This is a genomic window from Neisseria sp. HMSC070H10, from assembly GCF_001837635.1.
Classification (GTDB): Bacteria; Pseudomonadota; Gammaproteobacteria; order Burkholderiales; family Neisseriaceae; genus Neisseria; species Neisseria subflava_A.
Genome location: NZ_KV833360.1, coordinates 1 through 55,087 on the forward strand (window position 1 = coordinate 1; position 55,087 = coordinate 55,087).

The following is a 55,087-nucleotide window of genomic DNA, read 5'->3' on the forward strand; positions in this document are numbered from 1 at the left end:
CATTGGATACCGACAATGGAACTTTAGGCACGACAGTCTTACAAGCATTGGCGAACAGCAGGACGTTAGACAACGAAGCTGAACGTATTGATTTTTTAAAACAGGAAAGTTTTAAACCACGTTATGAGGATTGGGTTGCCAATCTATGCGGGAACTTGGGCTATAAAACCAGACGCGCCCTATTTAAAAACATGATGAGCGGGGATATTTGGCTGCACAACGGCTGCCTGAAAATCAGCCCGAGCCACCATGTCAAGCTGGAAGCGTGGGATGCCATTGATGCAGACGATGTAATTTTATCATTGGATAACAGCCCTGAAGAAATCGGAGCAGGTTTAAGGTTGGCATTGAGCCGCTGCCGATAATATTTGACAAAAGGTCGTCTGAAAGCCGGAAAAATGTTTCAGACGACTTTTTTATTAGACTCAAGCTCGCGTGCGTGCGTACCGCGCACACCTTAGCTGCAGATTTAATGTGGGCTACGACTTGCTAAAGATAAAGTTATTAAGGAACTTGTCAAATATGGAAAAAATTGAGAAATTTAAATCTGAATTATTAAATGCCATCTTTCAATATACTCAATGCATATCTATTTTTGTCTATAAGAAAAAGATATATTATTTGATTGATTATAAGGAAAATTTTATATTAAACATGAAATTAGACTTAGATTTGGATTTTAAAAACGGTAATATTACGTTAGAACAATATCAGGATGAAATGAATAGTTATTATTACCGAAACGGCATCTGGCAATTAACTAAGGACAATTTTGAAAGCTATCTTCAATCAGATTCAGTCATTGTATTAAAAAAGGATGAATTGAAGGAACTGATGTTTCAGGGGTTTACTTCTGATGAAGCGGTAAGGTTATATTCCGTTGTCGAGAATAAGCTGTCGTACAATGATCCTATCTCAGACTCTGGCCAGCAAAGTGATTTCTTAAAAATCAATCAGATTTCTTCGAGACTGCCGTTGTTCTATATTAATTTTGATACGGAAGTTTACCTTCATATGGATTGGGACAGATGTCATGAAGATTATGTTTATGACGGCTGGTTTTCAAAGGCAATGGATTTTGGGTATTTAATACCAGACGAATTTTGTTATTGGAAAATTGAAGGGCGGGATTATTGGAAATTTGGACAATTATAAAGATAAGCAAGCCATAGCTTGTATGAATTCAAAAGGCCGTCTGAAAACAGCAAAACCGTTTCAGACGACCTTTATTTACCTGTATAACAACACACATCCTGAGACCTTTGCAAAATTCCTTTTCCCCCAACAGCTGAACCCCAACACAGGCTTTTGGCTGTCAGTAAATAGGTGAAGAGAGGTATTTTGCAGGGTCTCAGCTATTATCAAATTTTATTATCTCTTCCTTATAGCTCATTTGACGATACTGTTTTAAAACGTATAGCTTATCTGAAAACCGCTTGCCCATTTCTTTGATTGGAAAAAATCGGGTTTTTTCAATGCGCGGCCGGTAAATATATCGTAATGTAGGTTTCCGCCAAGCTTCATTTGTCCGCGTATCCCCATTGCTGTACCAGCTAAAGTTTGCCCCAACAACCATTGAGCGGATTGTCCTGAAACATGTCCCACATCAGCCCCAAAATAAAGTTGATGGCCTGGTTTAAATTGCCAACTCAAATCGTTGCGCCAATACCAGCCTCGCTCAGCCGACAAACTCATTTCACCATCAAAGCCACGCACGGTGTAGCGCCCACCGATCGCCAGTTTGTCTTGGGATGTGAGCAGAGTTTTGTTCCACTGTGCGTAAACAGATGTATCGTAGGCAAATAGCTGTTTACCGATTTGAAAAGGAATGTTTACATCAGCCGAAGCCGTCCAAATTTTCATACGTGACGAGCCTTCGTTAAAGGCTTCTTCGGGTGCGCGCAGAGCATCTTTCATGCCGGTACCGCGTTTATATTTCAACTTAAAATCTGCCGTACTGCGGCCGATATATTCTTTGTGGGAAAGTTCTGCCAACCAACCTGCAGTTTTACGCCTTTGTACAGTCAGTTCGGCATCATCAATATAGCTTTTTGTTTCCCTTGTCCACAGTTTTACACCGAGATAAGTTTTGCGTTTGGCATCACGATACAAAAGACGGTTGAAGCCGAAATCAGTATTATAACTTTTCCCATTATAATCATACACTTCTGATAATCCGGCAACTGCCTGATGGTAACGGTAGCCGTTATGATTGAATGCCCATGTCCATTTGCTGAAAGGAACTGAATAATGTACTGCGTAATTGTTCGATCCGCCTTCTTTGCGATGGCCGTCAAAATTTTCCTCATTGGGTGTATCGCCAATTGAATGTCCATAATTTACATAAAACATATCACTCAGTCCAAAAGGATTGTCAGCAGAGAAAGTGATATTTCCTTGATATTTCCCCGTTGCTTTACTGCCTGAATTATCCACGCCTACACTTACACGGTAGGGCAACAAACGTTGCTGCCATTGCAGCACAACATCACTTTGATTTGGTTCGTCCTCTACGGGAATGATTTGGATATCGACTTCTGCTGTTGGGAGCCGTTTGAGATTTTCAAGCCCTTGTTCTAAATCACGCAGATTCAACAGATTGTCTGAGCGGGAGGGAAATTTGTTTTGGAATGCTGCAATGCGTTCAGCATGGGTTTGGGCATCATTAGATCTATCGATTCGTATGAAGCGCAGATAGCCCGGCATCAGTGTTAATTGAAGCTTGCCACTATTCAAATTTTGTGGCGCAGCCAAAATACGTGTCGTGGTATACCCCCTGCCGATCAAAGCATTTTGCGCCAAAGACATGATTTGATTGATATCGCCCGCATGCAAACACTTGCCGGGAACAAAATGTGTTTGGCGCAAAGCCTGATTGAGCGCAAATCGAAATTTAGCGGCTCCTTTACCTACCAATTCCACTTCAGAAATAGGAAAGCATGGGCTTGCTTCATCCGAATTTGCATTATCTGCCTGTGTTGCCATCTTCTCCCTACCTGTATCAGCATCATCTAAACGCACATCTTGTTCAGGCAACATCTGTTCACGCAGCTGCTTCTCCCGTTGACGCTGGAGAATATCCTGTTGTTGTGAAATGGCTTCGGGAGTGGGAGCGGCTGATGTTGGGACAGGAAAGGCAGCTATCAATGATAGGAATAATAGTGATAATGGAGGAAATATGGCTTGGGAGGAAAAGAAGGGGTTCATAGAATTAATTAAGTTAAATAATGTAAGTGGACAATTATAGTAATGACCAAAAAAAGACCTTATATTAGCTCTAGCAGATGAAAACTCGGTTGTATGTTTATTCATCTTACATTAGGCGGTTGCATATGGCAATTTCAAATGAAGTGTTACGACACATTTCATTTATCCGGTAAATTTCCTGCCATGCCTTATGCAATAAAATGTTTCGCACAATTGGGATGGCTTTCAATAGTCGGTATCGGTAAAAATAAATTTTTCGTCGGTTACATCAAATCCTCAAAAGCTCGTCTTCATCATTAATCACGATATGCTTCAGAATCAGTCCTTTTGAATCCACTGGAAGCAGGTAACGTGGATCAGAGTTATCAAAGTGCCGTCCTGATCCGTTAAAGTCATAAAGAATGTTTGGCTTCATCCCCGAAATATCATGGGTATCTCGTGGTTCAGAGATCTCTCCTTTCCATTCAAAGCACAATGTCGCCGATCGATTTCCAAGCTCGTGTACTGGGACTTCGCCAAACGCGCCCAAAAAATTCATCCCACCATCGTACTCCGTAATTTTAAATGGGGGTATCAAACCTGCGGTTTGCTATTAACATATCAAACAACCTATCAATGTGTTCACGCTGTAGTAAAAGTATTAGTTTTCCTTATGTGTTATTTTTCATCCCAGCCCATGTTAAACACCGATCAAAATCGACAAAGGCAGATATTTTGTCTAAATAGCTCCAGTTTTAAGAGCTGTCAGCTACTAGATTGAATAGTACTAATTTTTCATAAATAAAAAAGCCCGCCGTAGGGGGCAAGAGAAAAATAGGCATGGCAATTTTGCAGGCTGCCGAAGGTGCCGGAAAAGTTGCCTAAGTCTGTTTTTCTCTTGGGGGCGTGGGGACGTTTCTGCCGAACCTTGAGAGGCGGTAACGGGGCTGCGGCGGGCGTTTTTTTCCGTTAATTTCCCTTCAGCATATAAAGGTCGTCTGAAATCGCCGTTTCAGACAACCTTTATATCTTAGTCATTGTAAATAACCTGCTCTACCGTCCACCATGTATGCGGATAAATAGCCTTGAAATCTTCAATTTCCCATTGAATTTCTTCATCATCAATACCTGTGTCATAGATATATTTTTTGTCAGAACCTATAAAATGTGTTGCTCTTATACAACCTTTTCTAATGCTCACTTCAATTTCAGAAACATTATCCAACATCAAAAACTTAATTAGGGCTTCGGTATCCAGTCGCGTTTCAGCGGGAATTTTACCTTTGAGGCATTCAGAAAACATTTTGTCATACGTTTCACGCGGCAATAATGCAAATGTTTCCGTCATTGTGCCTACGCTATAATCATGACAGGTATCCTTTAACAAATCATAGGTTAAATCTGAACTGCCTTTTAATGCAGTTGCAAAAAGTTCGACACAATCATCAGCCGTTAATCCGTCATTCAGTGAATCCATATGCCTCCACATCCGCATAAAAATTTCTCGGATTTCCTTCGGGCTTAATGTCGAAACCTCATTTAAAATACTGTCAACTTTATCCACTTTTTTCACATCTTGAATCATCACGCTTCTTCCTTTCCTTAAAACAAGACCAACTGTTCTTCCAAAGTCAACAAAGGGGCGGTAATCTTCGTTTCTCTATGGTGTTGCTGTTCTGCATCGAAAGCGGCTTTTTTGTCAGCGGCAATTTCAGCTTTCATATCGTCTTCAAATCCTCCACGCAACCAATGCACTGTCCGCCAAGCCGTATGAAATTCAAGTTTCAAACTGTCGCCATGTATGATTTTTGCGGGAATACCGTAAAAATGGCATTGCACAAAACACATCCACACACATAAAACATCAATATCTACCGCAACCGCTGCCATATGTAAGCTTGGAATTTTTCCGCTATCGGCGATATGTTCGGCGAAAGCAAGCAGATTCGCACCACTGCCACAACATGGCTCAAGTAAAGAAACAAATCTTTTATTCGCCAGCTTCTCCACCGTGTCGATTCCTGCCAGTCTTGCCATCACTCTTGATATAGACATCGGCGTAAAAAACTGTCCGTTACGCTCGTTCGACGCTCCCAAGTCCATATAAAGTTCGCCCAAAAAATCTTCGTAGTTTCCGACTTTCACCGCTCGAATACAGCCCGAAGCCAAAACGCCTAATAGCTCAGGAAAAATTTTAAAAGCCTCTTCTTTATATTGTCGTCGGATAACGTGGTATCGCTCTTCACGATTTTCCCAATCTTCATTCCGAATATAGCTGTTTAAAACGGCAATCGCTGCCAGCTCGACAAAATCACGAAAAACATCAGAGGGTTTGTATGCAGCACCAAACGAATAAATACGTTTTTTCAGCTCTTTAACAGTGTTTTCCATCTTCTTGCTCCCTATGGTTTCAGACGGCCTTTACCGCCTAAAACCGTGTACCATTACCACCAACTGTCATAAAACACTGCTTGTCCCGTAGCTATTGCTAGACGGGCATTAGCAATAAAGTTTTTAGTTTCTGTAATGTCTTCGGGATATATCTCATCGTCTCCAAAGAAAAAAACCGGCGTGTATTCCAATTTTTCTTCATTTAAATCAGATTCCAGACGGTCTAAATCTTCAAGTTCTAGCCGAACAGTGCAGCAATTAAAGACTTCAGCTTTTCCGCCTTTTTGACGATATAAGTTTTCCATCCAACCATGAAGATGGTTAAATTTTCGCCAGTAGGCAAAATGATTCAGTGCTGCTTCTTCGCGTTCATCTTCACTCACATTCACATCGGTTTGACGGTCGCCGACAAACTCGGCTTTCATGGTATAGCCATACATATCTAATCCCATCTGATAGTCCTTTCATAAATGTTCATTCATAAATAAACAACCATCGGGGGCATCTGCCGCCGTGTTGTGATGTCGTTAAAAATTTCAAAGCGCAAAAAGTCCAGACTGGCTTTGTGCGGCTTTCATCTTTGTCCGGTGCGCCTTCTGTGGCGTGGTGGAAAAGGTGGAAGACGTGCAGAGACACTTGTCTTGGTCTGGACTTTTTGCGCTTTGAAATTTAGACATCAACCAACAACACGGCGGCAGATGCCCCCGATGGTTGTTCAAACCTTCAGCCGCTTTGCGGCGTTTCCGCCTTGTTGGGCGGAATTGAAAAACGCATTTAGTGCGTTTTTTGGCACTCGTTGCCTATCCTGCGTTGTAGTTAAATTTAGTGTTGTACTTATGAAATCTCCCTTTTTGAAGGGTGGATACGCGCCGATTGGAAAGTATTAGCTCAACTATTAGAATATTTATTGGATTCAAATAGATTGAAATTAGATTATATTTAGATTGATATAGGCTTAATAGATTTAGATAGATTTAAAATAGATCAATTTTTAGATTGATTAAATGGATTTATTAGTTTAATATTAGATTATATTAGTTTATCAATAGAAATTATTAGATTTAGATGGCTTGATTTTAGATTGGAATTGGATATGAGTATTTCGGTAGAAGAATTCATAACTGAGCAGGAAGAAAAAGGACGACGTTCTAAATTAGAGCCGTTCAAAACAGACATCCTGTTGCTTAAACAAAAAGGCTTTTCTCAAAAACAGATTCAACAGTTTTTGACGGAAAACGGTCTCAAAGTTGGATTGACGACAATTAACTGGTTTATCAAAACACGTTCAAAATCAGAAACAGTCCATAAACCGGAAAACAGCAAAGTGGAAGTTCAAAAAGCTCCGCATCTACAAAATCATTCGCAAAAAAATGAATCGCAAAATTCAAAAATACCGGCAAATGGCTCATCTGAAACAGCAGGCAAAGGCAAGTTTGACTGGCAGAGCAAGATTGATCCAGAGGCATACAAATGAAAAAGCCGTTTGATTCACTCAGACGGCTGTACCAACAATAACGAATTATTTAATCTGCTCGACTACCAAGCCCTTACTTTCAAGCAAAACTGCTGCCTTACGGTCAAAAGTAACGAAACACGACGCTCCCATCATGCGTCCCAAAAACTCGTTGACTCCATCGGCAAAATCGCCATTGTCTTCCATAATTGCAAACCCCGCTCCCAGCTCGTCATCCTGAATAACTAAATTGGGAATAGATTCGGAAAAACTTCGAAGTTGTTGCAAAACAAGGTTTTTTTCCATTTTATAACTACGGGTTAAAACCCATACGCATTCTAAAAATACCGTGGTTGGCACAATCACACTATCGGCACTTTCCAGTAATTCCAATGCCTTATCTCTTTGTACCAAATCGTCATCAACGAACAACCGTACCAAAACATTGGTATCAATAGCAATCTGCCTCATTTGAGTTTCAATCCTTCAGAACCTGCCGTTGCCCCAGCATCGGCAATAGCTTCGTTCAGCTCGTCAATGGATAGATGGACATCATGCGGGTTGCCCAAACAACCGGCGAAATCCCTAAATGATTTGTGAGAAACAGTTTTCTTCTTTTTTGCCCGTATCCGCAGCTCGCCGTTAGGCAGTTTGCTGACATGGATTCTGTCTCCGGCAGTAATGCCCAAATGCAGCAAAAACTCTTTTTTCAGAGTAACCTGATTTTTAGCGGTTAATCTCAAAGCCGTTCCCATGATTAATCTCCATCAAACAAGTAAGGTAACTTTACCTTACTTTGTATCTCGTCTCAACCCATTTATCCACAAAACCTGTACATATCTCTCCCTCAAAAAGAGTCTATATCCTCTCAAACGTCAATATCCATCTACATCCATCATAAATTGCACAAAAAACAGTCAGGCGCGAGCCTGTAATATTTTTTGATAGTGGTCTGTGAAGGTGATCTTTGTATAAAGGCCGTCCTATACGGACAAAGTGCTATGTCCTCTAAAGCCAAAGTTCTTTGCTCATTATGTACAAACATAATATTTTCAGATACTTATATTCAACATTAAAACTTATTCTTTAAATTTGATTCGGATAAAAATAGGTAAACGAAGCAGAAAAACAGCCCATCACATCTCAAATTGTTGAGAGAAACAGACAAAACAGCCTTTTAGGCGGCATATCTACCGGCAAAAAGCGCAAAAAAAGCTGCCGGAGCAGCTTTGGGGCATGGCTGTGCCAACAGCCTGATGATGGTTACTGTTTTTTCTTATAGTAATTTTGGAGATTTTGACGATGAGGGTTGTCAGGATTCCGCTGTCCGTCTGTATCTGGAGGATGAACGGATTGTTTGATTTGTGCCTCATATTCCGCGAGTACCTTAAGGGCTTTTGCTTCAGGTATCGGCTGTGAGGGGATAGGCGATCGGTCGGATGCGTAGAAGCCTGTCCAGCCGTTTAGAATGGCTTTTCGCATAGCAGCTTCCAAGTCGTAATTTTTATTTTTGAGGTCTTTGAGTTGGTTGAGTAGGATCTTTTTCTGCTTAATTGTGACTGACTTGCCTTTTTCGGCACGCATTTTGAGAAAGTCATCCCAAAGGGCAAGATTGATCCACTTTTCAAGACGGAAATTGTCGATGTCGAGATGGTAACGGCTGTTGAATTGCGGCACTGGTTTACCTTTGACAAGATAGCATAACTCTAACAGACGCTCTTTATTGAGCTGCCAGTGCATCCTGCCGTGTACACCTGCACGTCGGCATTGGATAATGCCTTTGCTGGATAGGAATTTTCTTGCCTTTTCATAGCCACGTCGTGTCAGTCCGAACTCATCGAACAGCTGGGAAGCGGTTTTATAAAACCAACCCTGACGTTTTGGTTCTTTATCAGCCACGTCGCTCCACCAAAACAGCCCTGACAATAATGTCGTTGCCTGAATATTGGAGCCGCACAAAAGCCCGAACTCGCGGTAAACCACGAAGTCCGTTGTTATGTGGTGGCGGATTTCGGCTGTGAGCATTGTTATTTGGTTTCAAACCGTTCTGGATAAAAAAGATGAACCTCCGTGAGTCCATCTTCTCTAAATAACTCAACCAGCTTTGCTGCCAAATCTCTATTCGGGATTTGTTTCGCTCTTTCAATTCTGGAAATATTCCCACTATCGCTGCCAACCAATTCGGCAACTTGTTCCAACGTCAGTTTTCGCCCTAGGCGAGCTAATTTTAAAGGTGAAGTCATAATCTGATTCCTACTAAAAACTTTTTTATTATGCGTTAAACGCAGAAAAATAACAAGGCTATTCTGCTTTCACAGCTTTGATGTATTTCACGCAGAATTAGAGAATGCAAGAATGGATATTGGACAAAACATTCGCGCTAGGCGAAAAGAATTAAAAATGACTCTTGAGCAATTAGCTCTTGAAATTGGTTCGGATACTGGTAACCTCTCAAGAATAGAAAGAGGTCAACAATCCTTGACTACTGAAAAGATAAGCGTAATTGCTAAAGCCTTAAACTGCTCCCCTGTTGACTTGATCTCATCTCATATAGCAAAGGATATTTCTCTTCCATCTGGCTACCATAGGATTCCTTTGTTAAATAAGCAGCAAATATTAGATTGGGATAAAATCCAAAGTCATGTTGAATTTTTAAAAATCGACGAATGGTTGATAACTGAAGAAACAATTTCAGCACAATCTTTTTCATTCGAGATAAATGATTTAAGCATGAGTCCGGATTTTCAGGTAGGCGATAAGATTATCTTAGACCCAACTTTGCAAGCCGAAGCTGGAGACTTTGTTTTGGCAACAAGTAATGGTCAGGATATTTTTTTCAGGAAATATCGTGCCCGTGGCATTATTGATGGAAAAAAAGTTTTTGAGTTATATCCATTAAATGAAGATTTTGAAATTTTCCATTCTTCCCACTCTGAGTTGAAAACGTTGGGGGTCATGGTTGAGCATCGAAAATATAGAAGAAAATAATTACACCTATCTTCAACCTGAATAATGATTTGCAAGGAGTTTCTGTAAATCCAAAGTTATTCTTGAATGAATCACTCTGTTATTCAGGAATAGTGGCCAATGCTCACGGATAATCTTCAACTGCCTAATAAAAAGGCCGTCTGAATTTTCAGACGGCCTTTTTATTTTCATTAAAATGCAAATTTGCACTTGACGCAGAAGATAATCTGCTTATAATGCAAATATATTCTGCAAATAACGCAGAAAGATCTTTAAATATTTGGAATGAAGCAACCGGCCTTCGGAGATGTTTTGGCCTGAAAAGACTGAAACATCATGCGTAAAAAAGGTGATCGAGCCTTTGGGTAAATCGGACAAACGGTTGCAGGCAGCATCTGACCTGCCAAAAAAAATGCCGCGCATCCGGGTTGCCCAGTGGGGTCCGGTAACAGGCGGCAAGTTGGACGTATTTTTTAATCGGGACGTAATCCCGATGCAGCAGCGATAATCTGCGGACAAGCTGCAAAGTACATTTTGATTTTTATATTCCCCGCCGTGAGCGGGTATTTATCGGAAAAGTCCGATAGGGCAAATGCCCAAATGTTCAGACGGCGCTACCCGTCTTTAAACATGTATCCAAATCCAAGCCCGCTTGTGCAAGAAGCGGGTTTCCGTTTGGGTTCATCTGAAATAATCAGACAAATTATTATAGTTCAAAGGTGTCATTATGACAAATATGATAAAGGCTAAGATTAAAGAACTGCAAAACAAGGCAGCAGAAATCAGTGAACATTTTGAAAACCAATCGTCAGTTTATGTGCGTTCGGGACAGGATATTTTTGAGGCGAACCGTGAGAATCACGATGACGCATTCCTCGCAGTGCGCGTCGCAAATGAATACTGGTGGAAATTCGAGTGGTTTCTAAGTGACAGTGATCTTTGGAAAGATAGCAATTTTGACGATATTGAAGAGATTGCAGAGGAATTTGAGGGTAGGTTTGCGGGATTTTTTCGGGAGAGTTGAAAACAAGGTTGTCTGAAAACGTGCTTTAGACAACCTTTTCTACCACCTTAGTTCACATTTGGAGATGATGGATAAGTGGACTGCTGCAATAAAATCAGACTGTCTATAATTTTAACATGGGCGTTGTTGCATTCTTTCTATATATTCCGGGGTTGGAAAGAGTACGATAGGCAATCGGTTTTGACAACGATAGCCATCGGTTTTCAGGTATGGATTATATCGGAAATGATTATTTGGTTATCCGTGGATGTCGGCTCATGCTACGGCTGCTCCTCATGGTTTAGGTGATGGATATTCCTGCATCTCTACTTTGATTGGATAGCTAAGTATGAATCGGTAACAGGTTGTATCATCTTTTCGTATGGCAATACTACCTTGACTTGTTTTGCAGTCGGAATAGCTGTACGCATCCAACATGAGTGGCCAGCGATCATATTCGGCAGCTTTATCATATGCTTTGATAAGAAGCCCCTACATCATACAAAGTGTTATTGCATAGATACCTTTTTTAAAAGATTTAAATAACGGGGCATTTCTACCCTCTATCATGAGTTTGAGTATATGCCACAAGATTGGAAGTGTTAAAAACGTAATAGCAGTGATGATAGTCCATACAGAAATTGAATAGTTAAGATATTCGGGATAGATCCCATATTTGTGATTGAAATGATGGATCGAAAATATTTTGGCAATAAATAATGCAAGTGCTGAAGAAACAAATAGTTTCCACGTCCATTTGAATTTTATTGAGATTTCACTATGGTTTTCCCATAGCTGCCAAGCGGAAAATATCACGCATAAAAAAATAAACAGAGGCATACTTTTTATCAAAAGCGAGCCATAAACAACACTGATAGTAATATTTTCCAATAACTCTTTTTGATTGTTTTCATGGGTATTTCTTGTTTCGTGTAAAGAGAAGATGTGGTAATCCAATCTTAACACGGGTAGAGAAATGCCCGCCTATTCTCAAGGTCGTCTGAAAATGGTTTCAGACGACCTTCACTTCATCTAAAAGCGAAAGGAAGTAACATGAAAAAAATCCGCAAGCCCGTTAAGCAAATCATTATTGGTACTTATCATAGTATGAGAGCCGCATCTAAACAGGTTGATCTGTTGATGAGGGGTAATGGTGATTTGTGTGTGAATATCGTTCAGGATGGATGTAAGTTCCAAGTTCGCACAGTTGTTTGGCAATGAAAAAGCCGCTTTCATTCAAAAGCGGCATTTAAGTTGAGATGAAGGATCTCGTAGGGGTACGCAGATTATCCTTTTTTTCGTCTTTTATTTCAATATGGAAAAGGTGTGTGTATGAAAAAATCTTTGGGTTTGTTAATTGCGGCGTTACTGGGAGCAGCTCCGGCGACTTATGCTGACGATGTGCTGACAGGCGATACGCGCTTGGCGTGTGAGGCAATTTTATGTCTGTCATCAGGTGATCGTCCAAGCGAATGTGCGTCATCTATTAGACGATATTTTTCGATTCGCCACAAAAAATTGGGCAATACGATCAAGGCGCGTCGTAACTTTTTAAAAATGTGTCCAAGTAGTTCGGAAAGTGCCGAAATGTCGGGTTTGGTTGATGCAATTGCAAATGGAGCTGGCCGGTGTGATGCTCAAGAGTTGAACCGTATGATGCGTTATTCAAGGTTTGAGAAGGTATGCGAACAAAAAAACAAATATCGCTTTGGCCGACAATATACGTTTGATGAAAATTGCCAGATGGTTAAAAAGTTTTACGTCAGACCTGATAAACCGGAATACTGCAAGGCTTATTACGACCACGGATGGACGACTGCGGGCGATAAAGTTCGATATGTCGGCGAAGAGAAGAATGGTGGTCGCTGGGTAGATATTCGTTAAATCTTCACTCCTGCTTTACATAGGCATAAATGTTTAGCAGCTTCGGCAGCCCTGCTATATAGGGCTGCTTTTTTTACAAACACAAACTTGTTCAGGGACGAGCAGGTTTCTTTTTGTAAAAAATCAATTGAACAAACGAAAGGTTATGCCATGAAAGAAGTCCATTTTATTGCACAAGGTAAAGGCGGCGTTGGTAAATCAACGATTGCAAGTTTTTTAGGTGACTACCTCAAAGCAAAAGCCAGTGGAGAGCAACTGCATTGCTTTGATACTGATCCCGTAAATCCTTCTTTTAGCCGTTTCTCGGCGTTAAACCCTGAAGTAATCGATATTTTAAATGACAGTAATAATATTGATTCCCGCTATTTTGATGGATTGATTGAGAAGCTGGTAAACGAGGAAGGTATTGCTGTCATTGACAACGGGGCTGCTACTTTTGTGCCATTGATGTCTTATATGGCAGAAAACGAAGTACCGTCCTTCTTGGCCGAAAACGGTATCCGCATGATTATTCATGTACCACTTGTAGGTGGACAGGCTCTTGATGACTGTATTACAGGTTTGGTGCAAACGTTAAATGCTTTACAGGCTGAAGTGGTTATTTGGCTTAACGACTTTCAAGGTGTGGTAACTAAAGATAAACCGTTTGAAGAATTTGGTGTTTATAAGCAATACAAGGATCGTATTATCGGTGTGGTACATATTTCACATCGCAACCCTGATACGTTTGGTGCAGATATAAAGGAAATGACAACCAAAAACCTGACTTTAACTGAAGCACAAAATTCAGGTGAATTTGGCTTGATGCCTCGCCAACGTCTGCGTACGGTACAGCGTGAGTTGTATGAACAACTGGATCAAATAGAGTTTTTGGCTACTCAACGCCAACCGGAAAAATCAGAGGCATGATATGGGAAAAGCAGAAGTAGATGCCATTATTGCCGACGTGTTCCGGGTTTCAGGTATCAAACTTACAGCAGACGACCCGGTTATTGCTATTCTGTTGGTACAGGAAAGCCGGCTGAAAGCCTTGTTTGAAGAACAACGTAACCGTACTCGTGAGGATTTTGACGGAATTACTGCTGAAATCGAAGAACCGTTGAAAACGGCGGTTCAAATTTCTGAAGATTTAAAGACTTATCGTGAACAGATTATGGCAGATCTTCTAGCAGGATATGGTAAAGAGCTAGCTGAAAGTGAAGGCAAGTTGTACGCCTCAATCCAAGCCAAAATTGACAAACAAATGAAGGGATACCTTGACGAAGTAACAACGAAGATAAACCGGTCATGGTTAGTTGCGGCACTGATTTTTTTCTGTTCCATACTTGTTCTGAAATTTGTTTAGGGAACTTTATGCTGATAGAGAAGAGTGTAGAAGTTGTTACCGTAAAAGTAAGCGCCTTGTTTAATCCAAAGGATGATCAGTTTCCTCACTTCCGTCTCGTTCCACTCGAAGTAGCCAGGCAGGGTTATCTCTGCCTGCTGTTTTATATCGACCGAAACAACTTTTTAGTGTTGGAATCCCGTATCAAGCGATATGCGGTAGTTAGACGGCTGTCGCTACTACAGGAAAACGCGCCCTACACGGTTTATGAAATATCGAGGTAATCCATGAAGACATATGACGTGAAAGAAGCGGCTCAATACTGCAAATGCCATCCCGAAACCATACGGGAACATATCCGCTCCGGCCGTTTGGCAGCCTCCATGCCCGGACGGAAATACTGTATCACGCAGCCCGCACTTGACGCATTTATAAACGAACTGGAAAATGCGCGGATGCTGGCTTCACTCGAAAGTAGGAGTGAACAAAAATGCCGATCTATAAACGCGAAAATGGCGTCTATTACATTGACATCACAACGCAAAGCGGTCAAAGAATTAGACAATCTTCTCGCACCAAAGACAAAAATGAAGCCCAAAGGCTGCATGACAAACTGAAACATGAATTGTGGCAGCAGGAACATTTCAACGAAAAACCGAAACGACTGTGGGATGAAGCGGCAGTTCGGTGGATTGAAGAGATGGGGGACAAGAAAAGCATCAGGGATGACATAAGCCGTTTGCGCTGTCTAGTTCATTTCAGAGGTATCTTCTTGCACCATATGAGCCGTGATTTCATCATGCAGACTATTAACCGCATGACTTGTTCGGACAGTACCAAAAATCGCTATCTTGCCTTAATCCGATCGATTTTGAATAAGGCGGAAAAAGAATGGGGCTGGCTGGACAATGTGCCGAAGTTGAAACTGTATCGTGAAGCCAAACGCCGTATCCGTTGGCTGAAGCATGAAGAAGCCCAAAGGCTGATTGATGCCCTGCCGGAGTATTTAGCTGATATGGCAGTGTTCAGCTTGGCGACAGGCTTGCGGCAACGCAATGTACTGGGGCTGAAGTGGTCGCAGATCAATCTAAGCCGCAAGACGGCATGGATTGAGGCCGACGAAGCCAAAGCAGGACGCGCTATCGGCGTTGCCCTGAATCAGACGGCACTCGGTATATTGGAAAAACGGATGGGCAAACATCCATCTTTTGTTTTTACTCTACCAAACGGTAAACCCGTGAAAAGCATCAGTTCGCGTATTTGGAAAAATGCATTGTCTCAGGCAGGCATTGTTGATTTCAGATGGCACGATCTGAGGCATACATGGGCAAGTTGGTTGGTACAAGCCGGAGTTCCGCTCGCCGCTTTGCAGGAAATGGGTGGTTGGGAAAATGTCGGGATGGTTCAGAAGTATGCCCATCTAGCCCCCGAACATTTGCACGGACACGCGGCTATATTGGACAGTGTCGGTCTTGGTTTCGACACAAAACAGGCACACCCCAATATAGGTGGTGGCTAAGAAAAAAGCCTAAACAACTGTTTAGGCTTAGGAAAAGTGGTGGGTCGTGAGCGATTCGAACGCTCGACCAACGGATTAAAAGTCCGCTGCTCTACCGACTGAGCTAACGACCCGATAAGCTGTGAATTATAGGGAACTTGTTTCTTTTCGTCAACTATTTTTTTGAAATTTTTTTCAAAAAACGTAAATTGGCTGTTATTTGGCGTTAATTCTTCCTTTTTTGAGCATTTATTATGTTATGATTTTTGGGTCTGTCAGTTTTGACGGATATTTTTTAGACCAAAGGATATACAACATGAAAAAATTATTGATTGCTGCAATGATGGTAGCCGGCTTGGCGGCGTGTACACAAGAAGCGAAAAAAGAAACCCAAGAGGCGGCTTCTGCTGTTGCTTCCGATGTAAACGCTGCTGCTGAAAATGCAGCTTCTGCTGTGGATGCTGCTGCTTCTGAAGCCAAAGGTGCGGCTGAGCAAGCTGTTTCTGATGTTAAAGACGCTGCTGCAGATGCTAAAGCAACTGCAGATAAAGCAGTTTCTGATGCTAAAGATGCTGCCGGTAAAGCGGTTGAAGAAGCTAAAGAAGCGGTTTCTGATGCTAAGGATGCTGCCAAAGACGCAGCTAAAGACGCTATGGGTAAAGCAGCCGATGCGACTCAAGAAGCTGCCGACAAATTGAAAGACGCTGCTAAATAAGCTGATGTTTGATATTTGAAAAGGCCGTCTGAAATGTTCAGACGGCCTTTTTATATCGGCAGATTATTTTTTCTCTTGCTGACGCGTATATACCAAAGAAGTCAGGATGGACGCACCCAGTGCGCCGAAGACGACAGACAGGGAAATGGAAATCGGGATATGTACCCAGTGCATAATCAGCATCTTGATACCGATAAAGCTCAATACGAAAGCCAAGCCGTATTTGAGGAAAATAAAGCGTTCGGCAAAGTCTGCCAGCAAAAAGTACATGGCACGAAGACCCAAAATAGCAAAAATGTTGGAAGTGAGGACGATGAAAGGGTCGGTGGTTACGGCAAAAATAGCGGGAATGCTGTCCACGGCGAAGATAACGTCGCTCAATTCGATCATAATCAATACCAGCAAAAGCGGCGTAGCGATACGTTTGCCGTTTTCGATGGTAAAGAATTTTTCATCGTCAAACTGTTGGCTGGTCGGGATGACTTTTTTGAGCAGAGTCAGGATCTTGTTTTGGGAAAGGTCTTCTTCAGCTTCGGCTTCGGGCTTCATCATGTGAATGCCGGTGTATAAGAGGAATGCGCCGAAGAGGTACAAAATCCATTCAAATTGTTGTACCAAGGCTGCGCCGATGAAGATCATGATGGCGCGCAGGACGATGGCGCCGAATACGCCATAGAGTAAGACGCGGTGTTGGAATTTGGGTTCTACTTTGAAGTAGCCGAAAATCATCAGGAAAACGAAGATGTTATCGACGGCAAGGGATTTTTCGAGTACATAGCCGGTGAAGAATTCGAGGACTTTTTCTTTGGCGACAACGGCCCCGTAAGTCGGGTTGCCCGCCAGTTCAAAATAGAGCCAGCCTGCAAACGTGCAGGATACGGCCACCCAAATGCCGCTCCAGGCGAGGGCTTCTTTTATGCTGACTTTGTGGGCGCCGTTTTTTTTCAGCGATACCATATCGATGGCGATCATGATTAAGACGGCAATAAAGAAGATGCCGTAAAACATCGGCGAGCCGACGGACGGGTATTGGGTCATAAACAATCCTTGTGTGTGGGGTATGGGTAAGGTTTACCAAGACAGGTAGAACATCGCCTTGGCAAAAAAGACGATAAACAGCATATGGCTGAATACGACGGCATGTATGTATTTCGACCAGCCGACGGTGAGGGTGTGCCGTGCCATTTTGACGACGGCGATGGCAAAATGTACCAAAACGCTTATTGCCAACAGGATTTTGATGCTCAGCATGATGCCGAAAGAGCTGTCGAATGGGTGGTGAAGTATCGGCAGGTAGCGGTTGTACACCATCACGATGCCGCTGATGAACAAGGTAATGACGACAGGCGGCATTACGCGGACGGCACGATAGGACATGGCACGTTCGACTTCGCGGCGCGATTCGCGCGAAACGCGGCCGGTGTGCAAAACGGAGAGAACCAGCATTTCGAAAAATACGCCGCCGACAAAGGCAATCGCGCAATAAACGTGGATGATGTGTGCCAGTGCGTAGATACTCATGACGGGTGTTTCCGGTAATTCAGACAAGTCGTCATTGTATCACTACCGAATGCGGTTGATGTATGCGCAATTTTATGCCAAATATATTAAATTTTATAAATATAATATTGGAATTGCCGTTTATTTTTGAAGTTAACCGTTCATCAAGAGCGTTATCTTAGTTTAATCTGTCTTTACTTATCAGAAAATATATTAATGAAAGGTTGTGCCATACTGCTCTATATACAGCTTAACCCCTGATGGAGAATCAAACCATGAAGAAAACTTTTGCAAAAACTGTGACCTTGATCATGCTGGCCGCTTCTTTGGGTGCATGTGCCAATATGACTCAAACCCAGCGCAACACTGCTGCTGGTGCGGTATTGGGTGGCGTGGCAGGTAACTTGATTGGTGGCGATACCGGTTCTACCTTGGGTGGTGCGGCTTTGGGTGGAGTTATCGGCAGTCAAGTTCATACCCGCTACTAATCCTTTATTCGGTTAAAAATAAAAAGGCCGTCTGAATGTTCAGACGGCCTTTTGTTTTGCGGTTTATTCGTTGACGAAGGTTACACCGGTCAGTTGCGATTGCAAAATGGCAGTGCGCAAAGCAGTCAGTGCTTTGGGACGGACAAAGTTGCGGCGATAAGCCAAAACGACACGGCGGTGCGGTGCAGTGCCTTCAAACGGGATAATGCTGAAAAGCATGTGGTCGTTTTCGGTCAATGCGGTAGCCGGCATGACGCTGATGGCCAGACCGCTGGCAACCATGTGGCGGATGGTGTTGATGGAGCTGCCTTGCAGGGTATTGGTCAAGCCCTGGATTTTTTGCTTGGAAGCCAATTCGGAACAGCTTGCCAACACTTGGTCGCGCATACAGTTGCCTTCGGACAGCAGCAACACTTGTTCTTCGCTCAAAAGCTGAGGCGTAACGGCATCGAGTTCTTCAAAGTGATGGCCTTTGGGAACGATGACGAAGAAAGGTTCGTCATACAGAGGCTCGGTTACGATGCCCGGCTCTTGGAACGGTTCGGCAACGACGATTGCATCGACATCGCCGCGTTTGAGCGACTCGGTCAGGATGTGGGTATAGTTCTCTTCCAGCATCAGCGGCATTTTCGGCGCGGTTTCACGCAGCGCGGTAATGAGCTTGGGCAGAAGGTAGGGGGCAACGGTAAAAATCAGGCCGAGTTTGAACGCGCCTTCCAATTCGTTTTGCTCTTCATTGGCAAGGTGCTTGATGAGTTCGGCTTCTTCCAGAACCCGGCGGGCTTGGGCGACAATGCGCTCGCCCGCTTCGGTCGTGATGATGTCGTTGCTGCTACGGTCGAACAGGGATACCGACAGCTCTTCCTCCAGCTTTTTGATGGCGATGGAAAGGGTGGGCTGGCTGACAAAGCAGCGTCGTGCGGCACGTCCGAAGTGACGTTCTTGTGCGACGGCTACGATGTAACGCAATTCGGTCAAGGTCATGTGTTAAGCCTTTTTTTGTTCCGGCAGGGTGATGTTCAGCTCAAGAACGTCCAAGCCGTCTTGTTTCTCTTGGGAGATGCGGATGTCGTCCAATGATACGTTGACGTATTTAGACAGGACTTCCAGCAGCTCTTTGCGCAAGGTCGGCAGATAATCCGGAGCTTGGCCTTCTTGTGCGCGTTCTTGCGCGATGATGATTTGCAGGCGGTCGCGCGCGACGGTGGCGGTTTTCGGCTTTCTGCCGAACAGCATATCGAGCAGTGACATGTATTAACCTCCGAACAGTCGTTTTAAGAAACCTTTTTTCTCGGCTTCAAGGAAACGCATTTCGCGGTTTTCACCCAAGAGGCGGGCAATAACGTCTTTGTAGGCTTCGGCTGCGGCGGCATTGTCTTGGTGGATGACAGGTTCGCCGGCGTTGGAGGCCTGCAGGACGTTTTGTGATTCGGGAATCACGCCGATCAACGGGATGCGCAAGATGTCGCAGATGTCTTGTACCGACAGCATTTCGCCTTTGGCCACGCGCTCTGGGGAGTAGCGGGTAATCAGCAGGTGCTCTTTAACTGTGCCGCCTTGTTCGGCTTTGCGGGATTTGCTTTGCAAAATGCCCAAGATTCGGTCGGAGTCGCGGACGCTGGATACTTCAGGGTTGGTGGTAATGATGGCTTCGTCGGCAAAGTAGAGCGCCATCAGTGCGCCTTGTTCGATACCGGCAGGGGAGTCGCAGATAATGAACTCGAAGCCCATTTTTTTGCTGGACAGCTCTTTCATCACGTTGTCCACGCCTTCGCGGGTCAGCGCGTCTTTGTCGCGGGTTTGCGAGGCGGGCAGGATGTAGAGGTTTTCGCAGTTTTTGTCTTTAATCAGGGCTTGGTTGAGTGTGGCTTCGCCTTGGATGACGTTGATGAGGTCATACACGACGCGGCGTTCGCAACCCATAATCAGGTCGAGGTTGCGCAAACCGACGTCGAAGTCGATTACGGCGGTTTTGTGGCCGCGCAGGGCCAGGCCGGTTGCGATGCTGGCGCTGGTAGTGGTCTTGCCTACGCCGCCTTTACCTGAAGTTACTACGATGATTTTGGACACGATATTTCCTTTTTAAGTACTGATGTTTATTCGGCGTCGATTGCGCTGATAACCAGTCGGTTGTCTTGCAATGATACTTGTACGGGTTTTTTGTGCAGATGCTCGGGCAAGTCTTGCTCGAAGTTGCGGTAGATACCGGCAACAGAGACTAATTCGGCCTGCATGGAATGAATAAAGATGCGCGCGTTGGTATTGCCTTTTGCACCGGCCAACGCTCTGCCGCGCATGGGGGCGTAAATATGGATGTTGCCATCGGCGATAAGTTCCGCACCTTGGCTGACGATGCCGGTAACGATGAGGTCGCCGTTTTCAGCGTAAACCTGCTGGCCGGTACGCACGGGCGTACTGACCAATACGGTCGGATTGTTGATAACGGTGGTCTGTACGTCTTGCGGCTGCGGTGCTTGGCGCGGAGCAGGTGCTGCCTGTGTATCGGCTGCCTGGGTGGAGTTACCTTGTTTGAAGACCAAGTGGTAACGCGCTGCCGCTGCCGCCCATGTGTCGCTGGTGTGGTGCAGCCCTAAAATTTGCATACCGTAACGGGCAAACAGGGAAATCATGCCGCCCAAATCGATGGATTCGGGATGGTCGAAATCTTGTACGTCTAAAATGAAGGGAACGAATTCGTCTTGGGATTGGCCTGCCAGTTGGCGCAGGAATTCTTCCAATTCTGTTAGATCTGCGGTGTGCAGATGGATGGATAAGACGTCCAACCGTGACGTTTTTATGTCGAATGCGGGTTTCATTGTAATGAAATAATAAAATTTTTTAATGACGTAAGTTTACCGTGTAAATCTTGGCTATTCAATCTGTTTGGCCGTCTGAAATCAAAATATTTTGTTTGAACGTTTTTCAGCTGTATTTAGTGTGGTTTTTTGGTGTGAACGTAGGTTTCAGACGGCCTTGGGAAAGGGATAGCCGTGTGTGTCGATGTCGTCGGCGGCGGCCCACGGCGTGTGGATAAGGGTGGACGGCAGGTGTGCCAATTCGGGGAGGTAACTGCGGATGTGGCTGCCGTCGGGATCGATTTGATGTGAACGATGGGCATAGCGGACGGTGGCTGTGTCTTGGGCGGCAAGGTGCCAGTTGGCTTGGTTGAGCGCAGGGTCGGTGCCGGTTTGGACGGAGGCTGTCCACGCGATGCCTTGGTTGGGGTCGAGGTTGAGGGCGTGGCAGAAATAGTGGGCGCACAGCTGCTGGAGAACGGGGTGTAAGTGGCCGGTGGCTTCGAGGCCGCGGATGGAGGCATCGATGATGGGTACGCCGGTTTGGCCGTGGCGCCAGTATTCGCGTACCGGAGCGGCATCGGTTGTTTCGGGCAGGCGGCGGTGGTAGGCGAGCTGGTAGCAGTAGTCGCGGAAAATGAGTTTGTCCAGCCACTCGAAATGTCGGTTTGCCAAGCCTTCGGCAGCCAGCAGGCGTGGGGAAATGCAGCCTGCGGACAGGTAGGCATTGAGGAGGCTGGTGTTTTTTCGTGCCGGAAAATTTTGGGTAATCGGGTAGTGAACCAAATTCTGTTTGAACGCGTGCCATTGCGTTAAGGCTGCGGTTTCGCCGCCCTGCTGATAGGCAGGCAATACTGCGCCGGTATGGGCTGGAAACAGTGGAACGTCTTGTCCGGTTTGAACAGGCAATTCGGTTTCAGACGGCCTTTGTCCTGAATAAGCCTGCAACCATGCTTGTTTATAGGCGGCAAAATCGGTGTAGGGCAGGCCGTTGGCATCCATGAGGGGGGATTTGGCCAAAATGCCGCGGTCGTTGGCGTGTTGCAGGGCAATGCCTGCGCGGTCGAAATTGTGCCAGAGTAGGTTGTCTTGGCGGATTTCGGCTTCGGTGTAGGCTTCGTCAGTGATGACGGTATGGGCATGGAGCGTAGCGGCCAAGGGGAGGAGGTCTTCGTCGGAAGCGACGACATATAAAGGAATATGGTGCGCCGCCAGACGGGTATGCAGCTCTTGTGCGGCTTGATAGTGGAACAGGCTTTGACGCGGATTGTGGTTTTCAGACGGCCTTTGGCTGACCCAGACGCAGGCGATGGGCAAACCGCTTGCAACGGCGGCATTAAGCGCGGCATTGTCGTGCAGGCGGAGGTTGCGGCGGAACCAGACAAGGACGTGGGCAGATTTCATGAGCATGTTCCGACGGAAAAGGGGAAACCATTTTATCAGAATCGGCCTTATGTATCAGGCCGTCTGAAAAATCTTTTGGTTTGATTTCACTATATAATTTTGGTTTTAGCAACGAGATGCAACCATGACCGAGCAAACCGTTTTGGCACTCATTACCTGCCAAACCTATCCCGAACCGTCAGACAACCTGAAAACATTGGCGGCGCATTTGGAAACCATGGGTGTGAAAACCGTATTTGACGCGTGGCAAAACCATCCGTCTGCGCCGTTTTTACTGCCTTTGTGCGCATGGGATTATGCCGCCGAACCTGAAGCCTTCCGCCAATGGCTGGAGCAAGCCGAGCAGGCGGGGCAGCGTTTTATCAATCCGCCCGAGTTGATGGCTTGGAATATGGAAAAGACTTATTTGTGCGATTTGGCGGCGCGCGGCGCGCAAGTGATTCCCAGCGTGTTCGTACCGCCGCAAAAAACCGAATTGGCGGACATCCTGAACCAACAAGGATGGACGGAAGCGGTCATCAAACCGGCATTTGGGCAGAGCGGCAAAGGCGTGGTTAAAGTTTATGCAGAAAGATTGGACGTGAACATGGCGGATTATCCGCAAGGCATGATTGTTCAACCGTATATCCGCGAAATCGAAACGGTGGGTGAAACCTCGCTGGTGTTTTTCAACGGCATATTCAGCCATGCCGTGCGCCGTCAGCCGCCACAAGGCGAATGGCGCGCCAACTCGGCCTATGGCGTGTCGGTGTTCGGTATTGAGCCGCCCGAATTTGCCATCCGTGCCGCGCAAGACGTACTGGCCGCTTTGCCGAAAATGCCGGTTTACGCTCGAGTGGACGGCACATTGGTCGGCGACACCTTCCTGCTCAATGAATTGGAACTCATCGAGCCAGCCCTGTATTTGCACACCAGCGAAGGTGCGATGGAACGCTTTGCCCGAGTGTTAGCGCAGTTGCTTGGGCAACATTCATCAACCTGACTTTATCAATATAATTAACAAGCCTCAGGCCGTCTGAAAACCATCTTTCAGACAGCCTGAGGCTTTTTTTAAATAAGATTTGCGTGTTTGTATTTTTCAATAATGTACCATTTGTCGATTGTGTCATTTTAATTGTTGCAGTCTTAATTGATGGTTGATTAACTTTCATTTGGCATTTTATCTCGGACGCAGCCTTTATTTTTAGCGGATTGTAAACAATCTGACCGGTCTAAATAGATATCTTTTTAGGGTAAAACCTCAAAAATCTTTTTAAAAAGAAAGATATTGTCTTATTGAATATTCTGTGCTGAAATTACATGACACTACAAAAAGTGGTGCATAAAAAATAAAACAGACAAAGGAGAAAGCCATGCAATTGTTTTTAGACAATCTCAAAGCCTTTTTCGAAACCATCAGCGGCTGGGTCTGGGGACCTATTATGTTGATGCTGCTGGTCGGTACGGGCATTTTGCTGACCGTTTTGCTGAAAGGCTTGCAGTTCACCATGTTGGGTTATGCGCTGAAGCAGGCGTTTGTGCCGTCAAAGAAGCATGAAGACGGCGAAGACCACGAAGGCGATATTTCCCATTTTGCGGCGTTGATGACCGCGTTGTCCGCCACCATCGGTACGGGTAACATCGCCGGTGTGGCGACTGCGGTGGTAACCGGCGGCCCGGGCGCGGTATTTTGGATGTGGATGACCGCCATTTTCGGTATGGCCACCAAATACGGTGAAGGTGTGTTGGCGGTGAAATACCGCGTGACCAATTCCAAAGGCGAAATGTCCGGCGGCCCGATGTATTACATCGAAAAAGGCTTGGGCAAAAACTGGAAATGGATGGCCGTCGCGTTTGCGCTGTTCGGTACCTTCGCTTCATTCGGTATCGGCAGCTCGGTGCAGTCCAACTCGGTTGCGCAAGCAGTGCAAACCAGCTTTGGCGTCGAACCTGCCTACACCGGCGTGATATTGACCGTATTAACGGCCATTGTGCTTTTGGGCGGCATTAAGGGCATCGCCAAAGCCGCGTCCTTTATCGTACCTGCCATGGCAGTGTTTTATGTAGTAGGCGGTATTGCCATTATCGTGATTAATTCCGATGTATTGATGCCTGCCGTCAAACTGATTTTCTCCGATGCATTTAGCGCGCAAGCCGTTGCCGGCGGCGCTATCGGTACAGTCATCCGCTACGGCGTGGCGCGCGGCGTATTCTCCAACGAGGCGGGTATGGGTTCTGCGCCGATTGCCGCCGCAGCCGCGAAAACCGACCACCCCGTCCGTCAGGCTTTGGTTTCCATGACCGGTACGTTTTTGGACACCATCGTTGTCTGCTCGATTACCGGTATCGTGTTGGTCATGGGTCTGCTCGGTGCAGGCGGCGAGTTTGTCAAACCTGAATTGAGCGGCGCGGCGCTGACAACCGTCACTTTCCAAAAAATGCTGCCCGGCATCGGCGGCTGGATTGTCACCATCGGCCTGATTTTCTTTGCCTACTCAACCATTCTCGGCTGGTGTTATTACGGCGAGAAATGCGCGGTTTACGTCTTCGGCGAGAAGTTTGCCGGTTTGTACCGCGTCGGTTATGTTTCTTCGGTTATGCTGGGTACCGTTTTGAGCCTTGATTTGGTGTGGCTGGCTTCGGATACATTCAACGGCTTGATGGCCTTGCCCAACCTGATTGCGCTTTTATTGATGGCGAAAGTCATCGTCAATGAAACGCGCGACTTCAAACAAAAAATCAAAAACGGCGAATTGCCGCATTAATGTCCAAGGCCGTCTGAACCTAAACATTCAGACGGCCCGATGTATGTTAAGTTTGTTTTGAAAAAAGTCAGAGGAGGAGAAAAATGAAAGTGCTTGTTTTAGGTGCTGGTGTTGCCGGCGTATCTTCCGCGTGGTATCTGGCAGAGGCAGGACATGAAGTAACGGTCATCGACCGCGCCGAGGGCGTAGCGATGGAAACCAGTTTTGCCAATGCAGGCCAGCTCTCTTACGGCTATACCACGCCTTGGGCTGCACCCGGTATCCCGACCAAAGCGCTGAAATGGCTGTTTAAAAGCCATCCGCCTTTGCTGTTTCGCCCTGACGGCAGCCTGTATCAAATCGAATGGCTGTGGCAAATGCTGCAAAACTGCACGGCAGCGCGCTATCAAATCAACAAAGAGCGCATGGTCAGGATTTCCGAATACAGCCGTGAAATGTTCCGCCGTTTTGAAGCGCAAACCGGCATGAATTTTGAAGGGCGCAAAAAAGGGACGTTGCAGATTTTCCGCCAAACCAAAGAAGTCGAAGCGGCAGAACAAGACATTGCCGTTTTGGAACGCTACGGCGTGCCGTACCGCCGCCTGAAACCTGAAGAATGCGCAGAATTTGAGCCTGCGCTGGCACGCGTTACCGCCAAAATTGCCGGTGGCCTGCACCTACCCGCAGACGCAACCGGCGACTGCCACCTCTTCACTGAAAACCTATACAAATTGTGTCAGGAAAAGGGCGTACAGTTCCACTTCAACCAAACCATCAGCCGCATCGACCACAACGGGCTGCGCATCAAAGCCGTTGAAACCGAAACAGGGCGGTTTGAAGCAGATGCCGTTGTCTGTGCGCTCGGCTGCTTCAGCAGGACTGTGTTGGCTCAGTTGGATCTTAATCTGCCGATTTATCCCGTCAAAGGCTATTCCTTGACCCTGCCGGTCACAAATTCAGACGGCGCTCCGGTGTCCACCGTTTTGGATGAAAGCTACAAAGTCGCCATCACGCGCTTTGACAACAGAATCCGCGTCGGCGGCATGGCAGAATTGTCCGGCTACGAAATCAAACTGCCCGAAAAACGCCGCGAAACCTTGGCTTTGGTTGTCAACGACTTGTTCCCAGAAGGCAGCGATTTGAACCAAGCATTGTTCTGGAGCGGTCTCAGACCGATGACGCCCGACAGCACGCCGTTAATCGGGCGCACCCGCTTTGAAAACCTATTCCTGAATACCGGCCACGGTACTTTAGGCTGGACCATGTCGCTGGGTTCGGCAAAATTAACTGCCGATATCGTGAGTGGCAAAGACACCGAAATCCGCAGCGACGACTTGAGCCTGTCGCGCTATCAGGCTTAAGCTGGAAAGCGATAAGGTTTGGTGATATTTCAAACTTAAGGGCCGTCTGAAAACCATTTTTCAGACGGCCTTTTGTTTCAAAATCTGTGTATCCAATCAATAAAATAAATAATAACTATTATCATACGCATTAAAAAGTGTTAGTCTGAACCTGTCCCAGCTTTTAGCGCAGGTCTTCTCATGCCCGATTTTTCGATGTCCAATTTGGCCGTTGCTTTTTCCATCACGCTGGCTGCCGGTTTGTTTACCGTATTAGGCAGCGGCTTGGTGATGTTTTCCAAAACGCCCAATCCGCGTGTGTTGTCATTTGGTTTGGCATTTGCCGGCGGTGCGATGGTGTATGTTTCCCTGACGGAAATTTTCAGTAAATCCAGTGAGGCGTTCGCTGAAATTTATGATAAAGACCACGCATTTGCGGCGGCGACCATGGCATTTTTGTCCGGGATGGGCGGCATCGCGCTGATCGACCGCCTGGTGCCGAACCCGCATGAAACTTTAGATGCACAAGACCCGTCGTTTCAAGAAAGCAAACGCCGCCATATCGCGCGAGTCGGCATGATGGCGGCGTTTGCGATTACGGCGCACAACTTTCCCGAAGGCTTGGCGACGTTTTTTGCCACCTTGGAAAATCCGGCGGTCGGGATGCCTTTGGCCTTGGCGATTGCCATCCATAATATTCCGGAGGGCATTTCCATTGCCGCGCCGGTTTATTTTGCCACCCGCAGCCGTAAGAAAACGGTATGGGCGTGCCTGCTATCCGGTTTGGCCGAGCCTTTGGGGGCGGCTTTGGGCTATTTGGTTTTGCAGCCGTTTTTGTCGCCTGCCGTGTTCGGTTCGGTGTTCGGCGTGATAGCCGGCGTGATGGTGTTTTTGGCGTTGGACGAGCTATTGCCGGCTGCCAAACGCTATTCAGACGGCCATGAAACCGTTTACGGCCTGACAACGGGTATGGCAGTGATTGCCGTCAGCCTGGTATTGTTCCGTTTTTAAAACCCGTATGCCAAAGGCCGTCTGAAATGATTCAGACGGCCTTTTTGCGTTATAATCCGCACATCAAAAATAACCTTAATTTCACAAAGTTCCATCATGTTAGACAAATACAATCCAGCCGAAATCGAATCCAAACATTATCAAAACTGGGAAGAGCAGGGCTATTTCCAGCCTGATATGGATTTGACGAAACCGTCTTTCTCCATCCAACTGCCGCCGCCCAATGTAACCGGCACGCTGCACATGGGTCATGCCTTCAACCAAACCATCATGGACGGCCTGACCCGCTACTACCGCATGAAAGGCTGCAATACCGCCTGGATTCCCGGTACCGACCACGCGGGCATCGCCACGCAAATCGTGGTCGAGCGTCAGCTTGCCGCGCAAAACGTGTCCCGTCATGACTTGGGCCGCGAAAAATTCTTGGAAAAAGTGTGGGAATGGAAAGAAGTTTCCGGCGGCACGATTACGCAGCAGATGCGCCGCGTGGGCTGCTCTGCCGACTGGACGCGCGAGTATTTCACGATGGACGACGTGCGTGCCGAAACCGTGACCGAAGTGTTCGTGCGCCTGTTTGAGCAAGGCTTGATTTACCGCGGCAAACGGTTGGTGAACTGGGATCCCGTGCTTGGCACGGCAGTGTCTGATTTGGAAGTGGAAAGCGTGGAAGAACAAGGCTCTATGTGGCACATCCGCTATCCGCTGGCCGACAATCCTGCCGAAGCCGTTATTGTGGCGACCACCCGTCCTGAAACGCTGCTGGGCGACGTGGCCGTTGCCGTCAATCCCGAAGACGAACGTTACACCCATTTGATCGGTAAGGAATTAATCCTGCCGCTGACTGGCCGCACCATCCCCGTGATTGCCGACGAATACGTTGAAAAAGACTTCGGCACAGGCTGCGTGAAAATCACGCCTGCGCACGACTTCAACGACTACGAAGTCGGCAAACGCCACGACACGCGTCTGATTAATGTGTTCGACTTGGAAGCCAAAGTGCTGGCAAACGCCGAAGTGTTTAACTTCAAAGGCGAAGCGCAACAAGGCTTTGCCCTGCCTGAAAAATACGCAGGTTTAGACCGCTTTGCCGCGCGCAAACAAATGGTTGCCGATTTGCAGGAACAAGGTTTCTTGGTCGAAATCAAACCGCACACGCTGATGACGCCGAAAGGCGACCGCACCGGCTCAGTGATTGAACCGATGCTGACCAGCCAATGGTTTGTCGCCATGTCCGCCACGCCAAACGGCGGCGAGCCTGACAGCGAGTTCAAAGGCTTGAGCCTCGCCGACAAAGCCAAAAAAGCTGTCGACAGCGGCGCAGTACGCTTTATCCCTGAAAACTGGGTCAACACCTACAACCAATGGATGAACAACATCCAAGACTGGTGTATCTCGCGCCAACTGTGGTGGGGTCATCAAATCCCTGCATGGTACGACAACGAAGGCAATGTGTACGTCGCCCGCAGTCAGGAAGAAGCCGAAAAACAAGCCGGAAAAACCGGTTTGACCCGCGAAGAAGACGTATTGGATACATGGTTCTCCTCCGCGCTCGTGCCATTCTCCACATTGGGCTGGCCGTCTGAAACCGACGAACTCAAAGCCTTCCTGCCGTCCAACGTCTTGGTAACAGGCTACGAAATCATCTTCTTCTGGGTGGCGCGCATGATTATGATGACCACCCACTTTACCGGCAAAGTACCGTTTAAAGACGTGTATATCCACGGCATCGTACGCGACCACGAAGGCAAAAAAATGTCCAAATCCGAAGGCAACGTCATCGACCCTGTGGATTTGATCGACGGTATCGACTTGGAAAAACTGCTGGTGAAACGTACCACCGGCCTGCGCAAACCCGAAACCGCGCCGAAAGTGGAAGAAGCAACCAAAAAACTCTTCCCCGAAGGCATTCCGAGCATGGGCGCGGACGCATTGCGCTTCACCATGGCGAGCTACGCCAGCCTCGGCCGCAGCGTCAACTTCGACTTCAAACGCGCCGAAGGCTACCGCAACTTCTGCAATAAATTGTGGAACGCCACCAACTTCGTGTTGATGAACACCGAAGACAAAGACTGCGGTCAAGACGAAATGCAGCCGTTGGCGTTTACCTTTGCCGACCAATGGATTATCGGCAAACTGCAACAAGCCGAAGCCGCTGTTGCCGAAGCCTTTGAAACCTACCGCTTCGACCTTGCCGCGCAAACGCTGTACGAATTTGTGTGGAACGAATATTGCGACTGGTACATCGAGCTGGCAAAAGTGCAAATCCAAACCGGCTGCCCGACAACCCAGCGCACCACACGCCGCACCCTCGTGCGCGTACTCGAAACCATCCTGCGCCTGCTGCACCCAATCATGCCGTTCATTACCGAAGAGCTGTGGCAGGTCGTTGCGCCTCTGGCGAATGCCAAAACTGCCGACAGCATCATGTTGGCCGCCTATCCGCAAGCCGATCAAGAGCAAATTGTTCAGACGGCCTTCGACAAAATGACCGCATTGAAAGACTTGGTGGAAGAAGTGCGCAAACTGCGCGGCGAAATGGGTATCGCGCCAAACGTCAAAGCACCGCTCTTTGTCGAAGGAAGTGCAGAACTCGAAGGCCTGCTCAAATACCTGCCGTCGCTGACCCGACTGACCGAAGCCAAGCTGGTGGACAGCCTGCCCGAAGCAGAAGATGCACCTGTCGCTGTCTGCAACGGTGCGCGCCTGATGCTGAAAGTCGAAATCGATAAAGCCGCCGAAACCGCCCGTTTGAGCAAAGAAGCCGAGAAGCTGCAAAAAGCCTTGGACAAACTCAACGCCAAACTCTCCAAACCCGGCTACACCGAAAAAGCCCCCGCGCATCTGGTGGAAAAAGACAAAGCCGATTTGGCGGAATTGGAAGACAAAATGGGGAAAGTTCAAACTCAGTTGGCGAAGTTGAAAGACTGATTTTGATTTAAACAAGGCCGTCTGAAAACCTGAAACCAGGGTTTTCAGACGGCCTCATTAAAAGGAAATCAAATGATGGACTTCATCGTGCCTATATTGTTCATCGTCGCCATCGTCGTACTTCATATTTATACCTGCTTTACCGAAGCCGTCCACCTCAACAAATGGCGGCCGTGGTTGATTATTCTACTGTTGATTTTGACCGGCACTTGGTTTATCTACTTCGTCAGTCGTACCGCACTGATGAAGTTGGGTGTCCAGCTGGTGCTGATTGCCGGTCTCGTGATTTATATTTCTTGAACGTCCGCCTGCAGTAAAATACTCGCAAAGGCCGTCTGAAAATGCAGCTTCAATGTCGTTGCAACTTTTCAGACGGCCTCTTTTAAGAAAGGAAATAGATGAAACTCTTTATTCTGCCGGTACTTTTATCCGCAACAACTGCTCTGGCTTCTCCGATTGTCGGTACATGGCATTGCGTTGGCTCTGATGAAAATATTCACAGTGATACAAAAGTCGAATATCTTCAGGACGGCAGTTTCCGTGGCGACGCTAAGCTCAAAGTGGACGATGACAGCAATGTCTTGGCATACCATGTTGTCGGTGGGGGTAAATGGCGTTTTGAGAACAATGCCTTAACTCAAAGCCAAATCAAGTACAGTGAAGTTTCACGACTCCATAGCCCTGAAACATTGGCATGGTTGGAAGAATCAGAAGACGGCCAATTCTTGGAAAGCATGATATACACCGGATTGGTTGCGCAGATGGACAAGCCCGGTAAAGACGAGGTTTATCAAATGGATAAAACAGGCAAATTGGTGTCTGAGGATGGAACTTCCCGTGAGGTGTGCACGAAAGTGAAGTAAACAGCGATTGTGGGTCGGACATATTTGTCTGATTGATGGCTAGATAACAAAGGCCGTCTGAAACTTAAATTTCAGACGGCATTTTTCTTTTTTAATCCATCAAATTCAATCAAACCAAACAATCTGACTTTCATCCACGCAGATGCGGATTTCCTGTCCGGTTTGCGGTTTGTCCATATCGTGGTCGGCGTGGGGGTACCAAATCAAATCGCCGTATTGCGGATGAGCGAGGGTGAGGCGTATGCCTTCGGCGAGGGGGACGGCTTCGCTGATGCGGACGGCTGTGCCGTCCGGGTCGAATCGGATGGCGTGTTGGGGAATGTAGCGTGTGTCGCCGGTGTTGGCCAAACCGAGCAGCAGGGCGGCTTGGGCGTTGACGGGGCGGCGGATAAGGGTTTCCGGCGTGCCGTGTTGGAGGATGCGGCCTTCGTGCATGATGGCGATGGTGTCGGCCATGGTGCAGGCTTCCTCGGCGGAGTGGGTCACGAGGATGGCGGGGATGTTTTGACTGCGGATGCGTTCGGCGGTCAGGGTGCGCAGGTGGTGGCGCAGGTGGGTGTCGAGGCTGGAGAAGGCTTCGTCCAAGAGCAACAGCGACGGACGCGTGATTAGGGCGCGCGCGAGGGCGAGGCGTTGCTGTTCGCCGCCGGAGAGGCTTTCGGGTTTGCGTTGCGCTTCGTGTTCCAAACCGATGTCGCGCAAGGCCTGCATGGATTGTTCTTCGATTTCGGCTTTGGGCAGACGGCGCATTTTGAGGCCGAAACCGACGTTGTCGAGGGCGGTTAAATGCGGCAAAAGGGCGTAGTCTTGAAACATCAGCGAGATATTGCGCTTTTCAGACGGCATGTCGGTGATGTTGTCGCCGTTGAGCCAGACTTCGCCGCTGTCGGGACGCACCAGGCCGACGATGGTTTTGAGCAGGGTGGATTTGCCGCAGCCGGAGCGGCCGAGTACGGCGAGGATTTCGCCTGCGTCGACGTTTAGGTTGATGTTTTGGGCAACGGTTTTGCTGCCGAAGCGTTTGTTGATGTTTTTGAGTTGCAACATGGTTTCAGACGGCCTTTAAAAATGGGGTCGGCAACGGATGCTGTCGAGCCATGCGGACAGCGGATGTTTGGGGTCGATTAAGCCGTATCGACGGCAGGCTTCGATCGTGACCAACTGGGCATCGTGCATCATGTGTCCGCCCAACATGGCATCGATCAGGGTGGGGATGTCCATCAGTTCAAAACCGGCGACTTCGCCGTCTTGGTTGGCAGGTTGGAAGCCTTCGGGCAGGACGATGTCGAAGATATACAGGATTTCGTTGTGGACACCGCGGTTAACGGGGCGCAAACTATATATTTGGGCAGTCGGTCGGATATGGGGGGTTAAGGAAGCGGGAATGCCTGCTTCTTCTTCACCTTCGCGACAGACAGCTTCAGACGGCCTCTCGCCGCTGCTGATGCCGCCTCCGGTCAGGTTGTCGAGTTTGTTTGGATCAACGGCTTTGTGCGGACTACGGCGGCCTATCCAAAAGCGCAAACCGTTTTCTGTTTCGACCAATCCGTTCAAATGCACAGCCTGACTCATCAGGCCGAACGGACGGAAGGCGGCGCGTTCTAGTGCGCATAAAGGCTTGCCCGACTGGTCGCAGATGTCAAACTTTTCACCGCGCCAACCTTTGAGCCAACCGCACTCGCGCCATTGTTGCGCCAGCGTTTGCAAACTGTCGCCCATTTCTGCCCAGCTGTCGGTTTCCAAATTCAGGCCGTCTGAAAGGGTTGACTGCCTGCCTGTCCAATCTTGCCCGAGGCGTTCGCGCCATGATGGGTTCAGATGGCCTAAAGGCAGGCTGTTGAGATACAGAATGCACCAATCGTCGGATGCGCCATAGCTTGTTTGCGCCCAATCCCACAATGCGTCGTGGATATCGGGTGTGAATACTTGTTCAAAACGGAAAGACTGAGACATGGCGCATCCTCCAAAAGAACTAAAGATACGTCGATTTTAGCCGTTTACGGCGAATTTGCAAAACAACCATACCCCCTGAAAACCGCTATAATAGAGTAAATCATCCGAAACGAGCACATCATCATGAGTGAATTGACCGATATCCTTTCCTACAACCAACGTTTCGTTGAATCGGGAGAGTACGAAAAATATTTCACCAACAAATACCCCGGCCGCGAGCTGGCCATTCTTTCCTGCATGGACGCACGCATTATCGAATTGCTGCCCAATGCTTTAGGATTGAAAAATGGTGACGCCAAGCTCATCAAAAACGCCGGTGCGCTGGTGACCCACCCTTGGGGTTCGGTGATGCGCAGTTTGTTGGTTGCCGTATTTGAACTCAAAGTCAAAGAAATCATGGTCATTGCCCACCACGACTGCGGTATGCGCGGACTACACGCCGAAGAGTTCCTCCAACGCGTACATGACAGCAATATCCCCGACGACCGCATCGAAACCCTGCGCAATGCCGGTATTGATTTGGACGGCTGGCTGACCGGTTTTGACAACGTCGAAGACAGCGTGCGCCATACCGTCGAGCTGATCCGCAAACATCCGCTGATGCCCGACAACATCGCCATCCACGGCCTGGTCATCCACCCGACCACAGGCAAGCTCAACCTGATTGTTGACGGCAGCCTGCCTGTTTCAGACGGCCCAACATCTAACGCAGACACCACCACGAAATGAAAAATATCGGATTATTCGGCGGCACGTTTGACCCCATCCACAACGGCCACCTTCACATCGCCCGCGCCTTCGCTGACGAAATCGGTTTGGACCTTGTCGTCTTCCTGCCGGCAGGCGACCCATACCACAAAGACAGCACGCGCACGCCGGCACAAGAGCGCCTCAATATGGTCGAACTTGCCATCGCCGACGAGCCGAAATTCGCCGCCAGCGACTGCGACATCGTCCGCGACGGCGCGACTTATACGTTTGACACCGTCCAAATCTTCCGCCAGCAGTTTCCCGGCGCGCAACTGTGGTGGCTGATGGGCAGCGACAGCCTGATGCAGCTGCACACATGGAAAAAATGGCAAACCCTTGTGCGCCAGACCCATATCGCCATCGCCATGCGCCAAGGCGACAACCTCAACAAAACCCCGCGCGAATTGCACGCATGGCTCGGCGAAGCCCTGCAAAACGGCAGCGTCCGCATCCTCAACGCGCCGCTGCACAACACCAGCTCCACCCAAATCCGTGCCGATCTCGCTAAAACCCACCATTCAGACGGCCTGCCGCAACCTGTCGCCCAATACATCCGCCAACACAAACTCTATGAAAAATAGCGTTTATTCAGGCAGATAAGCTATAATGCCGTCTGAAAACATTTCAACTAGGAAAATAATGAACGAACAAGAATTGCAAGACCTGCAAAAAATGGTCGAAGTGGCCGTAAACGCCCTCGAAGACATCAAAGCCAAAGACATCTCTGTTTTGGAAACCCAAGACAAAACCTCCCTGTTCGCCCGCATGATTATTGCCAGCGGCGACAGCACACGCCAAGTCAAAGCACTGGCGAACAACGTTGCCGTCGATTTGAAAGAAGCCGGTTTCGAAATCCTCAGCACCGAAGGCGACAGCGGCGAATGGACGCTCGTTGACGCAGGCGACCTCATTGTCCACATCATGCTCCCTGCCGTGCGCGACTTCTACGACATCGACACCTTGTGGGGCGGAGAAAAACCGAGTTTCCACGCCGGTATGCAAAAACCTTGGCATGCCGCCGACTAAAACGGTTTATCCATACAAAGGCCGTCTGAAACTTGAAAGCAAGCAAGTTTCAGACGGCCTTTTGCTATAATTCCATTCTTTTCACATTATTTAATTTATTGCACCATCATGCCGCAACCCGATTTCGCCCAAACCCTCTCCAAAGACCGCCATTTTCTGCGATCTGCCTTTAAAAACCCCAATAAATACGGCGGCTTGGCCAAGGTTAAGGAAAAATACAAAAAATCGCACGACCTCTATCTACAACGCCTGTCCAAACTGCCCAAGCCCGAATTTGACAACACGCTGCCTGTTCACGAAAAACTCGACGAAATCAAAAAAGCCATTGCCGAGAATCAGGTAACGATTATTTGCGGCGAAACCGGTTCGGGCAAAACCACGCAGCTGCCCAAGATTTGTTTGGAACTCGGACGTGGGGCGGCAGGATTGATCGGGCATACCCAGCCGCGCCGTTTGGCCGTGCGTTCCGTAGCAGAGCGGATTGCCGAAGAGCTGAAATCCGAAATCGGCAGCGCGGTCGGCTATAAAGTGCGCTTTACCGACCACACCTCGCGCGATGCCTGCGTCAAGCTGATGACCGACGGCATCCTGCTGGCGGAAACCCAGACTGACCGTTATCTTGCCACCTACGACACGATTATCATCGACGAAGCGCACGAACGCAGCCTGAACATCGACTTCCTCTTGGGCTACCTGAAACAGCTACTACCGCGCCGCCCCGATTTGAAAGTCATCATCACCTCGGCAACCATAGACGCAGAACGCTTCTCCCAACACTTCAACGGCGCGCCCGTGCTGGAAGTGAGCGGGCGCACCTATCCCGTCGAAATCCTCTACCGACCGCTTACCAGCAAAGACGAAGACGATGCAGAAGTGGAGCTGACCGACGCGATTGTCGACGCCGCCGATGAATTGGCGCGCTACGGTGAAGGCGATATTTTGGTGTTCCTGCCGGGCGAACGCGAAATCCGCGAAGCCGCCGAAGCCCTGCGCAAATCCACGCTGCGCCGCAACGACGAAATCCTGCCCCTGTTCGCACGCCTGTCGCACGCCGAGCAGCATAAAATCTTCCACCCTTCAGGCGCAAAACGCCGCATCGTGCTGGCGACCAACGTCGCCGAAACCTCGCTCACCGTGCCGGGCATCAAATACGTCATCGACACCGGCCTCGCGCGTGTCAAACGCTATTCCGCGCGGGCAAAAGTGGAGCAGCTTCATGTCGAAAAAATCTCCCAAGCCGCCGCGCGCCAACGCTCCGGCCGCTGCGGCCGCGTCTCCGCAGGCGTGTGTATCCGACTGTTTTCAGAAGAAGATTTCAACAGCCGCCCCGAATTCACCGACCCAGAAATCGTCCGCAGCAACCTCGCCGCCGTCATCCTGCGCATGGCATCACTGAACCTGGGCGACGTAGCGGCATTCCCATTTTTAGAAATGCCCGATTCGCGGTATATCAATGACGGTTTTCAGGTGTTGCTGGAGTTGGGTGCGGTGGAGTCCGTCTGAAAATAAAATCTTTCTTAATCAAATGGCAGGCCATGTTTCATTTTCAGACGGCCTAAATCATTGAGAAACTAAAAACTATCGAAAAGGGAATATTGGGTTTTAAAACTCAATCGGTAAATTTTTTATTGTGAAATATTAATGATGCAAAAATCTTTCTTCACGCTTGTTCTGTATTCGTCTTTACTGACTGCCAGCGAAATTGCCTATCGTTTTGTATTCGGGATTGAAACCCTGCCGGCTGCGAAAATTGCAGAAACGTTTGCACTGACATTTGTAATTGCTGCGCTGTATCTGTTTGCGCGTTATAAGGCTTCACGATTGCTGATTGCGTTGTTTTTTGCGCTCAGCATCATTGCCAACAATGTGCATTATGCGGTTTATCAAAGTTGGATGACAGGCATTAATTATTGGTTGATGCTGAAAGAGGTTACCGAAGTCGGCAGCGCGGGCGCGTCGATGTTGGATAAGTTGTGGCTGCCTGCGTTGTGGGGCGTGTTGGAGGTCGTGTTGTTTTGCAGCCTTGCCAAGTTCCGCCGTAAGACGCATTTTGCCGCCGATATATTGTTTATTGCGGCGATGTTATTGATTTTTGGACGTTCATTCAGTACGACGCAGGAACACGGTATTTCGCCCAAACCAACATACAGCCGCATCAAAGCCAATTATTTCAGCTTCGGCTATTTTGTCGGGCGCGTATTGCCGTATCAGTTGTTTGATTTAAGCAAAATCCCTGTGTTCAAACAGCCAGCGCCAAGCAAAACCGGACAAGGCAGTATTCAAAATATCATCCTGATTATGGGCGAGAGTGAAAGCGCGGCGCATTTGAAATTGTTTGGCTACGGCCGCGAAACTTCGCCGTTTTTAACCCAACTTTCGCAAGCCGACTTTAAGCCGATTGTGAAACAAAGCTATTCCGCCGCTTTGATGACGGCTATGTCCCTGCCCAGCTTTTTCAATGCGATACCGCATGCCAACGGCTATGAGCAAATCAGCAGCGGCGATACCAATATGTTCCGCCTCGCTAAAGAGCAGGGCTATGAAACGTATTTTTATAGCGCGCAGGCGGAAAACGAGATGGCAATTTTGAACTTAATCGGTAAGAAATGGATAGACCATCTGATTCAGCCGACGCAGCTTGGCTACGGCAACGGCGACAATATGCCCGATGAGAAACTGCTGCCGCTGTTTGACAAAATCAATTTGCAGCAGGGCAAGCATTTTATTGTGTTGCACCAACGCGGTTCGCACGTCCCATACGGCGCATTGTTGCAGCCTCAAGATAAAGTTTTCGGCGAAGCCAATATTGTGGATAAGTACGACAACACCATCCACAAAACCGACCAAATGATTCAAACCGTATTCGAGCAGCTGCAAAAGCAGCCTGACGGCAACTGGCTGTTTGCCTATACCTCCGATCATGGCCAGTATGTGCGCCAAGATACCTACAATCAAGGCACGGTGCAGCCCGACAGCTATCTCGTGCCGCTGGTGTTGTACAGCCCGGATAAGGCCGTGCAACAGGCTGCCAACCAAGCTTTTGCGCCTTGCGAGATTGCCTTCCATCAGCAGCTTTCAACGTTCCTGATTCACACGCTGGGCTACGATATGCCGGTTTCAGGTTGTCGCGAAGGCTCGGTAACGGGCAATCTGATTACAGGTGATGCAGGCAGCTTGAACATTCGCGACGGCAAGGCGGAATATGTTTATCCGCAATAAGCGGCGTGAAAACCAATAAAGACAAATTTAGATGATGTCGGGGAAGATACCCGACCGACAAGACTATGCAAAATATGAAAAACCAAGTACGCGGATCAGGCATGGATGCCCGATCCAACCCAGCCAATGTTTCAGACGGCCTGCAAAACAGTTCGGGCCATATCGGTGCCAACACGCGCTACCGCCTGACCAAGCTCGGCGAACAAATGGCGCGCCTGCCCATCGACCCGAAAATTGCGCGCATTTTGCTGGCGGCGAAGAAACACGACTGCATGGCGGAAATATTGGTGATTGCGTCCGCGCTGTCGATTCAAGACCCGCGCGAGCGGCCGTTGGAAGCGCGCGATGCCGCCGCCAAGGCGCACGAGCGTTTTACCGACAAGCAATCCGACTTTCTTGCCTATCTGAATATTTGGGACAGTTTCCAGCGCGAGCGCGACAAAGGTTTGTCTAACAAGCAGCTGGTGCAGTGGTGCCGCCAATATTTTCTGTCGCACCTGCGTATGCGCGAATGGCGCGAGCTGCACCACCAGCTTGCCCAAACCGCGATTGAAATGGGTTTGGCCACCAAAGAAGCCGCGTTTCGACAACCTCCTACCCAAGAACAATTAAGGCCGTCTGAAAGCCAAGGCGACCAAGATTTGGCGGCCAAGCTCAAACAAAAACAACTGGATAAGAAACAACACCGCGCCCAAATCCGCGCCGCCAAAGAAGCCGGCTACGAACAAATCCACCGTGCCCTGCTGACCGGCCTTATCGCCAACGTCGGCATGAAATCGCCTGACGGCAACGACTATACCGGCGCGCGCGGCAGCCGCTTCCACCTTTTCCCCGCCTCAGCCTTGTTCAAAGCCAAACCTAAATGGGTGATGGCGGCAGAATTGGTTGAAACCACGCGCCTTTACGCGCGCGACGTCGCCGTTATCCAGCCCGAATGGATAGAGCAGGAAGCGCCGCACCTCGTCCGCTATCATTATTTCGAGCCGCACTGGGAGCAAAAACGCGGCGAAGTCATCGCCAGTGAACGCGTGACGCTTTACGGCCTGACCGTATTGCCGCGCCGCCCCGTGTCTTACGGCAAAGTTGCGCCCAAAGAAGCGCGCGAAATCTTTATCCGCGGCGCATTGGTGGCGCAGGAAAGCAATCTTCAGACGGCCTTTTTTGCCCACAATAAAAAGCTGATTAAAGAAATTACCGAACTCGAACACAAATCGCGCAAACAAGACGTATTGGTCGACGACGAAGCCCTGTTTGCGTTTTATAACGAACGCCTGCCCGAGCTGGTGTGGAAAGACGCGAAAGGCGGCATTTGGGGAAGTGAAGAGGGCGGACAAAACCTGTCAGATAAAAATGCCGAACAAAACGGATCAGACAACAAGACCAATCAGCATGCCGCAAAAGGCAAAGGCCGTCTGAAACCTTTGCCCCTTGCCGATATCCGCACCTTTGAAGCCTGGCTCAAAACCGCCGAACGCGACAATCCGCGCCTGCTGTTCCTCAGCCGCGACGATCTGATGCAACACGCCGCCGCGCACATTACCGAAGAGCAGTTCCCCAAATTCTGGCAAACCGCAGACGGCAAGTTCAAACTTTCCTACCGCTTCGAGCCGCACCATCCTCTCGACGGCGTGACCATGACCGTGCCGCTGACCGTCCTCAACCGCCTGCACGCGCCGTCGCTCGAATGGCTGGTGCCCGGTATGTTGCGCGAAAAAATCCAGCTGCTGATTAAAGCATTGCCCAAACAAATCCGCCGCATTTGCGTGCCCGTACCCGATTTCATCACCAAATTTCTCGAAAGCAATCCCGACCGCCAAGCAGCCATCATTCCCCAGTTGGCGCACTTTATTGCCAAAAGCGCCGGCGATATGCGGATTCTCGAGCAAATCGACCAAGACGCATGGGCGGCGCAAGAATTGCCCGAACACTGCTATCTGAATCTGCGCATTATCGACGACGGAGGACAAGAGCTTGCCGGCGGCCGCAAACTGCACGAATTGCAACAACAGCTCGGCCAAGCCGCCGCCGTTACCTTCCGCGACAACACCCAAGAATTCGAGCGTGACAACGTGACCGCATGGGACATCGGCACCCTACCCGAATCTATCAAATTCGCACGCGGCAAACAGCAGCTCACCGGCTACCTCGGCCTGCAAAAAGAAAAAGACGGCCGCATCGCCCTGCGCCTGTTTGACACTAACGAAGCCGCCGAACAGGCACACCGTCAAGGCGTAATCGAATTGATGAAGCTGCAATTAAAAGAGCAGGTAAAAGATTTGAACAAAGGCATCCAAGGCTTCACCCAAGCCGCCATGCTGCTCAAACACATCAACGCCGACACCCTGCGCGACGACCTCACCCAAGCCGTCTGCGACCGAGCCTTTATCGGCGAAGACGAGCTGCCGCGCAACGAAAAAGCCTTCAAAGAACAAATCAAACGCGCCCGCAGCCGCCTGCCTGCCGTCAAAGAAGCCCTCAGCCGTTACTTGCAGGAAACCGCAGCCGCCTACGCCGAACTGAACGGCAAACTTGGCAAACATCCATTGACCCACCTTCTAAGACTACGCCTGCAAACCCTGCTTGCCCCCGGCTTCGCCACTCGCACTCCGTGGGCACAATGGCCGCGCCTGCCCATCTACCTCAAAGCCATGACCCTGCGTCTCGAAAAATACAGTAGCAACCCATCACGAGACGCCGCCCGCGAAGCCGATATTCAAGAGCTGGAACAAATGTGGCAGGAAAAAACCGACAGCCTGGTGAAACAAGGCCTCCCCATTTCAGACGGCCTTGCTGGGTTTAAATGGATGATTGAAGAATTGAGGGTATCGCTGTTTGCGCAAGAGTTGAAGACACCGTATCCGGTGTCGGTGAAGAGGTTGTTGAAGGAATGGGAAAATAAATATAAAAATCAATAATATGTGATTATATAAGAAATAATTTCACCTCTTGAGTTGATTTTTTTATTTTATTCAGTATAATTTACAAAATGAAATCTAGTTCTATGTTCAGAAGATATTAGGTATAAATATTTCGAACAGCTAGTTTTACTAACAGGAGATGATATTTATGGTAACCGAATTTGGAAAAATTATTAGGAAAGCGAGGATTGATACAGGTGAGACCCTTTCTAGCATGGCAAAAGGTATTAGTAAAACCGTATCTTTCTTAAGTGCGATTGAAACAGGGACAAAGAAAATTCCAATGGATTTAATTCCCACTATTAAAGAATACCTAATCAACAAAGGAGCAAACGGTGCTGATTTAGATAAGCTTGAAAGTAGTGCCATATTATCTAATGGGATCATGAGTTTGGAGGGATTGGATATAAATAAGCAGGAAACGATGGTTACTTTTGCAAAAAGTGATTTAACACAAGAACAAATCGATGCAATTAAAAAAATATTGGAAGGAAATGTATGAGTTTATCAGAAGAAAATTCCTATACACCACGGGGATACGTCGTGAAAAAACGAACTGAGGAAGAAATTAGAAAGAAAGCGGTTATGCTCTTCCTTCGACTTAGTCAGCACGGTATATCCCTTAAAAATATTGAAAGCATTTTTGATATTTGTGCCATTACAAAAGAACTTGATATCTCTATCCATATTGAAAATAACGCAACGTGGGATAAGATTCATAGTAAATTGAAAAAAGGGGAAAGTGTTCCTTGTAAAAGAGAAATTACAATACCTGAGCGAGTTTTTGATGGAACAAGAAAAAGAAAAAGTGAAGATTTGGAGGTGTTATTTCATGAGATTGGCCATGTTGTTCTAAACCATCAGCCAGTTTATTGGAAATCAGAAGGGTACATTGTAACTCGATTGGATGATGCGGAAGAACAAGCAGATTACTTTGCTAAAATTATGTTGAAGTTGTTTGAAGTAGACATTCAACCAAAACAATTAGAATTGTTCTAAGATAAAAAAACGATTTGAAATGCTACCAACATTCCAAATCGTTCAGAAGTAGGGATATTGTGCTACCAACACAATATTAAAGCAGTTCTCCTGTCCACTGGTTACGACTTACAAGGAACGGCCTATATTTACAATATTCAAAAGTGAATTTTAGACCTATCTTGTAAGTCTGTCTACACTTTAGTTAAGAGACGGGCAACCAATTTAGGAGACAAATTCATGATTTGTCAGTTTCCTAGAGCAGTGCATGTGCGTGCATATATTCGTTATCGACTTGGTCGATGGGAAAGTGTATGCGAACATTGTCGCTCTTATCCAAACCAATTATCACTCTTTTAAGTAAAACTTGCTTAGATGGTGGTAGAAATATGTATGTGGTTCTTATCTAATTTAACAAGGCCACTGCATTTTTGAGATAAAAGTCGTCTGATAATTGAGTTCAGACGACTTTTTTGCATTCGCTTATGAATACCTAATAGAATTTTAAGGCCGTCTGAAAGCAAGCCGTAGCCTCCATTCAACCGCGTGCGTGCCTTCGGGCACACACCCTACCTGTGAATTACAAAGAGTTTAAAATTTATGCGTAGGGTGTGTGCGGTACGCACGCACGCGGTCTTTTTAAAATGTTCTTCCCAATCAAACCAAAGGCCGTCTGAAAGTATTTCCCAACTTTCAGACGGCCTTTTTATATTCATATTTCTGTTTATTTTTCCAACCGTGCAATCAGTTCATCGGCCAAGTCGAGATAAGCCTGGGTGCCTTTGGCGTGGGCGTCGTAGGCGAGGGCGGGGAGGCCGTGGCTGGGGGCTTCGGCGAGGCGGATGTTGCGGGGGATGACAGTATCGAAGAGCAGGTTGCCGAAGTGTTGTTTGAGCTGTTCGCTGACTTCTACGACGAGGCGGCTGCGGCTGTCGTACATGGTGCGGACGATGCCGGTTACGTCGAGGTCGGGGTTGATGGCTTGGCGGATTTTGCGGACGGTGGCCACTAAGTCGGAAATGCCTTCGAGGGCGTAGTATTCGCAAAGCATGGGGACGATGACGCCGTTGGCGGCGACTAGGCCGTTGAGGGTGAGCAGGGTCAGGGATGGGGGGCAGTCGATGAGGACGTAGTCGTAGTTGTCGGCAACGAGCTGCAGGGCGTTTTTGAGGCGGATTTCGCGTGCGATTTCTTGGACGAGTTCGACTTCTGCGCCGGCCAGTGTGCGGTTGGCGCCCAATACGTCGTAGCCGCCTTCTTTGCTGCGGACGACGGCGTTGGGGATGTCGGTTTCGCCGAGGACGACTTGGTAAACGCCGTTTTCGATGGTGGCTTTGTTGATGCCGCTGCCTGTGGTGGCGTTGCCTTGGGGGTCGAGGTCGACGACGAGGACGCGGCGGCCTTTGGAGGCCAGGGAGGCGGCTAGGTTGACGGTGGTGGTGGTTTTGCCGACTCCGCCTTTTTGGTTGGCGACGGCGAGGATTTGTGCGCTCATGTGCTTTGCTGTCGTGTTAAGTGTGGATGGCTGGATTGTACCGTTATTCGGTATGCTTGGGTTGTTTTCAGACGGCCTTTTTGCGGATGATGACGATATGGCGTTCGGCATTGAGTTGGGGGACGTGCAATGCTTCGACTTTTTCGACGGCGACGCTTTCGGGCAGTTTGTCGATTTCTTCTTGTGGATATATGCCTTTCATGGCCGCCCAGTAGCCGCCGTCTTTGAGGAGGTGCTCGGTCCAATTGACGAAGTCGGCGAGTTCGGCAAAGGCGCGGCTGGTAATGACATCGGCGCGGCAGTCGGCGGCGGCTTCTACGCGGCCGCTGATGACGCGGACGTTTTTAAGGCCGAGTTCGATGACGGCTTGTTGTAAAAAGGCGGTTTTTTTGGTGTTGGCATCGAGGAGGGTGATGTTGAGGTCGGGGCGGCAGATGGCGGTGGGTATGCCGGGCTGTCCGCCGCCGGAGCCAACGTCGAGCATGGTTTGGGCGTGTTCGATATAGGGCAAGAGGGTCAGGCTGTCGAGCAGGTGGTGGCTGACGGTTTGGGCGGGATCGCGCAGGGCGGTCAGGTTGTAGGTTTTGTTCCACTTTTGCAGCAGGGCGGCATAGTCTAGCAGTTTGGCCTGTTTGGCTTCGTCGATGTCCAAACCCAGTGCCTGTATGCCGTCGCGGAGCTGTTGCGCCTGATTCATTTGTTATTCCTTATTGGTTAAAACGCGTTGGATGTAATGGTAACGGAAAGCATGCCGTCTGAAAATGTTTGTACCTGTTGAATCAACGTTTCATTTTGTGAAAGACGATGGGCTGCTCTGGCGCGCGCGTGAGCTGTTTGGGCAGGGTCAGCATGGCGATGATCCATACGGAGAGGGTGTAGTAAAACACGCCTTGTCCGCGCATACCTGCCAATGCGGCATTGCCTAAGATGGCTTCAAAAATCAAACCTGCCGCCGCCGAGGCACACGCTGCGACACCGGCAAGGAAAATGGCGTAACGTGAATGCCGGCGCATCATTTTTTTATACGCCAGCTTGGTCAGTCCGCCGGCAATCGGCAGGTTGAGGAAGGCAAACATGCCGCAGACAAACCATGCGACGGAATCCTGCCAACCGCTTTGCCATGCCCACGCGCCATCTTTGACCGTTATCAGCAGCCCTTGGCCGTCTGAAAAGGCGATTTGCACGATATTGTGCAATATCATCGCCAGCGGCAGGGTGAGGAACATCAGTGCGACCAATAGGGGGCGGTAGGGCTTTTCTTGTGTCAGATACATGGCGGTTTGCCTTGTTGTGGGATAAGTCGAAATGATAGCAGATTGGCGGTTGATTCACGTTTGTTAGCGCTGAAATTGCTGACAAAAACGGTCAATTAAAAAAGAAATGAAAAATTCTTTTTTCTTGGAAAACATTGGCGGATAAAGGTTAAAAAAACGTTTTCAGATGGCCTAATCTCTTATTTTTATATGAACCGAACAGAAAATCTTTGCATTTCTCCGTAAAATCTACTAAATTCTCAATAACATATTATAAAGACCTGAAATCTGGAACCCAAACCGAAACTGCCTTCCGCCATTTACGCTCGGAAACTCAGCAGGCAACAAAAGTTTCACACACAACAAAAATACAAAATAATTCCTATGAAATCAGTTGTTTATAATGATAGATAACCACAAGGCAAACCATGCCTGACTTTAGTAGGAGTAAAACCATGGCTGAAGCAACCGATGTCGTATTAGTAGGCGGCGGCATTATGAGCGCCACTTTGGGCGTATTGCTCAAAGAACTCGAACCATCTTGGGAAATCACCCTGATCGAACGCTTGGAAGATGTAGCGTTGGAATCATCAAATGCATGGAACAATGCCGGTACGGGACACTCTGCGCTGTGTGAATTGAACTATGCGCCCCTGACTGCCGATGGCACGATCGATCCGACCCGTGCCCTCAATATTGCCGAACAATTCCATATCAGCCGCCAATTTTGGGCGACTTTGGTCGAAGAAGGCAAACTGACCGACCGCACTTTCATCAATTCCGTTCCCCATATGTCGCTGGTGATGAACGCCGACCATTGCAGTTATCTGCAAAAACGTTTCGACGTGTTCAAAAACCAAAAACTCTTTGAAAAAATGGAGTTTTCTACCGACCGTGCCAAAATTGCCGAATGGGCGCCACTGGTTGTCAACGGCCGTGATGAAAACCAATCCATCGCCGCCAACTACTCCGCCGAAGGCACAGACGTCGATTTCGGCAGCCTGACCCGCCAGATGGTCAAATACTTGAGCGACAAAGGCGTAAAAATCAAATTCAACCGTCATGTCGACGACCTCAACCGCGAATCGGACGGCGCATGGGTGCTGAAAACCAGCAGCACCAAAGACGATGACGACCCATTGACACTCCGCACCCGTTTCGTCTTCCTCGGCGCAGGCGGCGGCGCACTGACCCTGCTGCAAAAATCCGGTATCCCCGAAGGCAAAGGCTACGGCGGCTTTCCGGTTTCCGGCCTCTTCTTCCGCAACAGCAATCCCGAAACGGCCGCGCAACACAACGCCAAAGTGTACGGCCAAGCCTCCGTCGGCGCGCCCCCTATGTCCGTTCCGCATTTGGATACCCGCAATGTGGACGGCCAACGCCATTTGATGTTCGGCCCGTATGCAGGCTTCCGCCCCAACTTCCTCAAACAAGGCTCGCTCATGGATCTGCCGATGTCCATCCAAATGGACAACCTCTATCCTATGCTCCGCGCCGGTTGGGCTAATATGCCGCTGACCAAATACCTGCTGGGCGAATTGCGCAAAACCAAAGAAGAACGCTTCTCCTCCCTGCTCGAATACTATCCTGAAGCAAACCCTGACGACTGGGAACTGATTACTGCCGGTCAACGCGTACAAATCATCAAAAAAGACCCGAAAAAAGGCGGCGTTCTCCAATTCGGTACCGAAATCGTCGCCCATGCCGACGGCTCGCTGGCCGCATTGCTGGGCGCGTCTCCAGGCGCATCAACCGCCGTGCCTTTGATGATTAAGCTGATCAACCAATGCTTCCCAGGCCATATCGAGGCATGGTCAGGCCGTCTGAAAGAATTGGTGCCCGGCTACGGTATCAAGCTGAACGACAATCCGACTTTGGCGGACGAAATCATCAGCCACAACGCGTCCGTTTTGGGCATTCATCACTAAATTGAAGCAGACACAAAGGCGGGCATTCTTGCCCGCCTTTTTTCAAACCATTAAAATAGCGGCATTCAGGCCGTCTGAAATCTAATCTTCGTCAGCATGTTGCACGATTCAAATCCGAAAATCAGCCCCAATAGAAAAACGCCATGACCGATATTCTCAACAAAATCCTTGCCACCAAAGCAGAAGAAGTGGCCGCCCAAAAAGCCGCCGTTTCCTTGGAAGACATCAAAACCCAAGCGCAGGCTGCTGCGCCGGTTCGCAGCTTTATCGGCTCGATCCGTGAAAAACACGCGCAGAATCTGCCTGCCATTATTGCCGAAGTCAAAAAAGCCAGCCCGAGCAAAGGCCTGATCCGTCCTGATTTTCATCCTGCCGAAATTGCTGTTGCCTATGAAAAAGCGGGTGCGGCCTGCTTGTCCGTATTGACGGACGAACCTTATTTCCAAGGCTCGCCCGAGTATTTGAAACAGGCGCGTGCGGCCGTGGCGCTGCCGGTCTTGCGTAAAGACTTTATCATCGACGAATACCAAATTTATCAGGCGCGCGCGTGGGGTGCGGATGCGATTCTTCTGATTGCCGCCGCATTGGAAGCCGAGCAGCTTGAGCGTTTTGAAGCCGTTGCCCACGAATTGGGCATGACTGTCTTGTTGGAGTTGCACGATGCGTCCGAGCTGGAAAAATGCCGCAACATGACCACGCCGTTGTGGGGCGTCAACAACCGCAACCTGCGTACGTTTGAAGTGACCCTGCAACAAACCCTCGACCTCTTGCCTGAATTGAACGGCAAAACCGTTGTAACCGAAAGCGGCATCCGCAACAAAGAAGACGTCGATTTCATGCGCGGCCACGGCGTGCATACTTTCCTGATCGGCGAAACCTTTATGCGTGCCGACGACATCGAAGCCGAAGTCAAAAAACTGTTTTAAACCCTAAAAAACATCAGGCCGTCTGAATTTTCAGACGGCCTGAATCCATTGGAGACGAGAAAAAATGTTTACCGTACAGCGCATTTACGCCTATCAACCCGATTCTAAACAAACCGCCGTCTTTATCGACCGCCTCTATCCGCGCGGCGTCCGCAAAGAGGTTTTTGCCACTGCGCTCTGGCTGAAAGACATTACGCCCAGTGCAAACCTGCGCCGCTGGTATCACGAAAATCCGGCTCAAAATTTCGACGGTTTTGTCAGCCGTTATCATGAAGAGCTGCATGGCGATACGGAGCAAGCCGCCATCAAGCGGCTGCTGGATTTGGAAAAACAACACGGCAATATCTTGTTGCTGACCGCCATCAAAGACCCTCGACATTCCCACGTCTCCGCACTGGCTCAATTTTTGGGTGCAAGGTTTGAATATCGCGATTAAAAAATCAGTATTTGGGCTGAATACAAAAAGGCCGTCTGAAATCAAGGTTTCAGACGGCCTGCTATTTTCAAATCAAGAAGGATAAGGGTGTGCCACCAATTTTCCGTCTATGTATTCGCCGATATAGACTTGCGAGGCTTCAAGGTGGAGGCGGTCGAGTTCCTGTTGCAACCATTCTTCATCACGCTTAATGATTTCGAGGATGTCGGGGTCGACTTGGCCGTCTGTAATCAGTGGATAGCGCAGGCTTTCATCGCCGTACTGAATGACGGTGAGCTGGCCGTTTTGCTCCATGACGGCGCGTTTGATGGAAGAGATTTCGTAGATGCCGGCGGCGCGGAGTTTGAACATGAGGTCGTGTGCGCTGATGCCGTTTTTCATGCATTCATCGGTTTGGATTTTGCCGTTGACGATAACCCAGACGGATTTGCCGTCAATGATGGATTTGACCCAGCGGTTGTGGTTTTTGATGAATTTCAGACTCAAGACCAACAGCGTCCACAAAATCAGCACGAGGAAAAATTGCAACAGGCCGACGCTGTCGCTGTAAATCACGCCACCGATGATGCCGCCGAGTACATAGTTTTGCACTTGGTCCATGGCGGAGGTCGGCGCGAGGTTGCCTTTACCTAAGAGGTTGATTTGCAAAATCAAACCTAAAATACCCATCAGTAGTTTGAGGGCGAGCAGGGAGTATGCTTCCATGTGTGTATCCTGTTATTCTTTATCGATGAGTTCGATATTGTTGTTGACCAAATTGATGGGCGTCAGCGTGTAGGCGGAGAAGTCTTGATTGAAATGGACTTCGTAGTATTGGTTTTTGATGCCGATAATCATACCGTTGGACAGGCGCGTGCTGTTGACGATAATGTCTTGTTTTTCGACTTTTTGGTTTTCAATCAAGGCATTGAGAAAGCCAACCATGTGCGAAGTATCGGCGGCAAAGTTTTGACGCTCGCTGTACGAAAGATATTGCGTGCCGCAGATGAGGATGAGCAGCAGCAGCGCAATTATGCTCAGGTCGCGGTATTTGGTGTCCATGCGGTGGCGCAGGTATTGCGATACGGCGAGCAGGAGGATGACGAGGGCGGCGAAAATCAGGATGTATTTCAAGTAGTCGTTGAAATACATATGATTTTCAAGATAAAAGTGAGAAAAGAATTTCATGGTATTTGATAAATTTGGGAAGGGTAATAAGGCCGTCTGAAACTTAAATTTCAGACGGCCTCGTCTATTAAACAAGGATGTTGCGTTAAGTTTTCAAAATAGGGTGTTTTTAAAGCGGTATCAGTTGATAAATTCGTCGTCCTTCATTTTCTTTTCGGATATGTATTTAATTGTACATTCATACACATATATATTTTTGATAGGTATTGGGTAGTATCACGGCAAGATCTTCCAGTGTCCAATTTCTATTGGACTGAAAGGTGGGAGAGTTTAATTCTTGCTGTTCGATTTTTTGCCACTCTGTGTTGGCTTTTGGGGCGAATTCTTTGGTAGTTTTTTCGAATGCGCGAATACCGATACGGTTTCTCTTGCTGTATATTCTGCCTGCCAAGTAACGTTGTTCAGGAAACTCATGCTCATGCCCCTTCAAGTTACCACTGCAATAGTTTTGAGTAGCTTCAGTATCAGCCAGCCGATCGGCATCGTGTAAAACAGCAAGATAGTGGCTTTTACCTTGCAAAATCAGCCAAGCTGCGAAGCCATAAGTATTGTATTTATGCTTACCACCGTACACCAAAGATAGCGCAGACCAAATTAATCTATTGGGACTGGCAATAATTGTGCATTCGTACATCTTAAAGAAATAATCAAAATATAATAAATCCTCATCTGGTAAAGATTCCAATAACCGATTCAAGTTTTGGTTGAATTCTCCAATATTGCGAGATTCAGGACGTGCTTGATCAATGATGTTCCAAAAATCGTTGATTGTCATGGCTCCAATCTTCCGAACAATCCGAGACAGGCATAGATGCCGAGTTTAAACACGTTCTTTTTCCAAAATGACGACGTAGGCTTCACGCACGAAAAACAGCAGCATGCGGCGCTGATCTTTTTCCATGGTAACGACCTTCCAGCCTTGCGAAGCGTGGCTGTTGAGGAAATCGCTGAATTTGACCGGATTGATTTTGGCGCTGCCAAAAACCAAACTGGAAAGCAGGTTCTCTTGATAAATGACGGCTTTATATTCTTTCATTTTACTCCTTATTATTCAACTGAGGTAATACGGAGCCTTCGCCCAATGCCAACAAACCGCTTTGCGAGTAAATACCCAGTTTGGCGCGGGTGTCGGTGATGTCGAGGTTGCGCATGGTCAGTTGGCCGATACGGTCGAGCGGTGTGAACGCTGCGTCTTCGACTTTTTCCATGCTCAGGCGTTCCGGTTGGTAGGTCAGGTTAGGCGATTCGGTGTTCAGAATCGAATAGTCGTTGCCGCGGCGCAGTTCGAGGGTAACTTCGCCGGTGATGGCTTTGGCAACCCAGCGTTGGGCGGTTTCGCGCAACATGAGGGCTTGGCTGTCAAACCAACGGCCTTGGTAGAGCAGGCGGCCGAGGCGCAGGCCGTTGATGCGGTATTGTTCGATGGTGTCTTCGTTGTGGATGCCGGTAACCAAACGCTCGTAGGCGATGTGGAACAATGCCATGCCCGGGGCTTCGTAGATGCCGCGCGATTTGGCTTCGATGATGCGGTTTTCGATTTGGTCGCTCATGCCCAAGCCGTGACGGCCGCCGATGCGGTTGGCTTCGAGGAAGAGTTCGACAGGATCGGCGTATTCTTTGCCGTTTAATGCAACCGGCACGCCTTCTTCAAAGCGCACGCTGACTTCTTCGGGTTTGACTTCGACGTTTTCGTCCCAGAAGGCAACGCCCATGATGGGCTTAACGATTTTGATGCCGCTGTTGAGGAATTCCAAGTCTTTGGCTTCGTGGGTGGCACCCAGCATGTTGGAGTCGGTAGAGTAGGCTTTTTCAACCGACATTTTGTAGTTGAAGCCGTTGGCAATCAGAAATTCGCTCATTTCGTGACGGCCGCCGAGTTCGTCGATAAATTGTTGGTCGAGCCAAGGTTTGTAGATTTTTAACGCCGGATTGGTCAACAGGCCGTAGCGGTAGAAACGCTCGATGTCGTTGCCTTTGTAGGTGCTGCCGTCGCCCCAAATGTTAACATCGTCTTCTTTCATGGCGGAAACGAGCATGGTGCCGGTAACGGCGCGGCCCAAAGGCGTGGTGTTGAAGTAGGCGATGCCGCCGGTGGAAACGTGGAACGCGCCGCATTGGATGGCGGCGATGCCTTCGTGTGCCAACTGCGCGCGGCAGTCGATTAGGCGGGCATTTTCCGCACCGTATTCCATCGCTTTTTTGGGAATGGCGTTGTAGTCGTCTTCGTCGGGCTGACCGAGGTTGGCAGTGTAGGCATAAGGCAGCGCACCTTTGAGTTTCATCCACAACAGCGCGGCAGAGGTATCAAGACCGCCGGAGAAGGCGATGCCGACTTTTTGACCGACGGGGAGATTTTGTAAAATGGTATGGTTTTGGCTCATTGGGATTCCTCCAGACTTGAAAAGTTGAAACCATTATCTTATAAATGGATAAGATAATCTACTTTGATGCCGTCTGAAAAAGCATTCAGGTTTTCAGACGGCATTTGTCCGCAATTATTGATGGTGCTATCTGACGCTGAATGCAATGAAGCATACTGCCCAAACCGAAGCAGCTGCCAAAGGCCACAACAAGTAGCCTTTTTGCCCGGTCAAACGCCACATTTCATCTGCATTGGTTGCAACAAAAAACAACCACAAAAAACCAAGTAAAATATCCGTAAAGACTGCCAGTGAAAAAATCATACGGTTTGCAGGCAAGAGGCTGAATGCGTTCAGAACAACCCATTGTATAAAAAATGTGGAAAGCGTAGCATATTTGGCGCGAAAATTGACTGCCCGTTTGTCTTGATGAATTTTACGGCGAATAATCAAATACTGAACAATCAGCACAAACGTACACACAAAAAGGCTGATAATGAACATGAAAAACGCAAAAATGCCGATTACAAACATGAGCCTCTCCTATTCGTTGCACCTAATAAGCAATATTGGAACAGTAATCATGGGGAATCATGAATAGCCTTTAGGCAGAAGGAAAGATTATGAAAGACCGACAGCATTTGTTCAACCTCATCATCATCGGCGATGAAATCCTGCACGGCAGCCGTCAAGACAAGCATTTCGCCTTTTTTAAATCTTTATTGGAATCGCACGGGCTGAAGCTCAATCAGGTGCAATATCTGCCTGACGAACCCGATTTGCTGGTCAAACAACTGCGCCGCAGTTTTTCAGACGGCCTGCCGACTTTCGTGACCGGCGGTATTGGTTCTACGCCTGACGACCACACGCGCCAAGCCGCAGCGGCTGCTTTGGATTTGCCTGTCGTCCGCCATCCTGAAGCCGCCAAGTTTATCGAAGGCGTGACCCAGAAACGCAGCGAGCCGTTGGATTCGCCGGAACACGCCCAACGCCTGAAGATGGCGGATTTTCCCGAAGGCGCGGAATTGGTGCCCAATCCGTTTAACAACATCGCCGGATTTTCCATCCGCGAGCATTATTTCTTCCCCGGTTTCCCCGTGATGGTGCACCCGATGGCGGAATGGGTATTGGAAACTTATTATGCCGACCGCTTCAACCAAACCGAACGCGGCAGCCGCAGCGTGTATGTGTTCGACCAACCCGAATCGCGCATTACGCCGATTATGGAACATCTTGAGCGTACCTACGCAGGTATCCGTTCGTACAGCCTGCCCACAGTGGGCCGTACCGATTCAGACGGCCGTTATACTCCGCCGCATATCGAGTTCGGCATCAAAGCGGAAGGCGAGGCCTGCCGCTTGCTGGATGTTGCGTGGGAAGATGCGTTGCAGGGTTTGCAGGCGATTGGCGCGACTTTGAAAGAAACGGTGGAATAATGCACTTATCCCCAGCCCAATCCAGACGCGCACTGACTTTTGCCTCTTTGCTGTTTTTGCCGCCGACCCTCATCATCGGCATTTGGCTGGCACAATATGGCGGCTTCGCTTTTGAACCGCCGCTGATGCACGCTGTCCATGCCCACGCGGGCACATGGTTTGATCCGATTGCCACCGTGTTGCACTATCTGGGCAAAACCGCGATTGCCGTGCCGCTGATCGGCGCAGTCGCCGCAGCCCTGTATTTTGCCGATAAGAAGCGCGAGGCACTGTTTTGCGTGTTGGCGGCATTGGTGCCGACTTTGAATATGCTGATTGTGAAGGTATGGTTTGCCCGCGAACGTCCGCTGCTTTGGCCGCGCCTGATTGAAGAGAGCAATTTTTCCTTCCCCAGCGGCCACAGTACGTTTTCCGCCGCTATTGCCGTCATGTTGATATTGCTTTTCCGCCGCACGCGCTACCGCCGCGCCGCTTGGATAGGCGGTATTTCCTTTGCCCTGCTGACCGGGTTTTCACGCATTTATTTGGGCGTGCATTATCCCACCGACGTTTGGGCAGGCTGGACAAACGGTACGCTGACTGCCTTTCTGGTGTATATGCTCATCTTCAGGCCGTCTGAAAAATAGAAGAAACGAATTATGAATACACGTTCACCCAACACGCCTTATTGGCTCAGAAATGGCCATGCCGACACCCTGTTTGCCAAGCTGCTGCAAGGCAAGGCGCCCGACTACCGCCGCGAGCTTCTGCCCGACAGCACCGGCAAAACCCAAGTTGCCTACGATTTTGTCGACAGCGCCGACCCCGATGCGCCGTTGGTGGTTTTGTTCCACGGACTGGAAGGCAGCAGCGAGAGCCATTACGCGGTCGAGCTGATGAAAGCCGTACAGCAGCGCGGTTGGAACGGCGTGGTTGCCCATTTCCGCAGTTGCGGCGGCATAGAAAACACCGCGCCCGTGTTCTACCACCTCGGCGATACGCCTGAAATCGCCTTTATGCTCAACACGCTGGCACAACGCTATTCAACCATCTACGCTGTCGGCGTTTCTTTGGGGGGCAATGCCCTGGCCAAATATTTGGGCGAGCAGGGCAGCAATGCCGTTCCGCGCGCTTCTGCCGTTGTTTCCGCGCCGGTTGATGCCGTGGCCGCAGGGACGCGTTTTGATCAGGGCATGACGCGACTGATTTACACGCGCTATTTTTTAAACTCGCTGTTGCCGAAAGCCCGAGCGATTCCCCGGTTTCAGACGGCCTTAAGCCAGCAAAACTGCAAAACGCTTGGCGATTTTGACGACCGCTTTACCGCGCCGCTACACGGTTTTGCCGACCGTCATGATTACTACCGCCGCAATTCCTGCAAACCGTTTCTGAAAGGCGTGGATACGCCGCTGCTGCTGCTCAATGCCGTCAACGACCCTTTCCTGCCGCCGGAAGCCCTGCCGACCGGGCGGGACGTGTCCTCGGCTGTTACGCTGCTGCAACCGGCATACGGCGGTCATGTCGGCTTTGTCAGCCGCGATCAAGGCCGTCTGAATCTGCAATGGCTGCCGCAAACGGTGTTGGACTATTTCAAACAGTATCAGCCGTAAATAAAAAAGGGCGTGTATGCCGACATGTCCTTAGAGTGTAGAAAGTAAAAAGGCCGTCTGAAAACGAATTTCAGACGGCCTTTTGAATGGCTTGATTATTTGCCTTTGTCGGCTTTGGCTTCTTTTTTCAGAGAAGCGTACAACTCAGGGTCGCGGTTTTTCAGCAGGGAAGCAACGGCT

61 protein-coding genes and 1 tRNA gene (1 of these 62 cut by a window edge) are annotated in these 55,087 nt (G+C 48.6%); 34 read left to right on the plus strand and 28 right to left on the minus strand.

Features of this window, described 5'->3' with window-relative positions; translation table 11 throughout:
- The first annotated feature begins 2 nt into the window (after positions 1–2).
- A complete protein-coding gene (locus HMPREF2606_RS02075) occupies positions 3–365 on the plus strand; it encodes a contact-dependent growth inhibition system immunity protein (RefSeq protein ID WP_083325209.1) in 363 nt (120 codons plus the stop codon).
- Between the two features lie 157 nt (positions 366–522).
- Entirely contained in the window at positions 523–1,155 is a 633-nt protein-coding gene (locus tag HMPREF2606_RS02080) for a hypothetical protein (protein ID WP_070843229.1), read from the plus strand.
- A 252-nt stretch (positions 1,156–1,407) separates the two neighbouring features.
- On the opposite strand, the gene HMPREF2606_RS02085 is transcribed toward HMPREF2606_RS02080, so the two are convergent.
- From HMPREF2606_RS02085 to HMPREF2606_RS02105, 4 genes are all read right to left on the minus strand, one after another.
- Positions 1,408–3,207 carry a ShlB/FhaC/HecB family hemolysin secretion/activation protein gene (locus tag HMPREF2606_RS02085; protein WP_070843261.1) on the minus strand — a complete coding sequence of 600 codons (1,800 nt, stop codon included), beginning with the start codon at positions 3,205–3,207 and terminating at the stop codon, positions 1,408–1,410.
- A 1,009-nt stretch (positions 3,208–4,216) separates the two neighbouring features.
- Positions 4,217–4,771, minus strand: coding sequence for a hypothetical protein (locus HMPREF2606_RS02095; RefSeq protein WP_070843230.1), 555 nt, complete (start codon positions 4,769–4,771; stop codon positions 4,217–4,219).
- Positions 4,772–4,788: 17 nt separating this feature from the next.
- Entirely contained in the window at positions 4,789–5,577 is a 789-nt protein-coding gene (locus tag HMPREF2606_RS02100) for an N-6 DNA methylase (protein ID WP_070843231.1), read from the minus strand.
- A 53-nt stretch (positions 5,578–5,630) separates the two neighbouring features.
- Positions 5,631–6,029: a phosphoglycerate kinase gene (locus tag HMPREF2606_RS02105; RefSeq protein ID WP_070843232.1), complete on the minus strand. Its 399-nt coding sequence runs from the start codon at positions 6,027–6,029 to the stop codon at positions 5,631–5,633.
- 641 nt (positions 6,030–6,670) lie between these two features.
- On the opposite strand from HMPREF2606_RS02105, the gene HMPREF2606_RS02110 reads away from it, so the two are divergent.
- Positions 6,671–7,051 (plus strand): hypothetical protein, encoded by a 381-nt coding sequence (locus tag HMPREF2606_RS02110; RefSeq protein WP_070843233.1) that lies wholly within the window; start codon positions 6,671–6,673, stop codon positions 7,049–7,051.
- 45 nt (positions 7,052–7,096) lie between these two features.
- On the opposite strand, the gene HMPREF2606_RS02115 is transcribed toward HMPREF2606_RS02110, so the two are convergent.
- From HMPREF2606_RS02115 to HMPREF2606_RS02130, 4 genes are all read right to left on the minus strand, one after another.
- Complete coding sequence (locus tag HMPREF2606_RS02115; protein ID WP_070843234.1) at positions 7,097–7,501, minus strand: type II toxin-antitoxin system VapC family toxin; 405 nt, start codon at positions 7,499–7,501, stop codon at positions 7,097–7,099.
- Entirely contained in the window at positions 7,498–7,785 is a 288-nt protein-coding gene (locus tag HMPREF2606_RS02120) for an AbrB/MazE/SpoVT family DNA-binding domain-containing protein (RefSeq protein WP_070843235.1), read from the minus strand. Before HMPREF2606_RS02120 ends, HMPREF2606_RS02115 begins: the two co-directional genes overlap by 4 nt.
- Positions 7,786–8,293: 508 nt before the next feature.
- Entirely contained in the window at positions 8,294–9,055 is a 762-nt protein-coding gene (locus tag HMPREF2606_RS02125) for a hypothetical protein (RefSeq protein ID WP_070843236.1), read from the minus strand.
- Positions 9,056–9,057: 2 nt separating this feature from the next.
- Positions 9,058–9,273, minus strand: coding sequence for a helix-turn-helix transcriptional regulator (locus HMPREF2606_RS02130; RefSeq protein ID WP_049351607.1), 216 nt, complete (start codon positions 9,271–9,273; stop codon positions 9,058–9,060).
- A 112-nt stretch (positions 9,274–9,385) separates the two neighbouring features.
- On the opposite strand from HMPREF2606_RS02130, the gene HMPREF2606_RS02135 reads away from it, so the two are divergent.
- The 8 genes from HMPREF2606_RS02135 (at position 9,386) to HMPREF2606_RS02175 (ending at position 15,727) form a co-directional block, all read left to right on the plus strand.
- Complete coding sequence (locus tag HMPREF2606_RS02135; RefSeq protein ID WP_070843237.1) at positions 9,386–10,018, plus strand: LexA family transcriptional regulator; 633 nt, start codon at positions 9,386–9,388, stop codon at positions 10,016–10,018.
- A gap of 706 nt (positions 10,019–10,724) precedes the next feature.
- Complete coding sequence (locus HMPREF2606_RS02145) at positions 10,725–11,021, plus strand: hypothetical protein (RefSeq protein ID WP_070843239.1); 297 nt, start codon at positions 10,725–10,727, stop codon at positions 11,019–11,021.
- 1,032 nt (positions 11,022–12,053) lie between these two features.
- On the plus strand, positions 12,054–12,221 hold the full coding sequence (locus tag HMPREF2606_RS11025) for a hypothetical protein (protein WP_168167216.1): 168 nt from the start codon (positions 12,054–12,056) through the stop codon (positions 12,219–12,221).
- A gap of 111 nt (positions 12,222–12,332) precedes the next feature.
- A complete protein-coding gene (locus HMPREF2606_RS02155) occupies positions 12,333–12,884 on the plus strand; it encodes a TrbM/KikA/MpfK family conjugal transfer protein (RefSeq protein ID WP_070843241.1) in 552 nt (183 codons plus the stop codon).
- Positions 12,885–13,034: 150 nt separating this feature from the next.
- A complete protein-coding gene (locus tag HMPREF2606_RS02160) occupies positions 13,035–13,793 on the plus strand; it encodes a nucleotide-binding protein (RefSeq protein ID WP_070843242.1) in 759 nt (252 codons plus the stop codon).
- 1 nt (position 13,794) lies between these two features.
- Positions 13,795–14,229 carry a hypothetical protein gene (locus HMPREF2606_RS02165; protein ID WP_070843243.1) on the plus strand — a complete coding sequence of 145 codons (435 nt, stop codon included), beginning with the start codon at positions 13,795–13,797 and terminating at the stop codon, positions 14,227–14,229.
- 266 nt (positions 14,230–14,495) lie between these two features.
- Positions 14,496–14,825, plus strand: a complete 330-nt coding sequence (locus HMPREF2606_RS10585; protein WP_083301548.1) for a helix-turn-helix domain-containing protein — start codon at positions 14,496–14,498, stop codon at positions 14,823–14,825.
- Positions 14,741–15,727, plus strand: a complete 987-nt coding sequence (locus tag HMPREF2606_RS02175) for a tyrosine-type recombinase/integrase (protein ID WP_283122334.1) — start codon at positions 14,741–14,743, stop codon at positions 15,725–15,727. The genes HMPREF2606_RS10585 and HMPREF2606_RS02175 overlap by 85 nt, the downstream gene beginning before the upstream one ends.
- A gap of 37 nt (positions 15,728–15,764) precedes the next feature.
- Here HMPREF2606_RS02175 and HMPREF2606_RS02180 read toward each other — a convergent pair.
- Positions 15,765–15,840, minus strand: a tRNA-Lys gene (locus HMPREF2606_RS02180).
- 182 nt (positions 15,841–16,022) lie between these two features.
- Here HMPREF2606_RS02180 and HMPREF2606_RS02185 point away from each other — a divergent pair.
- A complete protein-coding gene (locus HMPREF2606_RS02185) occupies positions 16,023–16,421 on the plus strand; it encodes an Ag473 family lipoprotein (protein WP_070645672.1) in 399 nt (132 codons plus the stop codon).
- Between the two features lie 63 nt (positions 16,422–16,484).
- Here the strand turns inward: HMPREF2606_RS02185 and HMPREF2606_RS02190 are convergent, their stop codons facing one another.
- Positions 16,485–17,459, minus strand: coding sequence for a TerC family protein (locus tag HMPREF2606_RS02190; RefSeq protein ID WP_070712192.1), 975 nt, complete (start codon positions 17,457–17,459; stop codon positions 16,485–16,487).
- A 33-nt stretch (positions 17,460–17,492) separates the two neighbouring features.
- Positions 17,493–17,942 (minus strand): CopD family copper resistance protein, encoded by a 450-nt coding sequence (locus tag HMPREF2606_RS02195; protein WP_049330770.1) that lies wholly within the window; start codon positions 17,940–17,942, stop codon positions 17,493–17,495.
- Between the two features lie 254 nt (positions 17,943–18,196).
- Here HMPREF2606_RS02195 and HMPREF2606_RS02200 point away from each other — a divergent pair, with 254 nt between their 5' ends.
- Complete coding sequence (locus HMPREF2606_RS02200) at positions 18,197–18,409, plus strand: glycine zipper 2TM domain-containing protein (RefSeq protein ID WP_003684747.1); 213 nt, start codon at positions 18,197–18,199, stop codon at positions 18,407–18,409.
- 63 nt (positions 18,410–18,472) lie between these two features.
- Here HMPREF2606_RS02200 and HMPREF2606_RS02205 read toward each other — a convergent pair whose 3' ends face one another.
- The 5 genes from HMPREF2606_RS02205 to HMPREF2606_RS02225 all read right to left on the minus strand — a co-directional run bounded on the left by HMPREF2606_RS02205 (position 18,473) and on the right by HMPREF2606_RS02225 (position 22,608).
- On the minus strand, positions 18,473–19,393 hold the full coding sequence (locus tag HMPREF2606_RS02205; RefSeq protein WP_003749313.1) for a hydrogen peroxide-inducible genes activator: 921 nt from the start codon (positions 19,391–19,393) through the stop codon (positions 18,473–18,475).
- A gap of 3 nt (positions 19,394–19,396) precedes the next feature.
- The gene (minE, locus tag HMPREF2606_RS02210) at positions 19,397–19,660 is read right to left on the minus strand and encodes a cell division topological specificity factor MinE (protein WP_003680625.1); all 264 of its coding nucleotides are present in this window, start codon (positions 19,658–19,660) and stop codon (positions 19,397–19,399) included.
- A gap of 3 nt (positions 19,661–19,663) precedes the next feature.
- A complete protein-coding gene (minD, locus tag HMPREF2606_RS02215) occupies positions 19,664–20,479 on the minus strand; it encodes a septum site-determining protein MinD (protein WP_070712193.1) in 816 nt (271 codons plus the stop codon).
- 26 nt (positions 20,480–20,505) lie between these two features.
- Positions 20,506–21,225: a septum site-determining protein MinC gene (minC, locus tag HMPREF2606_RS02220; protein WP_070712194.1), complete on the minus strand. Its 720-nt coding sequence runs from the start codon at positions 21,223–21,225 to the stop codon at positions 20,506–20,508.
- 147 nt (positions 21,226–21,372) lie between these two features.
- Entirely contained in the window at positions 21,373–22,608 is a 1,236-nt protein-coding gene (locus HMPREF2606_RS02225; RefSeq protein ID WP_070712195.1) for an FAD-binding domain-containing protein, read from the minus strand.
- Positions 22,609–22,732: 124 nt separating this feature from the next.
- On the opposite strand from HMPREF2606_RS02225, the gene HMPREF2606_RS02230 reads away from it, so the two are divergent.
- The 7 genes from HMPREF2606_RS02230 (at position 22,733) to HMPREF2606_RS02260 (ending at position 31,473) form a co-directional block, all read left to right on the plus strand.
- A complete protein-coding gene (locus HMPREF2606_RS02230) occupies positions 22,733–23,590 on the plus strand; it encodes an ATP-grasp domain-containing protein (RefSeq protein ID WP_070712196.1) in 858 nt (285 codons plus the stop codon).
- A 370-nt stretch (positions 23,591–23,960) separates the two neighbouring features.
- A complete protein-coding gene (locus HMPREF2606_RS02235) occupies positions 23,961–25,352 on the plus strand; it encodes an alanine/glycine:cation symporter family protein (RefSeq protein ID WP_049329304.1) in 1,392 nt (463 codons plus the stop codon).
- 83 nt (positions 25,353–25,435) lie between these two features.
- Positions 25,436–26,692 carry a D-amino acid dehydrogenase gene (locus tag HMPREF2606_RS02240; protein WP_070843246.1) on the plus strand — a complete coding sequence of 419 codons (1,257 nt, stop codon included), beginning with the start codon at positions 25,436–25,438 and terminating at the stop codon, positions 26,690–26,692.
- A 180-nt stretch (positions 26,693–26,872) separates the two neighbouring features.
- Positions 26,873–27,682, plus strand: coding sequence for a zinc transporter ZupT (zupT, locus tag HMPREF2606_RS02245; RefSeq protein ID WP_070843247.1), 810 nt, complete (start codon positions 26,873–26,875; stop codon positions 27,680–27,682).
- Positions 27,683–27,778: 96 nt separating this feature from the next.
- Positions 27,779–30,610 (plus strand): valine--tRNA ligase, encoded by a 2,832-nt coding sequence (locus tag HMPREF2606_RS02250; protein WP_070843248.1) that lies wholly within the window; start codon positions 27,779–27,781, stop codon positions 30,608–30,610.
- 72 nt (positions 30,611–30,682) lie between these two features.
- Positions 30,683–30,910, plus strand: a complete 228-nt coding sequence (locus HMPREF2606_RS02255; RefSeq protein WP_070645656.1) for an enterochelin ABC transporter — start codon at positions 30,683–30,685, stop codon at positions 30,908–30,910.
- Positions 30,911–31,008: 98 nt separating this feature from the next.
- Positions 31,009–31,473: a hypothetical protein gene (locus tag HMPREF2606_RS02260; RefSeq protein ID WP_070712200.1), complete on the plus strand. Its 465-nt coding sequence runs from the start codon at positions 31,009–31,011 to the stop codon at positions 31,471–31,473.
- 105 nt (positions 31,474–31,578) lie between these two features.
- On the opposite strand, the gene HMPREF2606_RS02265 is transcribed toward HMPREF2606_RS02260, so the two are convergent.
- Both HMPREF2606_RS02265 and HMPREF2606_RS02270 read right to left on the minus strand, forming a co-directional pair.
- Positions 31,579–32,520, minus strand: coding sequence for an ABC transporter ATP-binding protein (locus HMPREF2606_RS02265; RefSeq protein WP_070712201.1), 942 nt, complete (start codon positions 32,518–32,520; stop codon positions 31,579–31,581).
- Between the two features lie 15 nt (positions 32,521–32,535).
- Positions 32,536–33,426: an NUDIX hydrolase gene (locus HMPREF2606_RS02270; protein ID WP_070583778.1), complete on the minus strand. Its 891-nt coding sequence runs from the start codon at positions 33,424–33,426 to the stop codon at positions 32,536–32,538.
- Between the two features lie 123 nt (positions 33,427–33,549).
- Between HMPREF2606_RS02270 and HMPREF2606_RS02275 the strand changes: the two genes are divergently transcribed.
- The 8 genes from HMPREF2606_RS02275 (at position 33,550) to HMPREF2606_RS02310 (ending at position 42,338) form a co-directional block, all read left to right on the plus strand.
- Complete coding sequence (locus tag HMPREF2606_RS02275) at positions 33,550–34,155, plus strand: beta-class carbonic anhydrase (protein ID WP_070712202.1); 606 nt, start codon at positions 33,550–33,552, stop codon at positions 34,153–34,155.
- Complete coding sequence (gene nadD, locus HMPREF2606_RS02280) at positions 34,152–34,757, plus strand: nicotinate-nucleotide adenylyltransferase (protein WP_003684732.1); 606 nt, start codon at positions 34,152–34,154, stop codon at positions 34,755–34,757. The genes HMPREF2606_RS02275 and nadD overlap by 4 nt, the downstream gene beginning before the upstream one ends.
- A gap of 58 nt (positions 34,758–34,815) precedes the next feature.
- Positions 34,816–35,202 carry a ribosome silencing factor gene (gene rsfS / locus HMPREF2606_RS02285; protein WP_070712203.1) on the plus strand — a complete coding sequence of 129 codons (387 nt, stop codon included), beginning with the start codon at positions 34,816–34,818 and terminating at the stop codon, positions 35,200–35,202.
- 108 nt (positions 35,203–35,310) lie between these two features.
- Positions 35,311–36,705 (plus strand): ATP-dependent RNA helicase HrpA, encoded by a 1,395-nt coding sequence (gene hrpA, locus HMPREF2606_RS02290; RefSeq protein ID WP_083315940.1) that lies wholly within the window; start codon positions 35,311–35,313, stop codon positions 36,703–36,705.
- A gap of 138 nt (positions 36,706–36,843) precedes the next feature.
- Positions 36,844–38,421 (plus strand): lipooligosaccharide phosphoethanolamine transferase, encoded by a 1,578-nt coding sequence (gene lpt3, locus HMPREF2606_RS02295; RefSeq protein WP_141762175.1) that lies wholly within the window; start codon positions 36,844–36,846, stop codon positions 38,419–38,421.
- A 65-nt stretch (positions 38,422–38,486) separates the two neighbouring features.
- Positions 38,487–41,336, plus strand: a complete 2,850-nt coding sequence (locus tag HMPREF2606_RS02300) for a DUF3418 domain-containing protein (protein WP_083325211.1) — start codon at positions 38,487–38,489, stop codon at positions 41,334–41,336.
- A gap of 151 nt (positions 41,337–41,487) precedes the next feature.
- Positions 41,488–41,841 carry a helix-turn-helix domain-containing protein gene (locus HMPREF2606_RS02305; protein WP_070843249.1) on the plus strand — a complete coding sequence of 118 codons (354 nt, stop codon included), beginning with the start codon at positions 41,488–41,490 and terminating at the stop codon, positions 41,839–41,841.
- Entirely contained in the window at positions 41,838–42,338 is a 501-nt protein-coding gene (locus tag HMPREF2606_RS02310) for an ImmA/IrrE family metallo-endopeptidase (RefSeq protein WP_070843250.1), read from the plus strand. Before HMPREF2606_RS02305 ends, HMPREF2606_RS02310 begins: the two co-directional genes overlap by 4 nt.
- A 703-nt stretch (positions 42,339–43,041) precedes the next feature.
- On the opposite strand, the gene HMPREF2606_RS02315 is transcribed toward HMPREF2606_RS02310, so the two are convergent.
- From HMPREF2606_RS02315 to HMPREF2606_RS02325, 3 genes are all read right to left on the minus strand, one after another.
- Positions 43,042–43,812: a ParA family protein gene (locus HMPREF2606_RS02315; RefSeq protein WP_003681348.1), complete on the minus strand. Its 771-nt coding sequence runs from the start codon at positions 43,810–43,812 to the stop codon at positions 43,042–43,044.
- A gap of 67 nt (positions 43,813–43,879) precedes the next feature.
- Complete coding sequence (rsmG, locus tag HMPREF2606_RS02320; protein WP_070843251.1) at positions 43,880–44,509, minus strand: 16S rRNA (guanine(527)-N(7))-methyltransferase RsmG; 630 nt, start codon at positions 44,507–44,509, stop codon at positions 43,880–43,882.
- An 82-nt stretch (positions 44,510–44,591) separates the two neighbouring features.
- Positions 44,592–45,086 (minus strand): hypothetical protein, encoded by a 495-nt coding sequence (locus HMPREF2606_RS02325; RefSeq protein WP_070712209.1) that lies wholly within the window; start codon positions 45,084–45,086, stop codon positions 44,592–44,594.
- A 434-nt stretch (positions 45,087–45,520) separates the two neighbouring features.
- Here HMPREF2606_RS02325 and HMPREF2606_RS02330 point away from each other — a divergent pair, with 434 nt between their 5' ends.
- The 3 genes from HMPREF2606_RS02330 (at position 45,521) to HMPREF2606_RS02340 (ending at position 48,355) form a co-directional block, all read left to right on the plus strand.
- On the plus strand, positions 45,521–46,993 hold the full coding sequence (locus HMPREF2606_RS02330) for a malate:quinone oxidoreductase (RefSeq protein ID WP_070712210.1): 1,473 nt from the start codon (positions 45,521–45,523) through the stop codon (positions 46,991–46,993).
- A gap of 143 nt (positions 46,994–47,136) precedes the next feature.
- Entirely contained in the window at positions 47,137–47,919 is a 783-nt protein-coding gene (gene trpC / locus HMPREF2606_RS02335; RefSeq protein ID WP_070712211.1) for an indole-3-glycerol phosphate synthase TrpC, read from the plus strand.
- Positions 47,920–47,983: 64 nt separating this feature from the next.
- Positions 47,984–48,355, plus strand: a complete 372-nt coding sequence (locus tag HMPREF2606_RS02340) for a DUF488 domain-containing protein (protein WP_070712212.1) — start codon at positions 47,984–47,986, stop codon at positions 48,353–48,355.
- A 72-nt stretch (positions 48,356–48,427) separates the two neighbouring features.
- Here HMPREF2606_RS02340 and HMPREF2606_RS02345 read toward each other — a convergent pair whose 3' ends face one another.
- The 6 genes from HMPREF2606_RS02345 to HMPREF2606_RS02370 form a co-directional block, all read right to left on the minus strand.
- Positions 48,428–49,060 (minus strand): DUF421 domain-containing protein, encoded by a 633-nt coding sequence (locus HMPREF2606_RS02345; RefSeq protein ID WP_070712213.1) that lies wholly within the window; start codon positions 49,058–49,060, stop codon positions 48,428–48,430.
- Between the two features lie 12 nt (positions 49,061–49,072).
- Positions 49,073–49,522, minus strand: coding sequence for a DUF3290 domain-containing protein (locus HMPREF2606_RS02350; protein WP_070712214.1), 450 nt, complete (start codon positions 49,520–49,522; stop codon positions 49,073–49,075).
- A 178-nt stretch (positions 49,523–49,700) separates the two neighbouring features.
- Complete coding sequence (locus tag HMPREF2606_RS02355; RefSeq protein WP_003749374.1) at positions 49,701–50,297, minus strand: DUF4240 domain-containing protein; 597 nt, start codon at positions 50,295–50,297, stop codon at positions 49,701–49,703.
- Between the two features lie 45 nt (positions 50,298–50,342).
- Positions 50,343–50,558, minus strand: a complete 216-nt coding sequence (locus HMPREF2606_RS02360) for a DUF4177 domain-containing protein (RefSeq protein ID WP_003749376.1) — start codon at positions 50,556–50,558, stop codon at positions 50,343–50,345.
- Between the two features lies 1 nt (position 50,559).
- A complete protein-coding gene (gene argG / locus HMPREF2606_RS02365) occupies positions 50,560–51,903 on the minus strand; it encodes an argininosuccinate synthase (RefSeq protein WP_004520241.1) in 1,344 nt (447 codons plus the stop codon).
- Between the two features lie 126 nt (positions 51,904–52,029).
- Positions 52,030–52,416 carry a hypothetical protein gene (locus tag HMPREF2606_RS02370; protein WP_070461245.1) on the minus strand — a complete coding sequence of 129 codons (387 nt, stop codon included), beginning with the start codon at positions 52,414–52,416 and terminating at the stop codon, positions 52,030–52,032.
- Between the two features lie 89 nt (positions 52,417–52,505).
- Between HMPREF2606_RS02370 and HMPREF2606_RS02375 the strand changes: the two genes are divergently transcribed.
- From HMPREF2606_RS02375 to HMPREF2606_RS02385, 3 genes are read left to right on the plus strand one after another with little or no spacing between them, the layout of a single operon-like run.
- Complete coding sequence (locus HMPREF2606_RS02375) at positions 52,506–53,318, plus strand: competence/damage-inducible protein A (protein WP_070712215.1); 813 nt, start codon at positions 52,506–52,508, stop codon at positions 53,316–53,318.
- Positions 53,318–53,944, plus strand: a complete 627-nt coding sequence (locus tag HMPREF2606_RS02380) for a phosphatase PAP2 family protein (protein ID WP_070712216.1) — start codon at positions 53,318–53,320, stop codon at positions 53,942–53,944. The genes HMPREF2606_RS02375 and HMPREF2606_RS02380 overlap by 1 nt, the downstream gene beginning before the upstream one ends.
- A gap of 12 nt (positions 53,945–53,956) precedes the next feature.
- Positions 53,957–54,907: a YheT family hydrolase gene (locus HMPREF2606_RS02385; RefSeq protein ID WP_070843252.1), complete on the plus strand. Its 951-nt coding sequence runs from the start codon at positions 53,957–53,959 to the stop codon at positions 54,905–54,907.
- Between the two features lie 95 nt (positions 54,908–55,002).
- On the opposite strand, the gene HMPREF2606_RS02390 is transcribed toward HMPREF2606_RS02385, so the two are convergent.
- On the minus strand, positions 55,003–55,087 hold the 3' portion of the coding sequence (locus tag HMPREF2606_RS02390; RefSeq protein WP_003684039.1) for a helix-turn-helix domain-containing protein. It continues 209 nt past the right edge of the window; the window shows 85 of its 294 coding nt (coding positions 210–294); the start codon falls outside the window, past its right edge — the gene reads right to left on this strand; it ends in the stop codon at positions 55,003–55,005.

What these genes read in the sequence shown, in the direction of transcription:
- HMPREF2606_RS02310 (WP_070843250.1), top strand. Translation starts at nt 41,838, where the DNA reads ATGAGTTTATCAGAAGAAAATTCCTATACACCACGGGGATACGTCGTG.
- HMPREF2606_RS02255 (WP_070645656.1), top strand. Translation starts at nt 30,683, where the DNA reads ATGATGGACTTCATCGTGCCTATATTGTTCATCGTCGCCATCGTCGTA.
- HMPREF2606_RS02380 (WP_070712216.1), top strand. Translation starts at nt 53,318, where the DNA reads ATGCACTTATCCCCAGCCCAATCCAGACGCGCACTGACTTTTGCCTCT.
- HMPREF2606_RS02130 (WP_049351607.1), bottom strand. Translation starts at nt 9,273, where the DNA reads ATGACTTCACCTTTAAAATTAGCTCGCCTAGGGCGAAAACTGACGTTG.
- HMPREF2606_RS02195 (WP_049330770.1), bottom strand. Translation starts at nt 17,942, where the DNA reads ATGAGTATCTACGCACTGGCACACATCATCCACGTTTATTGCGCGATT.
- HMPREF2606_RS10585 (WP_083301548.1), top strand. Translation starts at nt 14,496, where the DNA reads ATGAAGACATATGACGTGAAAGAAGCGGCTCAATACTGCAAATGCCAT.
- HMPREF2606_RS02265 (WP_070712201.1), bottom strand. Translation starts at nt 32,520, where the DNA reads ATGTTGCAACTCAAAAACATCAACAAACGCTTCGGCAGCAAAACCGTT.
- HMPREF2606_RS02190 (WP_070712192.1), bottom strand. Translation starts at nt 17,459, where the DNA reads ATGACCCAATACCCGTCCGTCGGCTCGCCGATGTTTTACGGCATCTTC.
- HMPREF2606_RS02160 (WP_070843242.1), top strand. Translation starts at nt 13,035, where the DNA reads ATGAAAGAAGTCCATTTTATTGCACAAGGTAAAGGCGGCGTTGGTAAA.
- HMPREF2606_RS02305 (WP_070843249.1), top strand. Translation starts at nt 41,488, where the DNA reads ATGGTAACCGAATTTGGAAAAATTATTAGGAAAGCGAGGATTGATACA.
- trpC (WP_070712211.1), top strand. Translation starts at nt 47,137, where the DNA reads ATGACCGATATTCTCAACAAAATCCTTGCCACCAAAGCAGAAGAAGTG.
- HMPREF2606_RS02360 (WP_003749376.1), bottom strand. Translation starts at nt 50,558, where the DNA reads ATGAAAGAATATAAAGCCGTCATTTATCAAGAGAACCTGCTTTCCAGT.
- HMPREF2606_RS02185 (WP_070645672.1), top strand. Translation starts at nt 16,023, where the DNA reads ATGAAAAAATTATTGATTGCTGCAATGATGGTAGCCGGCTTGGCGGCG.
- HMPREF2606_RS02200 (WP_003684747.1), top strand. Translation starts at nt 18,197, where the DNA reads ATGAAGAAAACTTTTGCAAAAACTGTGACCTTGATCATGCTGGCCGCT.
- rsfS (WP_070712203.1), top strand. Translation starts at nt 34,816, where the DNA reads ATGAACGAACAAGAATTGCAAGACCTGCAAAAAATGGTCGAAGTGGCC.
- minE (WP_003680625.1), bottom strand. Translation starts at nt 19,660, where the DNA reads ATGTCACTGCTCGATATGCTGTTCGGCAGAAAGCCGAAAACCGCCACC.
- HMPREF2606_RS11025 (WP_168167216.1), top strand. Translation starts at nt 12,054, where the DNA reads ATGAAAAAAATCCGCAAGCCCGTTAAGCAAATCATTATTGGTACTTAT.
- HMPREF2606_RS02120 (WP_070843235.1), bottom strand. Translation starts at nt 7,785, where the DNA reads ATGGGAACGGCTTTGAGATTAACCGCTAAAAATCAGGTTACTCTGAAA.
- HMPREF2606_RS02080 (WP_070843229.1), top strand. Translation starts at nt 523, where the DNA reads ATGGAAAAAATTGAGAAATTTAAATCTGAATTATTAAATGCCATCTTT.
- HMPREF2606_RS02165 (WP_070843243.1), top strand. Translation starts at nt 13,795, where the DNA reads ATGGGAAAAGCAGAAGTAGATGCCATTATTGCCGACGTGTTCCGGGTT.
- HMPREF2606_RS02275 (WP_070712202.1), top strand. Translation starts at nt 33,550, where the DNA reads ATGAGTGAATTGACCGATATCCTTTCCTACAACCAACGTTTCGTTGAA.
- nadD (WP_003684732.1), top strand. Translation starts at nt 34,152, where the DNA reads ATGAAAAATATCGGATTATTCGGCGGCACGTTTGACCCCATCCACAAC.
- zupT (WP_070843247.1), top strand. Translation starts at nt 26,873, where the DNA reads ATGCCCGATTTTTCGATGTCCAATTTGGCCGTTGCTTTTTCCATCACG.
- HMPREF2606_RS02385 (WP_070843252.1), top strand. Translation starts at nt 53,957, where the DNA reads ATGAATACACGTTCACCCAACACGCCTTATTGGCTCAGAAATGGCCAT.
- HMPREF2606_RS02375 (WP_070712215.1), top strand. Translation starts at nt 52,506, where the DNA reads ATGAAAGACCGACAGCATTTGTTCAACCTCATCATCATCGGCGATGAA.
- HMPREF2606_RS02350 (WP_070712214.1), bottom strand. Translation starts at nt 49,522, where the DNA reads ATGAAATTCTTTTCTCACTTTTATCTTGAAAATCATATGTATTTCAAC.
- HMPREF2606_RS02085 (WP_070843261.1), bottom strand. Translation starts at nt 3,207, where the DNA reads ATGAACCCCTTCTTTTCCTCCCAAGCCATATTTCCTCCATTATCACTA.
- rsmG (WP_070843251.1), bottom strand. Translation starts at nt 44,509, where the DNA reads ATGAATCAGGCGCAACAGCTCCGCGACGGCATACAGGCACTGGGTTTG.
- HMPREF2606_RS02230 (WP_070712196.1), top strand. Translation starts at nt 22,733, where the DNA reads ATGACCGAGCAAACCGTTTTGGCACTCATTACCTGCCAAACCTATCCC.
- HMPREF2606_RS02125 (WP_070843236.1), bottom strand. Translation starts at nt 9,055, where the DNA reads ATGCTCACAGCCGAAATCCGCCACCACATAACAACGGACTTCGTGGTT.
- HMPREF2606_RS02325 (WP_070712209.1), bottom strand. Translation starts at nt 45,086, where the DNA reads ATGTATCTGACACAAGAAAAGCCCTACCGCCCCCTATTGGTCGCACTG.
- HMPREF2606_RS02235 (WP_049329304.1), top strand. Translation starts at nt 23,961, where the DNA reads ATGCAATTGTTTTTAGACAATCTCAAAGCCTTTTTCGAAACCATCAGC.
- hrpA (WP_083315940.1), top strand. Translation starts at nt 35,311, where the DNA reads ATGCCGCAACCCGATTTCGCCCAAACCCTCTCCAAAGACCGCCATTTT.
- HMPREF2606_RS02110 (WP_070843233.1), top strand. Translation starts at nt 6,671, where the DNA reads ATGAGTATTTCGGTAGAAGAATTCATAACTGAGCAGGAAGAAAAAGGA.
- HMPREF2606_RS02315 (WP_003681348.1), bottom strand. Translation starts at nt 43,812, where the DNA reads ATGAGCGCACAAATCCTCGCCGTCGCCAACCAAAAAGGCGGAGTCGGC.
- HMPREF2606_RS02345 (WP_070712213.1), bottom strand. Translation starts at nt 49,060, where the DNA reads ATGGAAGCATACTCCCTGCTCGCCCTCAAACTACTGATGGGTATTTTA.
- HMPREF2606_RS02355 (WP_003749374.1), bottom strand. Translation starts at nt 50,297, where the DNA reads ATGACAATCAACGATTTTTGGAACATCATTGATCAAGCACGTCCTGAA.
- HMPREF2606_RS02370 (WP_070461245.1), bottom strand. Translation starts at nt 52,416, where the DNA reads ATGTTTGTAATCGGCATTTTTGCGTTTTTCATGTTCATTATCAGCCTT.
- HMPREF2606_RS02095 (WP_070843230.1), bottom strand. Translation starts at nt 4,771, where the DNA reads ATGATTCAAGATGTGAAAAAAGTGGATAAAGTTGACAGTATTTTAAAT.
- lpt3 (WP_141762175.1), top strand. Translation starts at nt 36,844, where the DNA reads ATGATGCAAAAATCTTTCTTCACGCTTGTTCTGTATTCGTCTTTACTG.
- HMPREF2606_RS02225 (WP_070712195.1), bottom strand. Translation starts at nt 22,608, where the DNA reads ATGAAATCTGCCCACGTCCTTGTCTGGTTCCGCCGCAACCTCCGCCTG.
- HMPREF2606_RS02340 (WP_070712212.1), top strand. Translation starts at nt 47,984, where the DNA reads ATGTTTACCGTACAGCGCATTTACGCCTATCAACCCGATTCTAAACAA.
- HMPREF2606_RS02155 (WP_070843241.1), top strand. Translation starts at nt 12,333, where the DNA reads ATGAAAAAATCTTTGGGTTTGTTAATTGCGGCGTTACTGGGAGCAGCT.
- HMPREF2606_RS02240 (WP_070843246.1), top strand. Translation starts at nt 25,436, where the DNA reads ATGAAAGTGCTTGTTTTAGGTGCTGGTGTTGCCGGCGTATCTTCCGCG.
- HMPREF2606_RS02300 (WP_083325211.1), top strand. Translation starts at nt 38,487, where the DNA reads ATGCAAAATATGAAAAACCAAGTACGCGGATCAGGCATGGATGCCCGA.
- minC (WP_070712194.1), bottom strand. Translation starts at nt 21,225, where the DNA reads ATGAAACCCGCATTCGACATAAAAACGTCACGGTTGGACGTCTTATCC.
- HMPREF2606_RS02145 (WP_070843239.1), top strand. Translation starts at nt 10,725, where the DNA reads ATGACAAATATGATAAAGGCTAAGATTAAAGAACTGCAAAACAAGGCA.
- HMPREF2606_RS02260 (WP_070712200.1), top strand. Translation starts at nt 31,009, where the DNA reads ATGAAACTCTTTATTCTGCCGGTACTTTTATCCGCAACAACTGCTCTG.
- HMPREF2606_RS02330 (WP_070712210.1), top strand. Translation starts at nt 45,521, where the DNA reads ATGGCTGAAGCAACCGATGTCGTATTAGTAGGCGGCGGCATTATGAGC.
- HMPREF2606_RS02270 (WP_070583778.1), bottom strand. Translation starts at nt 33,426, where the DNA reads ATGTCTCAGTCTTTCCGTTTTGAACAAGTATTCACACCCGATATCCAC.
- HMPREF2606_RS02250 (WP_070843248.1), top strand. Translation starts at nt 27,779, where the DNA reads ATGTTAGACAAATACAATCCAGCCGAAATCGAATCCAAACATTATCAA.
- HMPREF2606_RS02105 (WP_070843232.1), bottom strand. Translation starts at nt 6,029, where the DNA reads ATGGGATTAGATATGTATGGCTATACCATGAAAGCCGAGTTTGTCGGC.
- HMPREF2606_RS02205 (WP_003749313.1), bottom strand. Translation starts at nt 19,393, where the DNA reads ATGACCTTGACCGAATTGCGTTACATCGTAGCCGTCGCACAAGAACGT.
- HMPREF2606_RS02100 (WP_070843231.1), bottom strand. Translation starts at nt 5,577, where the DNA reads ATGGAAAACACTGTTAAAGAGCTGAAAAAACGTATTTATTCGTTTGGT.
- argG (WP_004520241.1), bottom strand. Translation starts at nt 51,903, where the DNA reads ATGAGCCAAAACCATACCATTTTACAAAATCTCCCCGTCGGTCAAAAA.
- HMPREF2606_RS02115 (WP_070843234.1), bottom strand. Translation starts at nt 7,501, where the DNA reads ATGAGGCAGATTGCTATTGATACCAATGTTTTGGTACGGTTGTTCGTT.
- HMPREF2606_RS02135 (WP_070843237.1), top strand. Translation starts at nt 9,386, where the DNA reads ATGGATATTGGACAAAACATTCGCGCTAGGCGAAAAGAATTAAAAATG.